The sequence below is a fragment of the Promicromonospora kroppenstedtii genome (genome assembly GCF_044389675.1).
GTDB lineage: Bacteria > Actinomycetota > Actinomycetes > Actinomycetales > Cellulomonadaceae > Promicromonospora > Promicromonospora kroppenstedtii.
This window is the reverse complement of the sequence record NZ_JBIRYI010000015.1, coordinates 1-57671: the sequence shown is the minus strand read 5'-3', so window position 1 is coordinate 57671 and position 57671 is coordinate 1. Positions and strand designations below refer to the sequence as shown.

The window sequence follows — 57671 nt, the reverse complement described above, 5'->3', positions numbered from 1 at the left end:
CCCGCTGTTCGGCGGCGCGGGCGCCAACATCACGCCGTGCGCGTTCTGGCACAACGACCCGGTCGACCCGGAGCTGGAGATCAGCGACGAGGGTCCGGAGAACGTGCTGGTGCTGCAGAACCTGCGCGACCCGGCCACCCCGCATGCCGGCGGCATCCTCGCCCGGGACCGGTTCGGCGACCGGGCGCGGCTGGTCAGCGTCGACGCGGGCGAGCACGGTGTCTACGTCTACGACGACAACGCGTGCGCGCTGAACACCACCACGCGGTTCCTGCTGACGGGTGAGCTGCCGAGGACCGACGTGTTCTGCGCGGCCTGATCCGACCGGCGGACCCGGCACGCGGTCGGGCCGCATCCAGCGCGCAAAAAGATCCGGGGCCCGTCATCGACGGGCCCCGGATCTCTTCTGGGTGGAGCTGGGGGGACTCGAACCCCCGACCCCCTGCATGCCATGCAGGTGCGCTACCAGCTGCGCCACAGCCCCAGATTGGTCTCCCCCGAGCCGTTCGGCCGGGCGAGCGTCGCTAGTCTATGCAGACCGACGCCGGGGACCAAATCGAATCCGGGTGCGCTCGGTCACTGCCGGGACTCGGGCCCCGCCTGCCACGTGTCGAGCGGGTATCCGGCCCCGACGTTGTGCGCGACGAGCCGCCACGCGGGCGACGCGCCGGGCCCGGAGGCCCGCAGGTGCGACCAGTGCACGTTGTGCAGGCCGTGCAGCCCGCGCCACGTGGCAGGGTCCAGGCCCAGCAGCCGGGTGATGGCCTGCGTGATCGCCGAACCGTGCGAGACGACCACGAGGGTCTCCCCCTGGCCGAGCCCGGCCGCGTGCCGCAGCACCGCCTCCTCCATGCGCCGGGCGGTGACCTCCTTGGACTCGACGCCGTTCGCCGCCGGTTCGCCGCCGCTGCGCCAGACCGCGTGCTCCTGGGGCCAGCGCTCGGCGATCTCGGCGTCGGTCAGGCCCTCCCAGTCACCGAACGACCGCTCGCGCAGGCCGGCGTCCGGCACCACCTCGAGGTCGAGGTGCCGTGCGTACGCGGCCGCGGTGTCCTGGGCCCGCTGCAGGTCGCTGGCCACCACGAGGGAGGCCTTGTGCGACGCCGCCAGTGCCCTGGCGCCCTGCTCCGCCTGCCACCGCCCGACCTCGTCGAGCGGGATGTCGATCTGGCCCTGCAGCCGCAGGCCGGCGTTGTACGCCGTGCGCGCGTGGCGCAGCAGGACGATCGTTCCAGCGGTCACAGGCGCGGGTCCCCGGCCAGGTGGATCGCCCCGTCGTCGGGGTCGCTGAACTCGCCGGTGTCGCCGCCGCCGCGGGCGTCCTCCGGCAGCGGGATCGCGGGGCAGTCCTTCCACAGGCGCTCGAGCGCGTAGTAGGTCCGGTCCTCGGCGTGCTGCACGTGCACCACGACGTCGCCGAAGTCGATCAGCACCCACCGGGCCTCGGACTTGCCCTCGCGCCGGATCGGCTTGACGCCCTCCTTGAAGAGCGCCTCCTCGACGGAGTCGACGATCGCGGAGACCTGACGCTCGCTCGCGCCGGACGCGATGAGAAAGACGTCGGTCAGCACGAGCTGCTCGCTGACGTCGAGCGCGATGATCTCCTGCGCCTTGATGTCGCTCGCCGCCCGCGCCGCGATGATCGCGAGCTCCGTGGCCCGCTCGGTCGCCGTCATGCCGTGTTTCCTCCCATGAGGCCGGGCAGTCCGCCCGGCACGTTGCCCAGCAGGGCCGCCGCCTGGTCCGTCGGGAAGCTGCTGTCTCCCTCGAGCACGAGCTTCCAGATCAGGAGGCCGAGCACGAACGCGACGACCACCAGGATGATGTAGTGCAGCCAGGTGTACTGGGGACCCTCGTCCTCCTCCTCGTCCCACTCCTCCTCCACCTCACGGCGGGAGGACCGGGACGGGGCCACCGGGCCGGCGCCGAACTGCGCGCCGGGGCCACCCGGACGCTGCTGACCCGGGCCGCCCATCGGGCCGGAGCCGGGGCCGCCCGGGCCACCGGGGCCGGGCTGGGCGCCGGGGCGCCCGGGGAACGGGGAGCCGGGAGCCGTGGGCGCGGGGCCCGACGGCACCGCCTGCGGGGCCGCGGCCGCGCCGGCTTCCCAGGGCAGGGCGGCCGCGCCACCTGCCGTCGCACCGCTGGGCGGGGCGCCGGCCGGGCGGCCCGGGGCGCCCGGGCGCTGCTGACCGAGGCCGCCGGGGCCGCCCGGGGCGGTCGGCGCACCCGGACGGGCGCCGAACGGCGACGGCGGCTGCTGGGTCGGGGCCGACGGCGCGGCCCCCCACTGTGTCGTCTGACCGGCGTCGGCGGGGACCGACGGGGCCCCGGGTGCCGGCGGCGGCGCGAACCGGCCCGACCGGCCCTGCTGCGGGGCGGGCGGCACGGGCGCGCTCGACGGGCGCGCGCCGAACGGGCTGGGCGGCGCGCCCTGACCGGGGCCGCCGGGGCCGCCCTGACCGCCGGCGGGCGCACCCTGGCCCGGGGCGGGCGGGCCGCCCGGGCGGGTCTGGCCGGCGCCGGGGCCGAACGGGGGCGGCGGGTTGTTGCCGCCGGGCTGCTGCACCGGCGTGAGCCGGCCGGTCGCGTCCACGCCGCGCGAGCCACCCGTCGCCTGCGGGGGGCGGGCGACCGGCGGGTTGCTCGGCGCCCAGCCGCTCTCCGGGGCGGGCGCGGGCGCGCCGCGGTGCGGAGGCTGCTGCTGCCCACCCTGCGGTGGGTAGCCGCCGCCGTTGCCACCGTTGCCGGCGGCGGCGGCCGCAGCGGCCTCACGCTCGCGGATCTCGCGGCGCGTCATGGGACGACCCTTGTTGTCACTCATCGTGAAGACCTCGATACAGTCCGTGCTTGGCGATGTACTGGACCACGCCGTCGGGCACCAGATACCAGACCGGCAAGCCCTCCTCGGCCCGACGACGACAGTCGGTCGAGGAGATTGCTAGTGCAGGGACCTCGAGCGTCGTCACGCCGTCCCGAGGAAGCCCGTCCACGGTGAGCATGTGCCCAGGCCGTGTGACAGCGACGAAGTGTGCCATGTCCCACAGCTTCTCGGCATCCTTCCACGAGAGAATCTGCTGGATGGCGTCCGCTCCCGAGATGAAGTAGAGGTCCGCGTCCGGGCGCTGCCTGCGCAGGTCCCGGAGCGTGTCCACCGTGTAGGTGAGGCCTTCGCGGTCGATGTCCACGCGGCTCACCGTGAACCGGGGGTTGGACGCCGTGGCGATCACCGTCATGAGATAGCGGTGCTCCGCGGGGGTGACCCGCTGCTTCTGCTTGAAGCCCGGCCGGCCGGTGGGAACGAAGACGACCTCGTCCAGCTCCAGCTGCGCGACCGCTTCGCTGGCGGCGACGAGGTGACCGTGGTGGATGGGGTCGAAGGTGCCGCCCATCACCCCGATGCGCGGCCTGGTCCCAGCGGGGGCACTCATGCGGTGCGTGGGCTCATCTGGTCGTCAGGCTCCCGTTTCGACGGCTCAGTGCCGGTTGCCGACGTTGCGGAACGCGTACGTGACGAGCAGCGCGGCCACGAGCGCACCGAAGGCGATCAGGCCGAGGGCGATCGGGGCGATCGGCTCGTTGGCGTGCTCCGTGGCGGCCTCGGCGGCCAGGACAGCGGTGTGCAGCACGGGTGGTTCCTCCCAGTCGAACGTGCTCAGGTGGGCTTTAGTCTCTCACGGACGAATTGCGGCGGGCACACCGCGGCACTGGGTCGCAAGGAGATCCTGCGGAGGTCTCCCGGACGCCAGCGAGCCGTCACGGCTTGACGTGACCGTCGCCCGTGACGACCCACTTGGTGGTGGTGAGCTCCGTCAGCCCCATGGGGCCGCGCGCATGCAGCTTTTGCGTGGAGATGCCGATCTCGGCACCGAGGCCGAGCTCGCCGCCGTCGGTGAACCGGGTCGACGCGTTCACCATCACCGCTGCGGAGTCGACCTCCGCCACGAACCGGTCGGCCGCGGCGATGTCCCGCGTCACGATCGCCTCCGTGTGCCCGGAGGACCAGGTGCGGATGTGCTCGATCGCCTCGTCCAGCGACGGCACCACCCGGACACCCAGCTCCAGGGCCAGGTACTCCGTTGCCCAGTCCTCGTCCGTGGCGGGGACGGCCGTGGCTCCGGCGGGAGCAAAGGACAGGGCCGCCGCGTCACCGTGCAGCACCACGCCGGCGTCGGCCAGCGCCGCGAGCGCCACCGGGAGGAAGGCCGCGGCGGCGTCCTCGTGCACGAGCAGCGTCTCGGCCGCGTTGCACACGCCGACGCGCTGGGTCTTGGCGTTCATCACGATCGCCACCGCCATGTCGACGTCGGCCGTGGCGTCCACGTAGACGTGCACGTTGCCGACACCGGTCTCGATGACGGGCACCAGGGACTCGCGCACGACCGTCTGGATGAGGTCGGCGCCGCCGCGAGGGATGAGCACGTCCACGAGGCCGCGGGCGCGCATGAGCGCGACGCCGCCGGGGCGGCCGTAGGCGTCGATGGACTGGACCAGGTCGGCGGGCAGGCCGCGCGCCTCCAGCGCGCCGCGCATCACCTCGACGATCACGGAGTTGGACGACGCCGCGGCGCTGCCGCCGCGCAGGATCACCGCGTTCCCGGACTTGAGGGCGAGGCCGGCGGCGTCGACGGTCACGTTGGGACGAGCCTCGTAGATCATGCCGACGACGCCCATCGGGACGCGGACCTGGCGCAGGCGCAGGCCGTTCGGCAGGGTCTGCCCGCGCACCACCTCGCCGACCGGGTCGGGCAGCCCGGCGACGTCGCGCAGCGCGGCCGCGATCTGCGCGATCCGCTCGGGGGTGAGGGCGAGCCTGTCCAGCAGACCGTCCGTCATCCCGTTCGCGCGGCCGCGCTCCAGGTCCTCGGCGTTGGCCGCGACGATCCGGTCCGCGTCGGCCACCAGGGCGTCGGCGACGGCGCCCAGGGCGGCGTCCTTGGTCATGCGGTTGGCCGTGGCCAGCGTGCGCGCGGCGACCTTGGCGCGCCGGGCGACGTCGTGCACGGCGGTGGTGACGTCGGTGCCTGCCTCGCCGCCCGCGGGCGTGCCCGACGGCGGCGGGGTGCCGGCTCCCGCGGAATCGCCTCCGGCAGGGGTCGCCTCGAACTCGCTCACGATCGTCATGCGTCGAGAGTACGTCGGGTGCGGGCGGATGCCGAGGTCGATTCCGTGGTGCGGACGGGCACTGCCGGTCACGCGGTGCAACCGACCGAAGCCGAACCTGCCTGTGCCAGGGGCCCAGGTCGTGCGCGCTGGTCAGCTCTTCGGCTGGTCCAGCACCAGGTCGTCCCGGTGCACGACGACGCGGTCGTACCCCTCCCCCAGCTCCTCGCGCAGCGCGTACGTGGACCGGCCGAGCAGGGCCGGGAGGTCGCTCGCGTCGAAGGCGACGAGCCCCCGCCCGACGACGACGCCGTCGGGCGCGACCAGCTCCACCGGGTCGCCCGCGTCGAACTGGCCCTCTGTCCGGGTGATCCCGGCGGGCAGCAGCGAGGCACGGCCGCCGAGCACGGCGCGCGCGGCGCCGTCGTCCAGGTGCAGGCGGCCCTGCGTGCGGGCGGCGTGCGCGATCCAGAGCCGGCGCGCCGAGGTACGGCGTCCGGTCGCGGCGAAGAACGTGCCGACGTCCTCGCCGGCCAGTGCGGCGGCCGCGTTGGCCGTGAGCGTGAGGACGGCGGGCACGCCCGCGCCGGTCGCGATCCGCACCGACTCCAGCTTGGTGACCATGCCGCCCGTGCCGACCGAGCTGCCGCGCGCGGTCACCTCGACGCCGGCGATCTCCGTGAGGTCGTCGACCAGCGGGATGCGGCGTGCGCCGGGGCGTGACGGCGGGGCGTCGTGCAGGCCGTCGACGTCGGTCAGGAGCAGCAGGGCGTCCGCCCGCACCAGGTGCGACACGAGCGCGGCGAGACGGTCGTTGTCGCCGAACTTGAGCTCGTCGGTGGTGACGGCGTCGTTCTCGTTGATGACCGGCACGACGCCCAGGGCGAGCAGGCGCTCCAGCGCACGCTGCGCGTTGCGGTAGCGGTGGCGGCGCACCGTGTCCTCGGCGGTCAGCAGGATCTGACCGATCTGGATGCCGAACGCCCCGAACTCCTCCTGGTAGCGGCCTGCGAGCTGCCCCTGCCCCACCGATGCCGCGGCCTGCATCGTGGCGAGGTCGCGGGGCCGGGTGCCCAGGCCGAGCGGCCCGATGCCCGCCGAGACGGCGCCCGAGGTGACCAGCACGACCTGGGCGCCGGCCGCCTGCCGGGCGGCCAGCACCTCGACGACCCCGCGCAGCGCCCCGACGTCGAGGTGCCCGTCCGGGCCGGTCAGCGACGAGGAGCCGATCTTCACCACGACGCGCCGCGCGGCGGCGACCGCGGCCCGCGGGCCCGGGACCGGCGGGGCGTCCTCGATGTCCGGAGCGTCCTGACGGTTGACCGAGGGGTCGAGGGAGTTCACACCTCATCCTCTCCGGAACGGTGCCCCGGACGCTCGCTCATTCCACGAGCCGGGCACCCGACCCGGACGGGTCAGACGTACAGGTCACCAGAGGAACCTGTACGTCCGACACGGACCAGGCACTGCCCGTCTGCCGACTGAGCCTGTCCGCCGACCGAGCCTGCGGCTCAGTCGGCGTCGGGGTCCGTCCAGTGGCCCGCCTCGCGCTCCGTCCACAGCTCGCGCCGGGCCTCGGCCTTGGCGTCCATGCGCTCGGTGAACTCGCGGCGCTTGTCACCACGGGTGGGCCGCTCGTTCTGGTCGAGCCGCAGGTCGGTGCCACGGCCGCCCAGCAGCTCGGCGCCGGTCTGCAGCGTGGGCTCCCAGTCGAAGACGACGGCGTTGTCCGGGTCGCCAATGCGCACCTCGTCGCCCGCGACGGCGCCCGCCTTGAACAGCCCGTCCTCGACGCCGAGCTTGGCGAGCCGGTCCGCGAGGAAGCCGACGGCCTCGTCGTTGTTGAAGTCGGTCTGCTTCACCCAGCGCTCCGGCTTGGTGCCGCGGACCTCGAACCAGTAGGCGGTCTCGCCGCCGAGCCGGCGCACGGTGAACTTCGACTCGTTCACGGGGCGCGGGCGCAGCACGATCGGCGCGGCCTCCGGCGCGGGGGCCTCCGCACGGGCCTTCTCCACGACCTCGGCCAGGGCGAACTTCAGCTCGCGCAGACCCTCGTGGGACGCCGTCGAGATCTCGAAGACACGCAGCCCGCGCGCCTCCAGGTCGGCCTTGACGAAGTCCGCGAGCTCGCGCGCCTCGGGCACGTCGATCTTGTTGAGCACCACAAGGCGCGGACGCTCGGCGAGCGGCACGCGGCCGCCCGCGATGCCGATGTCGCCCGAGTAAGCGGCGAGCTCGGCCTCGATCACGTCGAGGTCGCTGATCGGGTCGCGGCCCGGCTCCAGCGTGGCGCAGTCGAGCACGTGCACGATCATCGCCGTGCGCTCGATGTGCCGCAGGAACTCCAGGCCCAGGCCCTTGCCCTCACTGGCACCCGGGATCAGGCCCGGCACGTCGGCCACGGTGTACCGCGACTGGTCCGCCTGGACCACGCCGAGGTTCGGCACCAGGGTCGTGAACGGGTAGTCGGCGATCTTGGGGCGCGCGGCCGAGATCGCGGCGATCAGCGACGACTTGCCCGCGCTCGGGAAGCCCACCAGCGCGACGTCGGCGATGGTCTTGACCTCGAGCTCGACCTCCGCGGTCTCACCCTCCTCGCCGAGCAGCGCGAAGCCCGGGGCCTTGCGCCTCGGCGACGACAGCGCGCGGTTGCCGAGCCCGCCCTTGCCGCCCGCGGCGACGACGTACTCGGCGCCCTCGCCCACGAGGTCGGCCAGGACGTTGCCGTCCAGGTCCTTGACGACGGTGCCGTCCGGCACGGTCAGGACGAGGTCGCCGCCGTTGGCGCCGTCCCGGTCGTCGCCCATCCCCTGGGTGCCCGACGTTGCCCGCCGGTGCGGCGAGTGGTGGTACTCGAGCAGGGTGGTCGTGTTGGCGTCGACGACGAGCTTCACCGTGCCGCCGTCACCGCCGTTGCCGCCGTCGGGGCCCGCCAGGGGCTTGAACTTCTCCCGGCGGATCGAGGCGCAGCCGTTCCCGCCGTTACCGCCGGCGGCATGCAGAACCACCCGGTCCACGAAGCTGGCCATGTCTCGATCCTCTCAGGTACTGCTCAGGTGGAGCGGCCGGGCCGCTCATGAAAAAGCGTAAGGGGGCGCACCGTCGACGGTGCGCCCCCTTACGCGGAAGCCGAAGCTCAGACCTCGGCGGCGACGATGTCGATGACCTTGCGGCCACGACGGGTGCCGAACTGGACGGCGCCGGCGTCGAGGGCGAACAGGGTGTCGTCCTTGCCGCGGCCGACGTTCACGCCGGGGTGGAAGTGGGTGCCGCGCTGGCGGACGATGATCTCGCCGGCCTTGACGACCTGGCCACCGAACCGCTTCACGCCGAGGCGCTGGGCGTTGGAGTCACGACCGTTGCGCGAGGAGCTCGCGCCCTTCTTGTGTGCCATCTGGCTGACCTGTCTTTCGGGACGAAGGAGAAGAAGAAGTATCTGGCTCGCGCGGGCTCACTCGGCAGAGGAGGCCCGCAGCGGAAGTCACTTGATGCCGGTGACCTTGACGCGAGTCAGCGACTGGCGGTGGCCCTGACGCTTGCGGTAACCGGTCTTGTTCTTGTACTTGAGGATCGTGATCTTGGGACCCTTCTCGTCCCGCACGACCTCAGCGGTGACCTTGACCTTCGCGAGCTTCTTCGCGTCGGTGGTCACCTTCTCCCCGTCCACCAGCAGCAGGGCCGGGAGCTCAACGGTCTCACCAGCTGCCGCCTGGACACGGTCCATGACGACGATGGTCCCGACGGACACCTTTTCCTGGCGGCCACCGGCCTTGACGATCGCGTACACCACGTTCAACTCATCTCTCTAGTCTTGGCGTGCGCGCACGACGGATCTCACCGGCTTTGCTGTGACTCGCTCCGCCGCGGCGGTCGAGTGCGGTGCGCCATGGGCACGCAGGACGGGTGCGCAGACAGCACACCGAAGATCAAGGTTACGCGATGCCCTCAGCGGGTTCAAACCGGCGGCCGCGTGGTCTTGCCCACGGTCGACCGCGAGCACGGGCCCGCGACAGCGCACATGGCGATCTGCCTGGGGCTGTGCCTAACCTGGGTGCAGGTGATACGTGATGGTTTCCGAGCCGGCCGCCGAGCACGACGACATCGCCCGGGCGATGCGCGCCGTACCCCGCCGCGACTTCCTGCCCCGCTCGCAGCGCCCGTTCGCGGGCCAGGACCAGCCGCTGCCGATCGGCCGCGGCCAGACGTCCTCGCAGCCCAGCACCGTGGCCGCGATGCTGCGGCTGCTCCGCGTGCCGCTCGGCGCGCGGGTGCTCGACGTCGGCGCGGGCTCCGGCTGGACGACGGCGCTGCTCGCCTACCTGACCGGTCCGCAGGGCTGGGTGCTCGGCGTCGAGCGCGACAGCCGGCTCGCCGACTGGGGCGCCGCCAACGTGGCACGCACCGGGATGGGCTGGGCGACGCTCCAGCACACCGAACCCGGGGTGCTGGGCCAGCCTCAGGAGAACGGCTGGGACCGGATCCTGGTGTCGGCGGCGGCGTCCGCCCTGCCCCGGACCCTGGTGGAACAGGTCGGGATCGGCGGGCGCATGGTCATCCCCGTACGGACGACCCTGCTGCTCATCGAGCGCCTGCCCGACGGGCGCACCCGAGCGACCGACCACGGCGGCTACCGGTTCGTCCCGCTCATCGAGGACTGAGCCGGAGCGCAGCGCAGGGTGCGGGGCGAGGAACGAGGCGCGCGCCCGGAGCGGAGCGCAGGCACAGCCGGCCAGAGGGGTCGAGGACTGACGCCGACTCCCGAAATATCTGGTGAAGGTAAACACACCGTCTTGAACTCTTCGCCATCCGTCCACAACTGCCCCGTGCGCCACAACCTACGGTCCCGTAGGCTCGAAGCCATCCGCATGACGGGCACCTGAGTCCACCCCACGGCTGGGAAGTCGAACCCGAGCCTGTGAGGACCAGATGGCCCAAGCCGTACCCGCCGTGCGCGACGGATTCCGCCCGACCAAGCCCCGCGATCCGGGCGCCCAACCGGCGACCAGCACCTATTCGTCTCTGGCCCGCACCGTGCGCGACGCCGGACTGCTGCGCCGGGCCCACCACTACTACGCCTGGACCCTCGCCACGCTCACCGTCGCGCTCGGCGGGATCGTCACCGGGTTCGTGCTGCTGGGCGACTCGTGGTTCCAGCTCCTGATGGCCGGCGCGCTCGGCCTCGTCCTGACCCAGTTCGCCTTCGTCGCGCACGAGGCCTCGCACCGGCAGGTCTTCGAGTCGGGCCCTCGCAACGACCGCTGGGGTCGCCTGATCGCCAACGTCGTCGTCGGCATCAGCTACTCGTGGTGGATGACCAAGCACACCCGGCACCATGCCAACCCCAACAAGATGGGCAAGGACCCGGACATCGAGAACGACACGATCGCGTTCACGGAGGAGGGTGTCCGGCAGCACCGCGGGCTCAAGCGGTGGATCAACCGCTACCAGGGCTGGCTGTTCTTCCCGCTGCTCACGCTCGAGGGTCTGAACCTGCACGTCCTCTCGATCCGCTCGCTCTTCTCGGGCGGCCCCGAGACGCTGCGCTCCCGGATTCGCGAGCTCGTCACCATCACGGCGCGGCTCGGCGTCTACGTGGCGATCCTGTTCTGGGTGCTGCCGCCCGGCCTGGCGTTCGCGTTCCTCGGCGTGCAGCTGGCCGTGTTCGGCGTCTACATGGGCGCTTCGTTCGCCCCGAACCACAAGGGCATGGCGATCATCCCCGCCGACTCCCGCATCGACTTCCTGTCCAAGCAGGTGCTCACCTCGCGGAACATCCGCGGCGGACGGTTCATGAACATCCTGATGGGCGGGCTCAACTTCCAGATCGAGCACCACCTGTTCCCGAGCATGCCGCGCCCGCACCTGATCCGGACCGCCGAGATCGTCAGGGAGCACTGCGCGACCCTCGGCATCCCCTACACGGAGACCAGCCTGGCGCAGTCGTACGTGATCGTCGTCAACTACCTCAACAAGGTGGGGCTGGCCGCCCGCGACCCGTTCGACTGCCCGCAGTACAAGCTGATGCGCAAGGTCTGACGTCGGCAGGTCAGCCGGGCACGACGGCGTGCCGGCGGCACCGGGCCTCGTACGACTCCGACCCGCCCACGTGGGCGGCGACCGGCACGAGCGCACCGCCGTCGGGCTCCCCCGGTGCCTGGGGCAGCCGGACGTGGAAGGCGGCGTCCGCCCCGCAGACGGAGCACACCGCCGTGAGCTTCTCCACCGACTCGGCCAGCGCCATGAGCTCGGGCAGGGGCGTGAAGGGCTGACCGTCGAAGGTGACGGACAGCCCGGCGACGACCACGACGAGACCTCGACCGGCCAGGTCGGTGACGACCGGCACGAGGCCGGCGCCGAAGAACTGCGCCTCGTCGACGGCGACGAGCTCGGTACCGGTACCGGTACCGGCGTCGGCGCCGGGGTCCAGCAGGCCGGGGATCTCCTCGGCGTGCGACACCGTGTGCGACGGCACGCCCTGCCCCGAGTGCGACGACACCCGGCCGACCCCGCGCCGGTCGTCGAGGGCGTGGCTCACCACGAGCACGCCCCGGCGCGCGATCCGGGCCCGCCGCACCCGGCGCAGCAGCTCCTCCGACTTGCCGGCGAACATCGGACCGGCGATCACCTCGAGGCGCCCTGCGCCCAGACCGTCTTTCATAGGCGCCAGTCAAGCATTCGGTTACGTTCGTCGGCATGACCACCGACGTCGAGACCGTGCTGTTCCTGCCGGGGCTGGGTGCCGGGAAGGACCCGTGGGCCGCCCAGCTGGGCACGCTGCCCGCCGGGCTGACGGGGCTGGCCCCCGACATCCCGGGCCTCGACCGGGCCGCCACCCCCGGCGAGTTCACGCTGGCCGGCGCCGCCCGCGGGCTGCGCGACCTGCTCGACGAGCGGGGCATCGAGCGGGCACACGTCTGCGGCCTGTCGCTCGGGGCAATGACCGCCACCCGGCTCGCGCTCGACTTCCCCGACCGGGTGGCGTCGCTCGTCCTGTCAGGCAGCCAGGTGCGACCACACCCCGCCCTGATGCTGATCCAGCGCACGATCGTGCGCATGCTGCCGGAGCGCACCGCCGCCGGCATGGGCCTGACCAAGGCGCAGTGGCTCGGCGCCCTGCGCGTGGTCGCGGACGCGGACTTCCGGGCCGGGCTACCGACCATCCAGGCGCCGACGCTCGTCCTGTGCGGCAGCCGCGACGTCGCCAACATCCCGGCGGCGCGCGAGCTGGCCGCCGGGATCCCGCGTGCGGAGCTGCGGATCGTCCCGCGCGCGGGCCACCCGTGGAACGTCCAGTTCCCCGAGCTCTTCTCGCGGACGATCGCGGGCTTCTACGAGAGGCTGCCGCGGAACGGCTGACGGCGTGCCGGGTCGCGCCACTCGTCCCGCAGCACGCCCATCACCACCGAGTCGTAGCGCACGCCGTCGACCATCCGGGCCTGCCGGAACCGCGCCTCCTCCGTGAACCCCAGCGCCTTGCCCACGCCGAGCATCGCGTCGTTGCCCGACCACGTGGCGAAGTCGAGCCGCACCCAGGGCGTGCTCTCGAACAGTAATGACGTCCACAGCGCCAGCGCCGTGCGCCCGATCCCCCGGCCGCGCACCGCCGGGTCGTACACGGTGACGCCCATGCGCGCCCACTCCGTCTCGCGGGACTCCCAGTACCAGGCGACCGTCCCCACGAGCACACCGCCGACGTCGACCACGAGCCTGCCCGGCGGCAGGAGATCACCGGCGGCGGGCGGGTCCTCGCCATCGGGCGGGTCCTCGCCATCGGGCGGGTCCTCGCCGTCGGCCGGGTCCTCACCGTCGGGCGGTGTGTCGGACGGCGGCTCGCCGCCCGCCGCCCGGTCCAGCCCGCTGCTCCGGGCCAGCGCCGCGACGAGTGCGTCGGCCTGTCCCGCCGTCGGGACCGGGTAGTACGGGCCGTCCCAGCGGTGCCACTCGTGCTCGGGGCGCAGCCATCCACGGAACGCGTCGAGGTCGTGGGCGGTCCAGCCACGCAAGGTCACAGCCGTCCCGGAGGGGGTCATCCCACGGGCGTAGGTCTTGGGTGTCACGCCCTCGATCCTCCCGGGCAGCGCCTACCGGCGGAAGTCCTTTTCGACCCTGCGGTCAGGCCTGCGTCCCGGACGCGACGCAGGCCTGACCGCAGGCGGACCTTCACGCCACGACCCGCGGCTACAGCACGCGCGCCACGCCTGGGATGCGGCGCAGCAGGTACGCGGCGCCCCAGCAGAGCGGCACCGACAGCACGAGCAGGATCAGGAACTTCACGCCCGCCGGGGCCACGAGCGGCGCGAACAGCATCGCCACGCCCACCAGCACCAGCGGGTGGATGACGTACACCGCGAAGGAGTGCTGGGCGGCGAACCGCGCCCAGGCCGGCTGGCCCGAGAACCGCTCCCGGAACAGCACCAGCAGGCCCACGGCCGCACCGATGGCCACGACGTTCTCGGCGAGGCTCTGGGCGAGCAGCACGACGATCCCGGCGTCGGGCGCGGACGCGAGGGCGGACGCACCGAGGGCCGCCCCCACCCCGACGAGCGCCACGATCAGGGCGACCCGGCCCTGCCGCACGGTGAGCGACGTCAGCCAGCCGCGGCGCGTGGCGAGCACCCCGGCCACGAAGAGCAGCACGTACTGCGGCAGGTAGGCCGGCGTCGGGAGGCCGACCCCCGGCCAGTACGTGCCCAGCGGCACGGCGAGGCGCCAGAGGTACGTCACGACGGTCAGGACCGCGACGAAGGCGGCGATCGCGCGGAAGGTCAGAGGGCGGGCGACCAGGGACGTGGCGGTGTCGGTGGCGGCGTCGGTCCCGGGCACGGCACCGAGACGAGCGGTGGAGCGGGCCCGAACGGCCCGGAACGCCGCGTAGGCGAGCGACAGCACCAGCAGCACCTCGACGAACCACATCGGGCCGGGGTCGCCCGTGCTGAACCAGAACCGCAGGAACGACTCCCCCTGGTCGCGGCGCTCGGGCCAGCCCGGCAGCGACAGCACCGGCCGCGCGACCAGCCAGAACACGATCAGCGGGACGCCGAGCCGGACGAGCCGGTCGCGGGCGAACGCGCCCGGCCCCTTGCGGTCCACCGAGCCGGGCACGAACAGGCCGGAGAGCAGGAAGAAGAAGCCCATGAACCAGAACTGGTTCGCGACGACGAACGCCACGAGCGCGAGTCCGGACAGGCTCTCGCTGGGCTCGGTCCAGTACCACATCGGCAGTGCACCGTAGGTCAGCGCGCTGTGGTGGGCCAGGACCAGCACGGTCAGCAGGATCCGCAGGTTGTCGACGTACCCCAGGCGGGTGGTCGTCGGCCTCGCGGCGATGGTTGTCATCTCGGTCTCCGTCGTCTCGGTCGCACCTCATTGGTTCATTACTCGACTAATGAACCATAGAACGTGGGGCACCCGCAAGAGATTTGCCCGGAGAAGTCCAGGGGCGCCCGAGCCGGCCGTTCCCGGGCACAAAAAACGAGGGCCGCCACCTCGCGGTGGCGACCCTCGTCGGGTTCAGGTCAGCGGCCGGTCAGCCACGCCCAGAAGCCCTTCTTCTGCTCAGGCGACCTCGTCGCCAGCTCCTTTGGGCGGTTCCGGCTGCCCAGTGCCGGAGCCCCCCTCCGGCGTGTCGTCGGTCGACGGCGCGGCGTCCGCCGACGAACCGGCGTCAGCGGGCGAGCCCGCGGGCTCGGGCGCGTCACCGGACACCGGAGCGGCCTGGCCCGACGAGCCGGAGCCCGATGGGGGCAGCTGTATCTCGTCCAGCGTGGCAGGACCGTCCTCGGCGGTGTCCTTGGTCTCGTGCGCGTGCTGCGCCGCGGCGGCGATCGTCGCGAGCGTGGCCTTGACGGCCTCGCGCGCCTCGGACCGTTCCTCGGGCAGGCTGGCGACGGGCGCGACCGGCTCCTGGGCGGGAGCCGCCTTCTCCTTGGCGTCCTTGCCGCGCTTGCGGCGCGACCGCGCCGCACGCGGGCTCTCCTCGACCGCAGCGGGCGCGCCCGAGCCGGAGCCCTGCTTCTCGATCGGCTCCTCGTGCACGATGAAGCCGCGGCCCTTGCAGTGCTCGCACGTCTCGGAGAACGCCTCGACCAGGCCCTGGCCCACGCGCTTGCGCGTCATCTGGACCAGGCCCAGCGACGTCACCTCGGCGACCTGGTGCTTGGTGCGGTCCCGGCCCAGGCACTCGACCAGGCGACGCAGCACCAGGTCACGGTTGGACTCGAGCACCATGTCGATGAAGTCGATGACGATGATGCCGCCGATGTCGCGCAGGCGGAGCTGCCGCACGATCTCCTCGGCCGCCTCGAGGTTGTTCCGCGTGACGGTCTCCTCGAGCGTGCCGCCCGCACCGGTAAACTTGCCGGTGTTGACGTCCACGACCGTCATGGCCTCGGTGCGGTCGATGACCAGCGAGCCGCCCGAGGGCAGCCAGACCTTGCGGTCCATGCCCTTGGCGAGCTGCTCGTCCACGCGGTGGACCGTGAACACGTCGGTGTTCTCGACCCACTTGGACACGCGCTCGCGCAGGTCGGGAGCGAGCTCCTCGACGTAGTGCGCGATCTCGTCCCACGCGCCCTCGCCCTGCACCACCAGCGACGAGAAGTCGTCGTTGAAGATGTCGCGGACCACTCGGATCGCCATGTCCGGCTCACCCTGCAGCAGGGCAGGGGCGGACGCCTTCTTCGACTTGGCCTGGATGGCGTCCCACTGGCCCTGCAGGCGCTGGACGTCGGCGCGCAGCTCCTCCTCGCTCGCCCCCTCGGCGGCGGTGCGCACGATGACTCCGGCGCCGTCCGGGACCACCTCGCGAAGGATCTTCTTGAGGCGCGACCGCTCGGTGTCGGGCAGCTTGCGGCTGATGCCGGTCATGCCGCCGCCGGGCACGAACACGAGGTAGCGGCCGGCCAGGGTGACCTGGCTCGTCAGGCGTGCGCCCTTGTGGCCGATCGGGTCCTTGGTGACCTGCACCAGCACCGAGTCGCCCGACTTCAGCGCCTGCTCGATCCGGCGCGGCTGGCCCTCCAGGCCCGCCGCGTCCCAGTTGACCTCGCCCGCGTACAGCACGGCGTTGCGGCCCTTGCCGACGTCGACGAACGCGGCCTCCATGGAGGGCAGCACGTTCTGGACCCGGCCCAGGTACACGTTGCCGGCCATCGACGCCTGCGACTGCTGCGACACGTAGTGCTCCACGAGCACGCCGTCCTCCAGCACCGCGATCTGCGTGCGGCCGTCCTTCTCGCGCACGATCATCGACCGCTGCACCGACTCGCGGCGGGCCAGGAACTCGGCCTCGGTGATGATCTGACGGCGACGGCCGTGGTCGCGGCCCTCACGGCGACGCTGACGCTTCGCCTCCAGGCGCGTGGAACCCTTGAGCGCGGTGACCTCGTCACTGCGGCCCGTGCGGGCGGCTGCCGCCTCGGCCCGCTCGCCGCGGGTGCCCCGGCGACGACGCCGACGACGGCGGCTGCCGCCCTCGCCCTCGGCGTCACCCTCGGCGGAGTCCTGCCCCGAGTCCTCGGCGTCGCCGTCCTCGTCGTCGGACGACTGGGCGTCCTCCTCGGACTCGTCGTCCTGGTCCTCGTCGGCCGAGTCGTCCATCTCGTCCGAGCGGTTGGTGCGGCCGCCACGGCGTCCGCGGCCACCCCGGCGACGACGACGGCGCGACGGGCGCACGTCCTCGTCGTCGTACTCCTCGAAGTCGCCCGGGGCGAGCTCCTCGAGCTCGACGCCCTCGGCGACCAGCTCCTCCTCGATGGCGCCGACCTCGTCGACCGCCGCGGCGTCGTCGTCGCTCAGCTCGGCGGCGACGAACTGCGGGGCTGCCGGGGCGGTGGCCTCGGCTGCCTCAGGTGCTTCCGGCGTGGCCTCGACCTCGGCCGGCGTGCTCTCCTGCGCGGCGGGCTCGGCCGGGGCCTCCACGGGCTGCTCGGCGCTCGGGCCCGTGCGGCGCACGGCCCGGCGGGAGCCGGACCTGCGGGTACGGGGCTCCGGGGCCGCCTCGGGGGCGGACGCAGCAGGCGTCTCGACCGGCGCCTCGGCGGCCTGCTCGGCGGGCGCGGAGGCCTCGGCCGGGGCAGCCGGCTTCTCGGCGGCCGGCTCGACCGGGCGCGCGACGGGACGGGCGAACTGCGGCGTCAGGTCCTGCGGGCGCGGCGGACCGGCCGGGGCCTGGGCGCGGCGTGACCGGCGCGCGGAGTCGTCGGGTGCCTGGAACAGCAGCGCCGTCGTGGCCAGGCGCGGCACGCGGGTACCCGAGGTCGTCGCGGCGGGCGACTGCGCGGGTTGCGCCGGCGCCGCCGGCTGCTCGAACGCCGGGCGGCGACCGCCGCGGCGCGTGCGGGCCCGAGCGGCGGGCTCCTCGGCCGGCTCCTCTGCGGCAGGGGTCTCGACGGCGGGGGCCTCGGCGGCAGGGGCCTCGGCGGCGGGGGTCTCGGCGGTAGCCGTGGCCTCCTCGGCCGGCACGGCCTCGGCGGCGGGCTTGCGGCGCGACCGGCTGCGCTTGGGCGCCGGCTCGGCAGCCTGCTCGGCCTGCTCCTGCGTGGCCTCGACGGCTTGCTCGGCCGGGGTATCGACGTCGGCGACCGGCTCGGCCTTCTTGCGGCTACGGCGCTTGGGCGCGGACTTCTCGGCCGGGGCGGCCTCGGCCGCCGGACCACCCGGCAGGACGATGTCGTCCAGGCTGACGACCCCGCGGGCGGGCGCCTCTGCGGCCGCGACCGGCTCGGGGAGGTCGATGCCGAGCGGCGCGGACTCCTCCGCGGCGGGCTCGGGCTGCGACTCCGGCTCGGGCTGCGCGGCCTCGGGCTCCGCGGCAGCAGGCTCCGCGGCGACCGCGGCCTCGGAAGCGACCTCGGCAGTGACATCTGTCTCAGTCCGGGTTGCCTCGGCCTGCGCGGCGGCCTCGACGGGCTCGGTCGCGACCGGCTGGTCCTGGACCGGCTCGGCGACGGGCGCGGCCGGAGCCGGGGTCTCGGCCGCCGTGGGCGTGGACACGCCGCGCGTGGCGCGGCGGCGCGGCCGCTTGGCGGCCGGCTCACCGGCCGCGGGCGTGGTCGGCGTGGCGACGGCGGCGGTGCCGCCCGTGGTCACGGGCTGACCCTCGGCCGGGGTCGTAGGGGTGTCGGACGAGCCGACGACGATGGGCTCGACGTGCTTGGCCGTCGAGACGACGGACCGGGTGGCGCGGCGACGCGGGCGCTTGGTGGACGTCGCGTCCGCCGGGGCCTCCCCACCAGTGTTGACCTGGGCGTTCGCCTCAGGTGCGTCGTGATCATCCTGTGACCCGATGGTCGAACCGGTGGTGCTGGAAGGCGTCACGTTGGGTGCTCCTGTAGCCCGGCGTCCGCCCCACACCACGCGGACCGCCAGGCGGTCGGTCGTCCGGTGGATGCATCGCGGCGAAGCGACACATCTGGACGGAAGTCTCGGCTGCGGCCCCGTTCCTACGATCTTCGCGGACGCCTGCGGCCACGTTCTGCGTGACAGCGGCACCGCGTGCGGATCGCGGGCAGTGTTGGACTCTGCAGGCCGCGCAGGGATGTGGGCCTACGCGGGTTCGACCAGTATCGCACAGGAGACCCCTTCCGCATCGCCCCTGCTGAAGGCGCGGACAACAACGCACCGAACGGCACCCCGAGTGCGTGTACAGTGCCTTGTGAAGACATTCACAAGCGACGGATTCACCCCGCGGCAACGCGCGGACCTGGCAGATCAGGCCTAGCGTCCAAAGGGACAGAGCCGTTCGGAGAAACCACAGGAGCCCGGAGTGGAAGCTCTCGACCTGGCACGCTGGCAGTTCGGCATCACCACCGTCTATCACTTCATCTTCGTCCCCCTCACGATCGGCCTGGCGCCCCTCGTGGCGATCATGCAGACCGCCTGGGTCCGGACCGGGAACGAGCGGTGGCTGAGGCTGACCAAGTTCTTCGGCAAGCTCTTCCTGATCAACTTCGCGCTCGGCGTGGTGACCGGGATCGTGCAGGAGTTCCAGTTCGGCATGAACTGGAGCGAGTACTCGCGGTTCGTCGGCGACGTGTTCGGCGCCCCGCTGGCCATGGAGGCCCTCGCCGCGTTCTTCGTGGAGTCGGTCTTCCTCGGCGTATGGATCTTCGGCTGGGACCGGGTGAACAAGAAGGTGCACCTGGCCTGCATCTGGGCCGTGGCCGTCGCGGTGAACCTGTCGGCCTTCTTCATCCTGGCCGCCAACTCCTGGATGCAGCACCCCGTCGGCGCCCGGTACAACCCCGAGACGGGTCGCGCCGAGATGGAGTCCATCTGGGCGATCCTGGGCAACAACACGCTCTGGGCGGCCTTCCCCCACGCCGTCGCCGCGGCCTTCCTGACCGCCGGGACGTTCGTGGCGGGCATCGCCGCCTGGTGGATGGTGCGCCTGGCCCGGACCAAGCAGCCCGAGTCCGTCGAGCTCGCCCGCAACGTGTACCGCCCCGCCGTGATCCTCGGCACGGTCGTCATGCTGGTCGCCGGCGTCGGCGTCGCGCTGTCGGGCGACGTCCAGGGCAAGCTCATGTTCGAGCAGCAGCCGGGCAAGATGGCGTCCGCCGAGGCGCTGTGCGACGGCGAGGAGGCAGCGAACTTCTCGATCCTGACGATCGGCGACCTCTCCAACTCCTGCGAGGGCGTGCGGCACGTCCTGGAGGTGCCCGGCCTGGCCAGCTACCTCGGCACCGGGCACTTCTCCGGCCCGGAGAGCTTCCTGCCCGGCGTCAACGACGTGCAGGAGCAGTACTCGGAGAAGTTCGGCGCCACCGACGAGGCCGGCAACGCCATCTCGTACACACCGAACCTCGCCGTCACCTACTGGAGCTTCCGGCTCATGATCGGGTTCGCCGCCGGGTCCGCGCTGCTCGCCCTGGCCGCCCTCTGGTTCACGCGCGGCGGCCGGGTCAGCGACAACAAGTGGCTCGCCCGCATCGGCATCATCGCGATCCCCACGCCGTTCCTCGCCTCGTCGTTCGGCTGGATCTTCACCGAGATGGGCCGCCAGCCATGGGTGGTGGCCCCGAACCCCACCGGTATCGACCAGATCCGCCTGCTCACCATGCGCGGGGTCTCGGAGGTGGTGAGCCCCGGCATGGTGCTCACCTCGATGATCGTCTTCACCCTGGTCTACGGCGCGCTGGCCGTCGTCTGGTACCGGCTCATGCACCGGTACGCGATCGAGGGCGTGCCCATGACCGTCCGTGACGAGTCGCCCGAGGCCGCCGGGGACGACTCCGACCGGCCCCTCTCGTTCGCCTACTGATGCGCAGGCTCAGCCCTACGAGGCCCAGCCCCATGCCGACCAGTCCCATGCAGATCAGCCTTTCGAAGACCAGCCTCTCGAAGACAAGGAAGTGACCGTGGACCTCGCACTCGTGTGGTTCTTCATCATCGCGATCCTGTGGACCGGGTACCTCGTGCTCGAAGGGTTCGACTTCGGCGTCGGGATGCTGATGTCCCTGCTCCCCCGCGGCAACGCCGCGCACCGGGAGAAGGAGCGGCGCGTGCTGGTGAACAGCATCGGTCCGCTCTGGGACGGCAACGAGGTATGGCTGATCACCGCGGGCGGCGCCACCTTCGCCGCCTTCCCCGAGTGGTACGCCACCCTGTTCTCCGGCTTCTACCTCCCGCTGCTGCTCATCCTCGTGGCCCTGATCGTGCGCGGGGTCGCCTTCGAGTACCGCGGCAAGATCGCCGACGCCGTGTGGGCGCGCCGCTGCGACGTCGCGATCCAGGTGGGCTCCTGGGTACCCGCCGTGCTCTGGGGCGTGGCGTTCGCCAACCTGGTCCGCGGCGTCCAGCTCGACGAGGCGCACCAGTACGTGGGCGGTTTCTGGGCACTGCTCAACCCGTTCGCGCTGCTCGGCGGCGCCACCACGCTCGTGCTGTTCCTGCTGCACGGGGCGGTGTTCGTGGCGCTCAAGACCGACGGCGAGATCCGCGCCAGGGCCCGGCGGTTCGCCGGTGTGCTGGCGGTGGTGGCCGTGGTCGTGGCCGGTGGCTGGGCGGTCTGGGCGCAGCTCGCGTTCTCCGTGACCTGGACCTGGGCGGTCGTCGTGGTCGCCGCGGTGGGTCTGGTCGGCGTCGCGCTGACCAACCGCGCCGGACGTGAGGGGTGGGCCTTCGGCCTCTCGGCCGTGACCATCGTCGCGGCGGTCGTGCTGATCTTCGGCTCCATGTACCCCGACGTCATGCCGGGCCTGGACGGCGGCAACTCGCTGACCATCGCCGAGGCGTCCTCGACCCCGTACACCCTGACCATCATGACCTGGGTCGCCGTGTTCCTCACGCCCCTGGTGATCCTGTACCAGGGCTGGACCTACTGGGTCTTCCGGCGCCGGCTCACGGTGGACCACATCCCCGCCCCTGCCGGCCTGACCTGGAAGAAGATCAAGGAGTCGGCGTTCTGACCCGGACGTCGTCCGGCTACGGGACCATCTCGTCATGAAACCGCTCGACCCTCGCCTGCTGCGCCACGTGCACGCGGCCCGCTGGTACGTGGCGCTCACGGTCGGCCTCGGTGTGGCCGCCGCCGCGCTGATCGTCGCGCAGGCACTCCTGATCGCCGCGCTGCTGACCCCGGTCGTGCGCGGGGACGGCGTCTCCGCGCCCGATCTGGTGTGGCCCTTCGCCGGACTCGCGGTGGTGGTGGTCGGGCGCGCCGTCGTCGCCTGGGCGCAGGAGCGGTACGCGCTGCGCGCGGCCGCCCGCACCATCGCCGAGCTGCGCCGGGCGGTCGTGGAGGCCTGGGCGCTGCGCGGGCCCCGGGCCTCCTGGCCGACGGCGGCAGTGGCGGAGGCCCGTTCGGTCTCCGCGGCAGCGGTGTCGGCCGCCGCGGACGGTCCTTCGGCAGTGGCCGCGGACGGCGGCGTCTCGAGTGCCAGGACGACGACGGCGCCCGGCCCCGCGTCGACGTCGGGCGGCGGGAGCGGGGCGAGCCCGGAGGCCGAGGTCGCGACCCTCGCGACACGTGGCCTCGACGCGCTGGAACCGTACCTGGTGCGGTACGTGCCGCAGCTCGTGCTGACCGCCCTGGTCACGCCCGCACTCGTGTGCGTGGTGCTCGGCCTGGACTGGGTCTCCGCCCTGATCGCGATCGTTACGCTGCCTCTCGTGCCGATGTTCATGGTGCTCGTCGGGCGCCTGACGGCCGGGATGTCGCAGCGGCGGCTCGCCACCGTGGAACGGCTGGGCGCCCAGGTGCTCGACCTGGTGGCCGGGCTCCCGACGCTGCGCGCGTTCGGCCGGTCGTTCGGGCCGGGCGAACGGGTGCGCGCGCTGGGCGACGCCTCCCGCCGGGCCACGATGGGCACCCTGCGCATCGCGTTCCTGTCGTCGATGGTGCTCGAGCTGCTCACGACGCTCTCGGTGGCGATCATCGCCGTGGGCGTCGGGCTGCGGCTCGTCGAGGGCGCCATGGAACTGCAGCCCGCGCTGGCGGTGCTGGTCCTGGCCCCCGAGATCTACCTGCCGATGCGGCGGGTCGGGGCGGAGTTCCACGCGTCGGTCGACGGCGTGGCCGCGGTGGACCGGGCGTTCGCGCTGGTCTCGGGCGGCGCGGCGGAGGTCGGCGCGGGGGCCGGGGGCGCCGCGGGTACGGGAGGCTCCGCGGGGTCGGGTGGCTCGGCAGGCACGAGCGTGCCCGTGCGGCGGACGCTCGTGCTCGACGGGGTCTCGGTGCGCGCCGGGGGCCGCGGGGTCATCGCGCCGGCCGGACTGTCCGCGCGGATCCCGCTGGGGTCCGGCGTACCCGGCGAGGGCCGGGTCGTCGCCCTGCGCGGGCCGAGCGGGTCGGGCAAGTCGACCGCCGTGCTCACGGTCCTCGGCCTGCTCGAACCGGACGCCGGACGGGTCGGGCTGCTGCCGGACGGCGGCCCCGACGACGCCCCGCTCCGCGGACTGGCCGACGCGGAGCCGGGCGGGCTCGACGCGTGGTGGTCGGGACTCACCTGGGTGCCGCAGCGCCCGGCGCTCCCGCCGGGGCGGCTGCGCGACGTCGTGCTCGACGGCGCCGCCGGGGCCGACCAGGACCGAGACCTCGCGGAGGCCGCCCGCCTGACGGGGCTGGACGCCGTCGTCGGCAGCCTGCCCGACGGCTGGGACACCCGCATCGGGCTCGGCGGCGTGGGGCTGTCCGTGGGACAGCGCCAGCGCGTCGCGCTCACCTCCGCCCTGCTCGACGACGCCGCGGCCCGGCCGCTGGTGATCCTCGACGAGCCCACCGCGCACCTGGACGCGCGCGGCGAGCAGGCCGTGCTCGACACCGTGCGGGCCTGGCGGGACGCGGGCCGCACCGTGCTCGTCGTCGCGCACCGGGCCTCGCTGCTGGCCCTCGCCGACCAGGTGATCGACGTCCGCTCGGCGGCGGACCCGGCGGCCGGGGCCGACGCAGCGGACCGGGCCGCGGCTCCGGGGACGGACCCGCACGGGGTCGGCACCGCCGGGCCCGCGCCCGAGCCGGGACCGCGCCCGGCGAAGACATCCGGTCTCGCGAACGGTCAGGAGCCACGATGAACGACCAGGTGACCCGGGGCCCGGCCCGGCCGGCGGCAGCCCCGCCCAAGCCGCGCCGTGACGCCCGCGGCCCAGACCCGCTGCGGCGCATCCTGCCCCTGCTGGAGGTGCGGCCAGGCAAGGTCGCGGCCGCGATCGCGCTCGGCACGCTGGCGCTGACCTGCGCGATCGGGCTGGCGGCGGTCGCAGCCTGGCTCGTCGCCCGGGCGTCGCAGATGCCGCCGGTGCTGACGCTGTCGGTGGCCGTGGTGTCGGTGCGGGCGTTCGGCATCGGGCGCGGCGTGCTGCGCTACTGCGAGCGCCTCGCCTCGCACGACGTCGCGCTGCGCGGGATGGCGGCCCTGCGCGCCAACCTCTACGAGCGGCTCGCCGGCGACGACCGGCCGGTCACGGTGCGGCGCGGTGAGCTCCTGGCGCGGATCGGCCAGGACGTGGACGACGTCGGCGACGTGGTGGTGCGCGCGATAGTGCCCGCCGGCGTCGCGGTGGTCACATCGCTGGGGTCGGTGATCCTGCTGGGCGTGCTGCTGCCGGCCGCGGGTCTCGCGCTGGCGGCCTGCCTGGTGCTGGCGGGTGTCGTGACGCCGTGGCTCGCGGCGCGGGCGGCGGCCCGCACGGAGGCGCGGGGCGCGGCGGCCCGCGGCGAGGTGACGGCGCTGTCGCTGGAGCTCCTGGAGGAGTCGGCGCCGCTGCGGGTCTCCGGCCGGTTCGGCGCGCGGCTGGGTGACCTGGACGCCGCGGACGCGCGCCTGTCCGCCGTCGCCGACGACGGCGCCCGCACCTCCGGGCGCGCCGCCGCCCTGGGGGCGCTCGCCCAGGGCCTTGCGGTGCTCGCGGCGCTGGCGTTCGGGATCCCGGCCGCGCTGTCCGGGACGCTGTCGCCCGAAGCGCTGACGGTGATCGTGCTGACGCCGCTCGCCGTGTTCGAGGCGACCGCGGGGCTGCCCGCCGCGGCGGTCCAGCTGCACCGGTCGCGCGAGGCGGCGCGGCGGCTGCTGGCGCTGCTGCCCACGGACCCGACGGACGACTCAGACGCACGGGCCGCCGGGGTGGTCCGCGCGTCTGACCCGTCGGGGGGTAGGGGCGACGCCGCGCTGCTCGTGCTCGACGACGTCGCCGCGGGCTGGCCCGGCCCGGACGGCCGGCCGGTCGTGGCCGTCGACGGCGTCTCCCTCACGCTGCGGCCCGGGTCGGTGGTCGCGCTGGCGGGGCCGTCCGGCGTCGGCAAGACGACACTGCTGATGACGGCGGCCGGGCTGATCCCGCCGGCCGGGGCCGGCACGGTCGAGGTCGGCACGGTCGGGGTCGGCGACGACGTCGGATCGAGCACGAGCACTCGCTCCGGCGCCCTGTTCGTCGCCGAGGACGGGCACGTCTTCGACACGACGGTGCTGGAGAACCTGCGGGTCGCGCGCGGCGACGTCACGCCCGACGAGGCCCGCGCGGCACTGGACGCCGTCGGGCTGGGCGGATGGCTCGCCGCGCTGCCGGCGGGCCTGGACACCGTGGTCGGCACGGACGCCGCGGCTGTGTCGGGCGGCGAGCGCCGTCGGCTGCTCGTGGCCCGGGCGCTGCTCGCGCCCGCCCGGGTGCTGCTCGTGGACGAGCCCGCCGAGCACCTCGACGGGCGGACCGCCGACGCGCTGGTGCACGCCGTCGCCGCCCATGCCCGCACGACGGGGCGCGCGGTGCTCGTGGCCACGCACCGGCTGACGCCGCTGGCCGTCGCGGACGAGGTGCTGCTTCTGGCCGGCGGCGCCTCGGGCGACGTCGGCCTCCCCGGTGGGTCCGGCGGAACCGGTGGGTCCGGCGGAACCGGTGGGTCCGGCGGGACCGGAACACCGGGGGCGGCCGGAGCCCCCGCGACCGTCGTGGCCCGCGGCCGGCACGAGGACCTGCTGGTCACGGACCCCGCCTACGCCTGGACGGCCGCGCAGGAGGGCTGATCGCCCGGAGCCCCACGCGATCGACCATGCAGTTGCTGCCAGACGCAACGCTCGCCTGGCAGCAGGTGCATGGTGCTTCACGGCCCGACGCGGTCAGGCCTGCCGAGCCGGTCGCCGACCGGTTGAGCGACGTTTGCGTCGGCGGGTCCGCAACCATGCACCTGCTGCCAGGCGGAAGCCACATCTGGCAGCAGGTGCATGGTCGGTCCGGCGCCCGGCACCGGGCAGCCGGTAGCAGGCGCTCCGCACCTGGCGCGCACCCCGCCCCGCCCCCCTATGCCGTCAGACGTGCCCGGGCGGCAGCCGGACCGTGGCACGCAGGCCTCCGCCGGGGCGAGCCGCGAGCGCGAGGGTCCCGTCGTGGGCCTCGGCGATGCTCCGGACGATCGCCAGGCCCAGGCCCACCCCCACGTGATCGGCGCCCGACCGGGCCGCGCGGGCGCGTTCGGTACCGCGCTGGAACGGCTCGGCGAGCGTGGCGACCAGGCCCTCGGTGAGCCGCTCCCCCGTGTTCTCGACGACGAGGGTCGCGCCGCCAGGCCCGGTGTCGGTGTGGACGTGCACGGTGCCGGGCTCGGGGGCGCCGTCGGGCAGGTTGTGGACGATCGCGTTGTGCACGAGGTTGGTCGTCAGCTGCAGCAGGAGCGCCGGCGAGCCGGTGGTCGGGGTGACGTCGCCCGTGGTCTCGATCGTGACGCCGCGTCGCCCGGCGAGCGGCAGGAGCGTCTCGGTGGCCTCCTCCGCCAGGAGCGAGAGGTCGACGTGCTCCGGGGTGAAGGAGCGCTGGTCGGCGCGGCTGAGCACGAGCAGCGCCTCGGTGAGGTCGATCGCGCGGGAGTTGACGGCGTGCAGCCGCTCGACGAGCTCGCCGGTGGCGCCGTCCGGGTCCTTGCGGGCCACCTCGAGGAACGTCTGGGCGATCGCGAGCGGCGTGCGCAGCTCGTGGGAGGCGTTGGCCGCGAACCGGCGCTGCTCGGCGACGTGCGCCTCGAGCCGCGCGAGCATGGCGTCGAAGGAGTCGGCCAGCTCACGGAACTCGTCACGGCGGCCGGGCAGGCGGATCCGGTGCGCGAGCGACCCGCCCGAGGCCCGGCGGGTGGCGTCGGTGATCTGCGCCAGCGGGGCGAGCATGCGGCCCGCGAGGAACCAGCCGCCCACCAGACCGAACACCAGCAGAAATGCCATCACCAGCGTGGCGGCCGGCAGGAACACCCGCGGCCCCCACCCGCCGATGAACACCCCGGGGTTGAGGAGCTCGCGCAGCGTGTCGATCCCGTCCCGGGGCGAGTACCGCAGCAGGAACAGCCACACGACGGCGAGCACGAGCGTGCCCGCCAGCATGAGGAACCCCGTGTAGCTCAGCGTGAGCTTGAGGCGGACGCTCAGGCCGGGCGCCCTATCCACGGCCGGCTTCCGCGGGGGCCGGCACGTCGATCCGGTAGCCCACGCCCGGCACCGTGGCGATCACCCAGGGTTCACCGAGCCGCTTGCGCAGCGCCGACACCGTGATACGCACCGCGTTGGTGAAGGGGTCGGCGTTCTCGTCCCAGGCCCGCTCCAGCAGGTCCTCGGCGCTCACGACGCCGCCGTCGGCCGCCACGAGCACCTCCAGGACGGCGAACTGCTTGCGGGTCACCGGCACATATCGGCCGTCGCGGTAGACCTCGCGCCGGAACGGGTCCACGCGCAGGCCCGCGATCTCCCGCACCGGCGGGCGGTGGTGGGCCCGGCGGCGGTCGAGCGCCCGGAGCCGCAGCACGAGCTCGCGCAGCTCGAACGGCTTGGTGAGGTAGTCGTCGGCGCCCAGCTCGAACCCCGACGCCTTGTCGTCGAGCCGGTCGGCGGCGGTGAGCATCAGGATCGGCATGCCGCTGCCGGACGCGACCAGGCTCCGGGCGATCTCGTCACCCGACGGCCCGGGGATGTCGCGGTCGAGGACGGCGATGTCGTACGCGTTGACGCTCAGCAGCTCCAGGGCCGTGTGTCCGTCGCCCGCGACGTCGGCAGCGATCGCCTCCAGGCGCAGGCCCGCGCGGATGCCGTCCGCCAGCTCGGGTTCGTCCTCGACGATCAGCACGCGCATACCCTCGATGCTACGGAGGCGGGGTATATCGCGGGCGTATCGAATTCCGCATACACCCCGGCAACCGCCCGCTGCCTTGGCTGGGCACATGTCCACCAGCAGACGCGCACCGGCGACCGCTACCCGGCGCGACGCCCAGCCCGGCCCCGGCCGGCCCACGCCCCAGCCCGCCGGCACACCCGGCGGCGAGCCCGCAGGGGAGCCCGGCGGCCGGCCCCCGGCCGCGAGCGCCCGCGGCCTGACCAAGACGTACGGCCGTGGCGCGGCCCAGGTGCACGCCCTGCGCGGCGTCGACCTCGACGTCCCGAGCGGCCGGTTCACGGCGATCATGGGGCCGAGCGGGTCGGGCAAGTCCACGCTGATGCACTGCCTGGCGGGGCTCGACCAGCCGAGCGGCGGGACGGTCGTCGTCGACGGCACGGACCTCGGCTCCCTCGGCGACGACGCCCTGACGGTCTTCCGCCGGGAGCACATCGGGTTCGTGTTCCAGTCGTTCAACCTGTTGCCGATGCTCACGGCGCGGCAGAACATCCTCCTTCCCCTGGAGCTGGGCAGCCCTCGGCTCGACGACGCCGCCCGCGAGCGCGCGCACGAGCTGGCCGAATCCCTGGGTGTCGCGGACCGGCTGGACCACCTCCCGGCGGAGCTGTCCGGCGGGCAGCAGCAGCGGGTCGCGATCGCGCGCGCCCTGATCACCTCCCCGAGCCTGCTGTTCGCCGACGAGCCCACGGGCAACCTGGACAGCACCACGTCGGCGGAGGTGCTGGACCACCTGCGGCGGTCGGCCCGCGAGCTCGGCCAGACGGTCGTCATGGTCACGCACGAGCCGGACGCCGCGGCCTACGCCGACGACGTCGTCACCGTGCAGGACGGGCTGATCGCCTGATGCGTACCGTCCTTCTCGCCTCGTTGCGGCGGCACCTGCGGCGGTACGTCGCGGCGGGGACCGCCGTCGTCGTCGCGGTCGCGTTCGTGGTGGCCGTCGGCGTGCTCACGACGGGGGCCCAGAACCGCATCCTGGCGGGCGCGGGCGCCCCGTTCGCCGGCGCCGACCACGTCGTCACGAACCTGGGCACGCAGAACGCCATCACCTATGCCGCCCAGCACGGGGACGAGGTGGCGGTGCTCGGCAGCGCCACCCTGCCGCTGCGGGCGGGCGACGAGCAGGCCGCCGGCAAGTTCGTCGGGTCGATCGCCGACCTGCCGCGGCTGCGCTGGCAGACCCTGGACTCGGGCCGCTTCCCCGAGCGCGAGGGTGAGGCCGTCGTGGACGCCTGGACCGCGCAGGAGATGACGATCGCCGTCGGCGACACGGTCACGCTCGGCGCCGGCGGCGACGCGGTCGACCTGCGGGTGGTCGGGATCGGCGCGGCGTCGGCCAACCTGGGCCAGGCCGCGGTGTACATCACGTTCGACCAGCTGCTGCACTGGCGCGACGACGACACGCTGCTGCTGGACCGGGCGGTGGTCGTGGGCGACCCCGGCCGGCTGCCCGACGGCGCGGTCGCGCTCACGCCCCAGGAGCTCGTCGCCGCGAGCATGGCCCAGCACACCAACAACGTGAACACCATGGCGCTGCTCCTGCTGGTGTTCGCCGGGATCGCCGGGATCGTCTCGGTCCTGGTCATCACCAACACGTTCGCGATCCTCTTCGCCCAGCGCGTGCGTGACTTCGCGCTGCTGCGCTGCGTGGGCGCCACGCGGCGGCAGGTCCTGGGATCGGTGCGCCGGGAGGCCGTCGTCGTCGGCGTGCTCGCCTCGCTGGGCGGGGTCGGCGCCGGGATCGGGCTCGGCTACGGCCTGATCGCGCTGGCCGGGGCGGTCACGCGGAACAGCCCGCTGGGCGCTCCCGACCGGCTGCCGGTCTGGTGGCTGCTGGGCGGGTTCGCCGTGGGCCTGGTGGTGACGCTGCTCGCGTCGTGGCTGCCGACCCGGCGCGTGGTCCGGGTGAGCCCGCTGGCGGCCCTGCGGCCCGACGGCGTCGTGGACGCGCGGACCGGCACCGGCCGCGTCCGCGTGGTGCTCGGGGCGGTGCTCCTGGCCGGCGGGGCGGCGTTGCTGGCGGTGGCGGCGGTCCAGGACAGCGCGGTGAGCATGGTGGCCGGGGGCGCCGCGCTGTTCGCGGGCGTGCTCCTGTTCGGCCCGCTGCTCGTGCCGCGTGTGGTGCGCGGGATCGGGGCGCTGCTCGGAACCGGTGGCCGGCTCGCGACCGAGAACGCCGTGCGCAACCCGCGGCGCACGGCCACCACGACGGCCTCCCTGCTGGTGGGCGTCACCCTGACGACGGCGGTGCTCACCGGCCTGGCTACGACGCGCGCGTCCGTGGACGCGAACCACGGCACCGCGCACCCGCTCGACGTGGCGCTCACGTCGTGGGACGGGCCGCTCGACGCCGATGTGCTGGAGCAGGTGCGTGCGACGCCGGGCGTGGGCCAGGCGATCGTGGTGGAGGGGGTGCTGGTCGAGGTCGGTCGGGGGGCCGGCGGCGGGGCTGGTCAGGACGGGGCGGACCGGCCGTTGCTGCTGCTCAGCGCGCCCGACGCCGGCCTGGTCGCCCGCGACGGCGGGACCTTCGCGGCGGTCGGACCGGGCACGGTCGCGCTGGACGCGGACGTGTACGGCGACGACCCCGCGGACGTGCTCGGCGACCCGGTGACGGCGCAGGCTGTTGCCGGGGACGGTGCCCCGGAGGTGGAGCTGCAGGTCACCACGGGCAGCGGCTGGGGCGGCGCCGGCCTGGTCGCGTCCGGCACGCTGGCGGCCCTCGGTACGCCCCGGCCGCACGCCGTCTGGGTGCGCGCCGCGGCCGACGCCGACCCGGTCGCCCTGGTCGGCGCCCTGGAGACGCTGGCGGACACGGTCGGCGCCGACGTCGACAACGGGCTGCGGGCCGAGGCCGCCGACGACCAGATGCTGGGGATCATCACGGGCGCGACGCTCGGGCTGCTCGGCATCTCCGTGGTGATCGCCCTGGTCGGCATCGCGAACACGCTGGGGCTCTCCGTGCTGGAGCGGGCCCGGGAGCACGCCGTGCTGCGGGCGCTCGGGCTCACCCGCAGGCAGCTGCGCCGGATGCTCGCAACCGAGGCGGTGCTGCTGTCCGTGACGGCCGCCCTGCTCGGCACGGTGCTGGGCGTCGGGTTCGCCTGGGTGGGCTACGAGACGTTCGTGAAGGCTGCCCTCGATGCCGCGACCTGGCGGATCCCGTGGCTGGAGCTTGCCGCCGTCCTCCCGGTAGGTGTCCTCGCGGGCCTGCTGGCCGCGGTCCTCCCGGCCCGCCGGGCTGCCCGAGTCACCCCGGCGGCGGCCCTGACCCTCGACTGACCTCGGGTCCGGGCCGCTGGGCAGCCTGGCTGCCGGCAGGCGGACGGAGCCACGACGTCGTCAGGTCGCCGGGGTCTCCAGGACCGCCATCGCTGCGGCGCGGCCGGGGATGCCGCTCACTCCCCCGCCGCGGCGGGCGCCCGCGCCGGCCAGCAGCACCCGCGGGTGCGCCGTCGCGACGCCCCAGCGACCGGCGGGACTGCTGGCGGCGCCACCGGCCCGGCCACCGCCAGCCCCGGCGACGCCGCCAGCTCCGCCGTCCCCGGCCCCGGCGCTGCTCCCGTCCTCCGCGAACGGCCAGCTCAGGTCGCGGTGGAAGATGTGCCCGCCCGGCAGCCCGACGTCGCCCTCCAGGTCGACCGGCGTCCGCACCTCCAGGCAGGGCGCACCGTCGGCGTCGACCGCGAGCACGTCCTCGATCGGCTCGGCCAGCACCGAGTTCAGCGAGGCCAGCGTCGCCGCGAGCGCCCGTTCACGGGCGCCGTCGGGGTCCGCGCGGAAGAGCCGGGCCGGCATGTGCAGCCCGAACAGCGTGATGGTCTGCGCCTCGGTCCCGGCCAGCGCCGGGCCGAGGATGGTCCGGTCGGACAGCGTGTGGCAGTAGATCTCGCTGGGCGGCAGGTCGGGGATGCGCCCGGCGGCGGCCTGCGCGTAGGCGTCCTGGAGCTGGGTCAGCGACTCGTTGACGTGCAGCGTGCCGCTGAACGCGGCGACGGGGTCGACGTCGTCCCGCAGCCTCGGCAGCCGGTCGAGCAGCATGTTCACCTTGAGCTGGGCGCCCTCGGGCCCCGGCCCGGCCACACCGGCAGGCCCGGGCCCACCGGCCACCACCCCCGACGCGGCCCCCCGCCCGGCCCCCGACAGCAGCCGGTCCAGCTCGGCCGGCGCGCAGCCTGCGAGCACGTGCCCGGCGGTCACGCCCCGGGTGCGCCCGCCGGCGTCGGTCCAGGCGACCTCGGCGCCCACGGCCCCCGGGTCCACCCCGGTCACCGTGGCCGAGGTGACGATCGTCGCGCCGGCGGCCACGGCGGCGTCGCGCAGGGCGCCCGAGACGGCCCCCATGCCGCCCACGGGGACGTCCCAGTCGCCGGTCCCGTTGCCGATCACGTGGTACAGGAAGCAGCGGTTCTGCCGCAGGGACGGCTCGTCGAGGTCCGCGAACGTACCGATCAGCCCGTCGGTGGCGGCGACACCGCGCACGACGTCGTCGGCGAAGGTGCGGCGCAGCACCTCACCGAGGGGCTCCTCGAACAGGGCGCGCCATGCCTCGGCGCCCACGCCGTCGGTGACGAGGTCGCGGACGGCGGAGCGCGGGAGGAGGGGTTCCGTGAGCGTGGGCGCGAGGCGGCGGGCCACCTCGGCCGTCATCGCGTAGAACCGACCCCAGGCCTCGAAGTCGGCGTCGGACCCGGTGAGCCGGCGGAACGAGGCGCGCGTCGCGGCGTCGTCCTGGGTGTCGACGAGCAGGCCGCCGTCGGCCACCGGGGTGTAGGACGACCACCGCCGGCGCACGAGGCGGATCGGCAGGCCGAGCTCGCCGACCACGCGACGCGGCAGGAGCGAGACGAGGTAGGAGTAGCGGGACAGGCGGGCGTCGACGCCCGCGAACGGGCGGGCGGAGACGGCGGCGCCGCCGACGTGGTCCGCGCGCTCCAGGACGAGGACCGAGCGCCCGCCACGGGCCGCGTAGGCCGCCGCGGTGAGGCCGTTGTGACCGGCGCCCACGACCACGACGTCGTACCGGGCGCCCAGGGCGTCAAGCGTGGAATCGGACATGCACGCCATGGTGGCACGGGGCACTCATTGCCAGGGACGTTCCATCACAAGACGGTATGTGACCTAATCGTGACAATTGCGCGCCGGACGAGTACGGTCGATCTCGCCTCCCCAGCAACGGGTAGGTCCAGGTCCGGACGCCGAACCCTGTCACCGGTCCTGAGCAGCCAGAACGTGACAGGGGCGGGGGAACCAGGTAAGCCGGGCACGCGAGTGTCCTCGGGGTGAAGCCTCCTAGTGAGGCCGGGTGATTGCTCTCCCCATCCGAACCCGACAGCTCACTTCGTAGGCGTCCGAGGAGATCACTGGTGACCGTACTCACCGACCGCACCCACGACTGGGCGGACGACCAGGTAAACCGACCCAGCAACCGGGCGCGGCATCGCGCCGAGGGCCCCGCCCTCACCCCCTTCACCGCTCTGACCCAGACAGCAGCCGAGAACGCCGCCCGTACCGGCGCGATCGCGGTAGTCACCTCCGGCATGCTCGCGTCGGTCTTCACCCAGACCGCCCACACCGCTCCTGCCGAGTCCCACACCCAGACCACCCTCGCCAACAAGACGTTCGACAGCACGGCCCGCGCGGGTCTCGCCGAGAACCTCGTGACCAAGGTCGAGGTCGCGCAGGACGCCGACTTCTGGGCCGAGCAGGGCCGCGTCAGCGTGACCCCGTACGCCGAGACCAAGGCCGGTATCGCCGAGGCCAAGGCGAAGGCGGAGGCCGAGGCGCGCGCCAAGGCCGAGGCAGAAGCCAAGGCGAAGGCCGAGGCGGAGGCGAAGGCCGCCGCTGAGGCAGCGGCCGCCGAGGCCGAGGCGGTGGCCGCGGCCGCCGCGTCGTCCGCGGACCTGGGCCAGCAGGCCGTCAACCTCGCCCTCGAGTACGTGGGTGTGCCCTACGTGTGGGGCGGAGCCTCCCCCAGCGGCTTCGACTGCTCCGGGCTCATCCAGTACGTCTACGCCCAGCTCGGGATCAGCCTCCCGCACAGCTCGGCCTCGATGTCGACGGTCGGCTACCAGGTCTCCGCCGCGGAGGCCCAGCCGGGCGACATCGTCTGGACGTCCGGCCACGTCTCGCTCTACGCGGGCGACGGCATGGTCGTCGAGGCCCAGCAGGAGGGCGTCCCCGTGCACTACACGGAGATGTGGCAGAACAACCCGGTGTTCATCCGGGTGACGGGCTGACCTGGCGCCCAGGCACCACTCGCAGGACGCAGCGCCCGTCCGGCCGCACCGGGAGCACCTCCCGGACCGGCCGGACGGGCGCTCTGCTTCGTCGCCCCGTCCGGTAACGTCCCCGGCGTGAAGATCCTCGTACCGGACGTGCCCTTCGACCTCGACTTCCCGTCCCTGCTGCCCGACGGCGGAGCCTCCTTCGCACCCGGCGGCACCGACACCGTGGCCACCTACGTGATGACCGAGCCGATCCCCGCCGAGCACACCGACGCGGAGCTGCTCGTCACGTGGTCCAGCCCGCCCAAGGTCGTGGCCGACGCCGCGGAGCGTCTCACCAAGCTGCGCTGGGTGCAGACCCTGTCGGCGGGCCCGGACGTCGCGCTGCGCTCCGGGTTCGCGCCCGACGTCGTGATCTCGTCGGGCCAGTCCCTGCACGACGACACCGTGACGGAGCACGCCCTGGCCCTGATCCTGGCGTCGGTGCGCCGCATCGACGCGTCGCTGACGGCGCAGCGGGAGCACCGCTGGGCCAAGGAGATCGCGTTCGCCCAGGCTGACGGCGTGACCGGCCGCGAGTACACGCTCGACGGCGCGCGCGTGACCATCTGGGGCTTCGGCTCCATCGCCCTCCGCCTGGCACCGCTGCTGACCGCGCTGGGCGCGCGCGTCACGGGCGTCGCCTCGCGTGCGGGCGAGCGCTCCGGGTACCCGGTGGTCGACGCCGGCGGCCTCGACGCGCTGCTGGCCGAGACCGACCTGCTGGTCTCGCTGCTGCCGGCCGTGCCCGCCACGCGGCACATCCTCGACGCCCGGCTGCTGAGCCTGCTGCCCCCGACCGCACGGTTCGTCAACGTCGGCCGCGGTGCGACCGTCGACGAGGCCGCGCTGGAGGACGCCCTGCGCTCCGGCCGGCTCGCGGGTGCGGCGCTGGACGTCATGGAGACCGAGCCGCTGCCCGCGGACTCCCCGCTGTGGGACGTGCCGAACCTGATCCTCACGCCACACGTCGCGGGCGGGCGGCCCCGCGGCGCGGCCCGCTTCCTCGCCGAGCAGCTCACGGCCTGGCGCACGGGCGGCGCCCTCCGCAACGTGGCCCCCCGCTGACCCGCCCTCCCTCCTGTTGAGTGCTGGCTATTTGTTGTTCCGGGAGCTCGGAAACAACAAATGGCCAGCACTCAACGGGAGGTGCGGGGGGTCAGAGGCCGCGCGGGCGGGGCTGGCAGACCGGGCAGCTGAACGACGACCGGTTCATGAACGCGTCCCGGCGCACCAGCGCGCCGCAGCGGCGGCACTCCTCGTTCTCCCGCCCGTACACGGCGAGCGACCGGTCGAAGTAGCCCGACTGCCCGTTCACGTTGACGTACAGCTCGTCGAAGCTCGTGCCGCCCTGGACCAGCGCCTCGCGCATCACCTCGGCCGCCGAGTCCAGCACGCGGCGCACGTCCGCCGCCCTGAGCTTGTCCGTGGCCCGGGCCCAGTGCACCTGTGCCCGCCACAGCGCCTCGTCGGCGTAGATGTTGCCCACGCCGGACACCACTGTCTGGTCCAGCAGGGCGCGCTTGACCTGCGTCCGCCGACGACGGACCCGGCTCACCAGGGCGTCCAGGTCCAGGTTCGGGTCGAGCAGGTCGCGGGCGATGTGCGCCACGGGCCCGGGCAGCACGGGCAGGTCGGAGCCGTACCCGGCGGGGACGGTCGCGCTCGCGCCGTCGGGCACGAGGTCCTGGACGCTCAGGTGCCCGAACGTGCGCTGGTCCACGAAGTCGAGGTACCGCGCGCCCGACGGCGCGTCGTCCAGGTGCAGGCGAACCCGCAGGTGCGGGTGCTTCCAGTCGTCCTCGGGGCTCGCGGCCCCGTACGGGGTCGGCGCGGCTTGATCGCCGGTCACCGCGTCGACTGCGATCGACGCGTCGACCGCGATCGCCGGGTCCGTGGCGGGTGCCGGTGCGGCCTGGGTCGATGTGTCCGGGGCCGAGCCGGTGGATTCCGCCGCGGACTGCGCCGGATCCTCGCTCGCCGTCGCGCCGCGCACCAGGAGCTGGCCCGACATCCCGAGGTGCGCGAGCAGCGCGGCGACAGGGCGGGTCTCGGCCGGCGCCGAGGGCCCGACAGGCGCTGCGGGTTCAACACTCGCTGTGGGCTCAACAGGCGCCGTGGGCTCGACCGGAGGGTTGGGCCCAGGCTGCGGGTCGCCGGGCTCCGTCAGCGGCAGCCAGAGGAACTTGCCGCGGCGCACGGCAGCCGCCAGCCGCCGTCCGGCGAGCTGGTCGCGGAAGGAATCCGGTCCGCCGTCGTGCCTGCGGACGCTGTACTCGCGGAAGACCTCGACGTCGCGCACCGTCGCGCCGACGACCAGGCGGTCGAGACCGTCGCGGACGGTCTCGACCTCGGGCAGCTCAGGCACCGGCGGCCGGCGCCTTGCTCGCGGCGGACCTGCCGTCGGCCTGCTTGTTCTCGGCCGGCTTGTTCTCGGCCGACTTGTTGTCAGCAGCCTTGCCGTCGGCGTCCGCGCCGGGCAGCGGGAACTTCTCCAGCAGGGCCCGGTAGGTTTCCTCGGCGGCGCCCTGCTCGGCGTGCTTCTTCGCCGTGCCGGAGCCGGACCCGTAGGTGACACCGTCGATCACGACGGTGGAGTGGAACACGCGCGCGTGCTCCGGGCCCTCGAAGGTGGCGATGTAGTCCGGCGAACCGAGGCCGCGCTCGGCGGAGGCCTCCTGCAGGGAGGTCTTCCAGTCCAGGCCGGCGCCCAGGCCGGCGGCGACGTCGAGCGTCGAGTCCACCAGCCGGTGCACCAGCTCGCGCGAGGTCTCCAGGCCGTGCGACAGGTACGTCGCGCCGATCAGGGCCTCCACCGTGTCGGACAGGATCGAGTCCTTTTCGAAGCCGCGCGTGCGGATCTCACCCTTGCCGAGCAGCACGTACTTGCCCAGGCCGAGGTTCCGCGCCACCGCAGCGAGGGCGCGCTGAGACACCGTGGCGGCGCGCATGCGCGCCAGGTCGCCCTCCGACTGGTCCGGATGACGCCGGTACAGCGCCTCCGTGACCACGAGCCCCAGCACGGTGTCGCCCAGGAACTCCAGGCGCTCGTTGGTGGGGATGCCCCCGGCCTCGTGCGCGAACGACCGGTGGGTCAGTGCCAGCACAAGAAGCTCGGGGTCCAGATGGACCCCGAGCTTCTCGAGCAGCGCGGTAGGTTCCGGCCTTGCCGGCGACGTCCCGCCCTTGGCCACGTCAGCCCGCGTGAACGGTCTTCAGGGCGTCGCGGTACGTGCGGCCCTTGTAGGTGCCGCACGTCGGGCACGCCGTGTGCGGCAGCTTGTTGGCCTGGCACTGCGGGCAGGTCGTGAGGGTCGCTGCGGTGGTCTTCCACTGCGAGCGACGCGCACGGGTGTTGCTGCGCGACATCTTGCGCTTCGGAACAGCCACGGCTAGCTCTCTTTCGTCTCGTCCGACACGCTCGTAGATTCGAGCATGCTCTGTAGCGCCGACCAGCGAGGGTCGACAACGTCATGGTGATGACCGGGGTCGTCTGCCAGGCGCGCTCCGCACTCGGAGCACAGGCCAGGGCAGTCCTCCCGGCACAACGGTTGAAATGGTAGTGCAGTCACGACCGAATCCCGAAGCGAGGGCTCCAGGTCGGCCATGTCGTCCTCGAGGACGGACTCCTCGTCCTCCACGTCCGTGTCCCCCGCCTCGGCCGACGCAGCGGCGCGCTCGGGGTATGCGAACAGCTCGGTGACGTCGACCGTGAGCTCACGGGAGATGTCGTCGAGGCAGCGGCTGCACTCGCCCTTGGCGATGCCGCGGACCGTGCCGGAGACCAGCACTCCCTCCATCACGGACTCGAGCCGCAGGTCCAGCTCCAGGTCAGAGCCCTCCGGGATACCGATCACGGCGGTACCGAGGTCCGACGGCGCCTGCACGGTCGCGCTGTGCGTGCGCATCGATCCGGCACGCCGAGAGAGCTCGTGCGTGTCGAGCACGAGCGGCGAGTTCGGTTCGCGGGAAATGACGGGCTCCGATGAGGGCAGGAGAAGGACAGCGTCCGATCGGACGATGAAGGGGGTTGGACCGGCGCACGACGTCACGCCAGGGACCAAAAAGCAATCCTACGACATGGAACGGGCGTTACGCGCGCCCGTGCCGAGTGAGAGGCCTCACGAGCCCGCGGCGGGCTGCCCCAGCGCGGCCCGAAGGACCTCCGGCACGCCCGCCGGGACCAGGTCGTCGACCGGGCCGCCGTGCCGCACGATGTCCTTGACCAGGGACGACGCGACGTGCGCGTAGCGCTGGTCCCCTGGCAGGAAGATCGTCTCGACACCCGACAGGTGCCGGTTCATGAGCGCCATCGGCTGCTCCGCGTCGAAGTCCCCGCCGCCGCGCAGGCCCTTGACGACGCCGACCGCGCCGATCTCCCGGCAGAAGTCCACCAGCAGCCCCGGCACCACGGCGACCCGCACCCGGACCAGACCCGGCTCGCCCGACGACTCCAGGGCGGCGCGCACCAGGCCGGCGCGCGTCTCCAGGTCCAGCAGGCCCGACTTACCGGGGTTTTTCGCGACGCCGACGACCACGTCGTCGAACATCGTGGCGGCGCGGCGGACCACGTCGAGGTGGCCGAGCGTGATGGGGTCGAAGGACCCGGGGCAGACGACTGTGGTCACGCGCCCACGCTATCCGACGGTGGTGCGTCGGACGGCTCGGCGTAGTAGACCGCCGTCTCGCCGTAGTCCTTGCGCGCGAACGGGGCCAGGCCGGCAGGCCAGGCGGGCTCCGGGGTGCGGGTGGACCGCTCGACGACGACCACGGCGCCGTCGGCCAGCACGCCGGGCGTGGCCAGGTGCGTCAGGACGAGGGCGAGCGCATCCTCGGCGAGATCGTACGGCGGGTCGAGGAAGACGAGGTCCAGCCCGGGCGCGCGGATGCCGGACCCCGCGCCGGTGCCGGTGCCGGGCCCGGCCGCCTGGGTCGCCAGCGAGGCCGCGAACCGCTCGGCGGTCTCGGTCGTGACGCGCACCCCGGTCAGGCCGAGCGCGGCGACGTTGCGACGGGCGACGTCGGCCGCGGGGCGGGCGCTGTCCACCAGCGTCACCGCCGTCGCACCGCGGCTGGCCGCCTCCAGCCCGAGCGCGCCGGAGCCGGCGTAGAGGTCGAGCACGCGGGCGCCGTCGAGCACGTCGAGGTGCTCCAGCCGGGAGAAGATCGCCTCACGGACACGGTCGCTGGTGGGGCGGGTCCCCTTCGCGGGCACCGCGATGGACCGCCCGCCCACCGAACCCGCAACGATCCTGGTCACGCCGAAAACCCTAACCCGCGCCCGGAAAGGCCCCGGGACCCGACGGGTGCCGGAGACTCAGGCCGGTCAGGACCAGGGGGTGTCGACGTACGCGACCACCGGGAGGTGGTCGCTGCCCGTGCGGGGCAGGGCGCGGGTCTCCGTGACGGTCGCGCCGCGCGCCAGGACATGGTCGATCTGTGCGACCGGGAACACCGTGGGATAGGTGAGCTCGAAGCCCGTGGCCGGCGCCGTGACCAGGTTCGTCAGCGGCGCGATCGCGTCGTCGGCCAGCACGGCGTTCAGGTCCCCCGCGACGATGACGGTGTCGCCCTGCTCCGCGTCGACCGCCTCCGCGAGCTGGAGCGCGCTCGCGTTGCGCAGCTCCGTCTCGAAGCCGCCCGTGCCGAACCGGACCGACGGGAGATGCGCGGCGAACAGCGTGACGGCGGCGCCCTCGCGCTGGATCACGACGCGCAGGCAACGGTCCCAGGTGGCGTCGACGCCCTCGGGCCGGATGTCCACGGCCTGTGCGCCCTCCAGCGGGAACCTCGACCAGATGCCCACCGTGCCCTGGGTCTCGTGGTGGGGCAGCGCCTCGCCGAACGCCTCCGTGTACCGCGCCGCGACGTCCTCGGACACCTCGGTGAGCGTCACGACGTCCGGCTCGGCCGCGAGCAGGACCTCCGCGGTGCCGTCGACGTTGGCGTTGGTGTCGCTGACGTTGTGCTGCACCACCGTCAGGTCGCCCTGGGCGTCCTCGCCGGGGAGCAGCTGCGGCAGGAAGACCCAGATCCAGGCCGCCAGCGGCAGGAGGACGGCGAGGACCGCGAGCGCCGAGCGCCGCAGCAGTGCGGCGAGGATCCCGAGCGGTACCGCGAGCCCGAGCCAGGGCAGGAACGACTGGACGAGGCTGCCGAGATTTCCCCACCGGTTCGGCACGTACTCGTGGCCGACGAGCAGTACGGCGGCCAGGACGGATCCGAGCGCGAGCAACCTCCCGCGCTGCCACGCGGTCTTCGCGGGCCCGCTCGTGTGGATCGCATGCCTGGCGTCGACCGTCACGGGCCGGGACTCTATCGGTTGTGTGTTCCGAGCGTAAGGAGCCGGTTGTCTGATCTACGCGATCTCTCCGTGCCGCACACGGTCATGTGCGCTCCAGGAACTCCTCCTGGTCCTCGTCGAGCTGGGCCCGGATGGCGGCGGCGAGCTCGGGGAACTCGGTGAGGTCCGGGGAGGCGGCGACGACGTCGGCGGCCGCGGTGCGGGCCTCCTCGATGAGACCGGCGTCCTTGACCACGCGCAGCAGGCGCAGCGAGCTGGCCCGCCCGGACTGGGCGGCGCCGAGCACGTCGCCTTCACTGCGCAGCTCGAGGTCGAGGTTGGCGAGCTTGAAGCCGTCGGTGGTCTGTGTCATGGCCTCGAGGCGCGCGTGGGCCGGGGTGCCGGGCTCCGCGTCGGACACGAGCAGGCACAGGCCCGGGTCGGTGCCACGCCCGACGCGGCCGCGCAGCTGGTGCAGCTGGGAGATGCCGAACCGGTCGGCGTCGAAGATGACCATGGCGGTGGCCTCGGGGACGTCGACGCCCACCTCGACGACCGTGGTGGAGACGAGCACGGGGGTCTCGCCGGACGCGAAGGCCGCCATGGCGGCGTCCTTCTGGTCGGCCGGCATCTGCCCGTGCAGGACGCCGATCTCGACACCCGCGAGCTCGGAGCGGCCGCGCAGCTCCTCGGCGACCTCCAGGACGGCGCGCAGGGGCGGCCGGTCCGACGCGCCGGCGGTGCCCGGGTCGCCCGGGTCCAGGAACTCCGGGACGTCGTCGAAGTCCTTGGCCGCGGCGCGGCTGGTCCGGCCGGCTCCGGCGCCAGGTCCTGAGCCGGGTGCGGGCTCCTCGTCCGGATGGATCCGCGCGCAGACGACGTAGGCGCGGCGGCCGGCGTCGACCTCCTCGCGGACGCGGGCCCACGTACGGTCGGTCCAGCGCACGTTCCCGGCGGGCACGGCGACGGTGGTGATGCCCGCGCGCCCGGCGGGGACCTGGGTGAGCGAGGACGTCTCCAGGTCGCCGAACACGGTCATCGCGACGGTGCGTGGGATGGGGGTGGCGGTCATGACCAGCAGGTGCGGCGACACGCGGCCCTTGGCGCGCAGCGCGTCCCGCTGCTCGACGCCGAACCGGTGCTGCTCGTCGACCACGACCAGGCCCAGGTCGGCGAACTGCACCTGCTCCGACAGCAGCGCGTGGGTGCCGACGACGATCCCGGCCTCGCCGCTCGCGGCCCGCAGCAGGGCCTCCTTGCGGGCCTTGGCCCCGAGGGAGCCGGTCAGGAGCGCGACCTGGGTGCTCGTGCCCGTGCGCCCGGCTCCGAACAGCGTGCCGGCGTCGGCCAGGGGGCCCAGCAGGGTGCGCAGGGTGCGCGCGTGCTGGGCGGCGAGCACCTCGGTGGGGGCGAGCAGGGCGGCCTGGCCGCCGGCGTCGACCACCTGGAGCATGGCGCGCAGCGCGACCACCGTCTTGCCGCTGCCGACCTCGCCCTGCAGCAGCCGGTGCATCGGGCGGGGGCGGGCCAGCTCGTCGGCGATCTCCGCGCCCACCTGGCGCTGGCCGTCGGTGAGCGTGAACGGGAGGGCCGCGTCGAAGTCCGCGAGGATGCCGGTCTGCCCGGCGGGCAGCGGCGGGCGGGCGGTCGCGTCCTCGGCGGCGGTGCGCGCCCGGCGCTGCGCGAGTGCGGCCTGGAGAACGAACGCCTCCTCGAAGCGCATCCGGTGCCGGGCGCGGTACGCCTCCTCCAGCGTCGCTGGGCGGTGCAGGCTGCGCAGCGCGGTGGCCCGGCCGGGCAGCCCCTGACGCTCCCGCACCTCGTCGGGCACCGGGTCCGGCACGTCGGCGTCGGCGAGCGTGTCCAGCACGACGCGCAGCGCGCCCTGGACCTTCCAGCTCGGGATGCCGGCGGCCGCGGGGTAGATCGGGATGGGCTTCGTTGCGTGCTCCAGCAGCGCCTCGTCGCTGTCGAGGTCGGACTCCTCGCCCATCAGCGTGAAGTCCGGGTGCGTGAGCTGGCGCGTGCCGCGGTAGAGGCCGACGGTGCCCGTGAACAGGCCCTTGGCGCCCGGGACCAGACGCTTCTCGTGGTTGTACAGCGAGCCGCGGTGCTTGCCGAAGAACGTGAGCGACAGCCGGCTGCTCCCGTCGGTGACCACCACCTCCATGAGCGCGCCCTTGCGGTTGCGCATGGCCCGGACGGTCGCCTGCTCGACCCTGGCCAGGATCGTGACGTGCTCACCCACCTCGAGCGCCGCGATGTCCGTCAACGCGCCCGGGTCGGCGTACCGGCGCGGGTAGTGACCCAGCAGGTCGCCCACGGTCGTCAGGCCGAGCTTGCCCAGGGCCGTCGCCGTGCGCTTGTCGAACGCCCGCTCCAGCCGCTCGTCCGTCCGTTCGCTCATGCGTCCACCTCCGGGTCGGTGGTCTCCGGGTCGGTGGTCTCCGTGCCGAGGTGCACGCCGCCGCCCGGGCGGCCGGTCGCCAGGACGACCAGCTCGGCGTCCGGCGCCAGCTCCGTGAGGACGGCGGCGAGCCGGTCGGCCAGGTCCGCGGGCACGTCGGCGTCGAGCAGCGCCGTGACCACGGTGGTCCCGGGCCCGGCCGACTGCCGCAGCGCCTCGACGGCATCCACGCCTGGTACGGCGCGTACCGTCAGGCCGGCGAGGGCCTCGCCCACGAGCGCCCGGGCGTCGACGGGGTCCGGGGCACCGACGTCGTCCGGCAGGCCGAGGGGTAGCAGGGTGCCGAGGGCGGCGAGCGCGACGACGGCGTGCACGTCCGTGGCGGCGGGCACCGTGATCAGCTCGTCGACGTCGAGCGGCTGCTCGATGCCTGCCGTCACGTCGGGAGCCCCGAGGAGCAGCACCCGCCGGGCGCCGGTCGAGGCGGCGGCGCGGCCCACGTCGTCGGGGGTCAGTGGCTCGACGGTGCTGCCGAGCCCGCCCGACAGGAGCACCACGGCGCCCGTGTGCGCGAGCTCCGCGGCCAGCCCGGGCGCCGACGTCACGGCGACCACGCCCCACTCGTCCTGACCGGCCGCGGCGAGGTGCCGCACGTGCACCTGCGCGAGCGTCCCGGCACGGGACGCCTCGGCGGCGATCGCGAGGGCCTGGTCGAGGTGGTCGGTGTGCACGTGCGCCTGCCAGACCGCGGCTCCCGTGCCCGCGTCGCCGCCGACCACGACCACCGAGTCGCCCACCTCGGCGAGCGAGGCGCGCAGCCCGGCGGCGACCGTCTCCGACGCCTCACCGGCCGGACCGGTGAGCACGAACATGAGCTCGAGGCCGCCCGAGCCGGCGCCGTGCGACGCGATCCGCGCCGGTTCGGCGGTCCCGGACGCCGGACCCGGCGCCGGGCTCGCCGACGTCGCGGGATGCGCGGGGTCGGCGGCATCCGGTGCGCTCGGCAGCGCACCGGCGTCGAGGAGCTGGTCCAGGTTCACGGCCTCCATGCTGCCCCGCACCACTGACACTCCGCCCGGCGCGGTGCCCGGCGCCGCGCCCGGCGCCGCGCCCGTGCCGGTTACCGAAGCGGGTGCCGAGCCGGTTTCCGAGCCGGGGTCGGCCGCCTGCCCGGCGGCGACGACGAGCGCGTCGAGCACGAGGACCAGCCCGAGCGCCCCGGCGTCGAGCACGCCGGCGGTACGCAGCACGTCGAGCTCCTCCCGGCTCGCGCGGGCGGACGTCCGGGCGGCGCCGGCGGCGGCGGTCACGACCGGAAGCGCCCCGGCGGCAGCCCCGGACTCCGCCGCCCGCGCGGCCGCCCCGGCGGCGTCGGCGGCCGTGAGGATGGTGCCCTCCGCGGGCATCGCCACCGCGGAGCGGGCGGACGCCGCTGCCCGCGTGAGCAGGTCGGCCGTGGTGCCGCCGCGCCGGGCCCCGACGGCCAGGCCGCGCAGCCACTCGCTGAGGATCACGCCGGAGTTTCCGCGCGCGCCCAGCAGCGCGGCGCGGGCGAGCGTCGCCAGGAGCTGCGGTCCGGTGGCGTCCGCGGGTGCGGCGGCGACCGCCCGGTCACCCTCGCGGAGGGTCAGGTACAGGTTGGTGCCGGTGTCGGCGTCAGCCACGGGGAAGACGTTGACGCGGTCGATCGCGCCGCGCTCGCGCCGCAGAGCCGCCGTGGCGCCCTGGGTCCAGACCCGGACGAGGCCCGGGTCGTCGAGCCCGACGGCCTCCGGGTACGACCGGGGACCCGAGTCAGCCGTCCGGCTGCCGCTGTGGACGTCGGTCACGTTCTGTCCTCCTGCACCTGGTGTCACGGGCCCGCTGTCGCGGGCGTCCGTTCCACGAACGACCGGCCTGCCCGGGCACCCGCTCGGACGGATCCCACCGTACCCAGCGCGTGGGACGCTCGCGTGCGGCCGTCCACAGGTCCGGTGTGACGCACCACCCCGCGGCTACGGTTTGAGGGGGTGGGCTGCGATCAGGTACTCTGTCGAAGTTGCCTGGAACGCCAAGAAGCGTTGATTGCTCCGAAAGCGTCCAGGCGTTCCCCTTTAGACCACCATCACGTCGTGCTGTCGTTCTGCACAGGCGTGCACGACATTCAGGAGACACCGTGGCTGCCAACTGCGACGTCTGCGGCAAGGGCCCGGGCTTCGGGCACAGCGTTTCGCACTCCCACATCCGCACCAAGCGCCGCTGGAACCCGAACATCCAGCGCGTTCGCGCGATCGTGGCTGGGACTCCCAAGCGCGTCAACGTGTGCACCTCCTGCCTCAAGGCCGGCAAGGTCACGCGCAAGGTCTCGGCCTGACGCTGCCGCAGCCGGGTCGCTGACGCGACCCGCACCAAGCTTGAACGAAGACGCCCGCCGGTCCGCCGGCGGGCGTCTTCGGCTTTCCGGAACCTTCATCCGGAACCAAAGAAGTGGTTGCGCCCAGCACCCCGCGGTGAAAAGGTAAGGTCATGATGGCACCGGAAGACGTGACCATCCGCCCAGCAACGACGAACGACGCCCAAGCTATCGCTCGTGTCGACATCGCCTCTTGGCGTGGTGCTTACTCCGAGATCCTGCCCGACTCCTACCTGGCCTCGCTCGACATCACCGACCGGGCCGAGCAGTGGCGAGCGGCGGTGAACGCGCGAGATACCACGGTCCTCCTCGCGGAGGACGAGAGCGGACCGGTCGGGTTCACCAGCGTGGGGCCGTGCCGCGACGAGGACGCCGAACCGGGTGACCTGGAGATCTACGCCATCTACCTGCACCCACGCGCCTGGGGCAGCGGCGTGGCCCGCGACCTGATGCGCACCGTGCTCGACGGCCTGGACTCCGGGTCGGTGACCCTCTGGATCCTGGAGGGCAACGACCGCGCACAGCACTTCTACAGGCGGCACGGATTCCAGCACGACGGCACCGAGCGCATCGACGAGATCGGCGGCCGCCCGCTCACCCAGCTCCGCTTCCGCAAGCGCTGAGCACCAGACGCCTCCTGGCGTCCCTTGGGGGCGGCAGTTTGCACCACGACGTCGGCGGTGCGCGCCATGTCGTCGGCGGTGCGCGCCACGTCGTCGGCGGGTCGTCGGCAGTCTGCACCGCGGACTCGGCACTTGGCATCGAGATCGGCCCAGGCCTGGACCGATCTCGATGCCAAGTGCCGAACATTCAGGGATGTGCCGATCTCAGGACCGGAAGTGGTCCCAGCCCTGGCCGACGGCGGGGGCCTCGCCGCCGATCGTGACCGCCGGTGCCGCACTGACCGCCGATGCCGCACCGCCAGACGGCGCTCCACCATCGGCCAGCACGCCACCATCGGCCAGCACGCCACCCTCAGCAGCCGCAGCACCCTCAGCCGGCGCAGCACCCTCAGCAGCCGTGGCACCAGACGGCGCCCCGCCGTCCACCGCCGCCTCCAGCACCCGGCCCACGGCGGTCCAGCCCTTCGGCAGCTCCACGTCGGACGGGAACGTGGCCAGCAGGCTGTGGTCCTCCCCACCGCCCCAGATCCAACCGTCCAGCATCCCGTCGACGTCAGACCGGCCGGGACCCCAGCCGGGGTCGCCCAGGCCCTGCGCAGCCGCGACGGCCCGGGCAGCCGAGCGCAGCACGTCCCGGTCGGCGGCGAACGCGCCGGGGTCGAGGTCGAGCCGCACACCGCTCGCGGCGGCGAGCCGCCCGGCGTCGCGCAGCAGGCCGTCGGACAGGTCGAGCATCGCGGTCGCGCCTGCCTCCGCGGCCGCCACCCCGGCGGCCAGCGGCGGTTCGGGGCGCAGGTGCGCGGAGACCAGCTGCTCCCACGCGTCCTCCAGGTGCACCCCCTCGGACACCTCGACCGGGACCGGGGAGAGCGGGGCGCGCACCAGACCGGCCTCCAGCAGCGCCAGCCCGGCGGCCGACCAGCCACGCACCCCCGCGTGCGCGACGACGTCGCCCGGCCGCGCGCCCGAGCGCAGCACGGCGTCGCGTCCCTCCAGGTCACCGTGCACGGTCACGCTCACGACGAGACACGGCCCGCTCGACAGGTCGCCGCCGACGGCGCCCGCGCCGACCGGCGCGCAGCCGTCCGCAAGACCCTTCGCGAGCCCCGTCACCCACTCGACGTCGGTCTCGCCGGGCACCACCAGGGACGTGACCAGCGCGGTGGGCCGGGCGCCCATCGCAGCGATGTCGGCGAGGTTCTGCGCGGCGGCCCGCCGTCCGACGTCGTAGCCCGTGGACCAGCGCGCACGGAAGTGCCGGTCCTCGACGAGCACGTCGGTGCTGACCACGAACCGCCCGTCGGGGGCGGCGAGCACGGCGGCGTCGTCGCCGGGGCCGAGCAGCGTGGCGCTCCCCCGGGGCAGCAGGGGGAAGATGCGCTCGAGGATCTGCTCCTCGGAGAGGTCACGGACGCGGGTCACTGGAAGACCTTAAGGGCCCGCCCGCCTCCCGCGCGGCACCGACCCGGCACCGGCCCTGATGAACCGACCCGGCACCGGCCCGCCCAGAACGCGGCAGCACGCAGACCCCGGGACGGGCATCCGTCCCAGCCGGGTAACGTATCTCCGTGCTTCCCGCTCGAACCTTCACCCGCCGGACCGCCGTCGTGCTGGCCGCCGCCGCCCTCACCACCATGTCGCTGGCCGGCTGCTCGCGGACGATCGGGGTGGAGGTCGCGCCGGACGCCGCCGACCCGCTGTGCGCCGAGGTGGTGCTCGCGGTCCCGGACGAGCTGGGCGGCGATCTGCCCAAGGTGCCGACCGACGCCCAGGCCACGGCGGCCTGGGGCGAGCCCGGCGCCGCGGTCACGCTGCGCTGCGGCGTGGAGCAGGTGGGCCCGGCCGGCGACTGCCAGCACGTGGACTCGGGCGACGGGACCTCGGTCGACTGGATCGTCGCCACGGACGGCAAGGACACCTGGTCGTTCGTCACCTACGGTCGCGAGCCCGCGGTCGAGGTGGTCGTGCCGCCGGCGGTCACCGAGGACCACTCGACGTCCTTCATCTCCGACCTCGCGCCCGCCGTCACCCAGGTACCTGCCACGAAGGAGTGTCAGTGAGCCCGGCCGTGCAGGAACGACCCGCGGCGCATCCGGCCGGGCAAACGGACGCCCCCGTCCAGTCCCGGCGTGAGCGGCTGCGCGACGAGCTGCACCGCGAGGTGCTCGACGCCGCCCGCCACCAGCTCGCCGGGCAGCACGGCCTGAGCAAGCTCACGATGGCCGCGATCGCCAAGGAGGTCGGCGTCACGCCGCCCGCCCTGTACCGGCACTTCGAGAACCGTCAGGACGTGATCGCGCAGCTCTGCGTGCTGATCGTCGAGGAGGTGCTCGACACGCTCGCCGCCGCCGTCGGGCGGCAGGAGCCGGGCGACGTCGCCGCGGCACTGGTCGCCTCGACCCGCACCTCGCTCGACTGGGCGGTGCGCAACCCCGCGGAGTTCGACCTGATCATCGGTTCGGGCATCCGCTCGGAGCTGCCGGAGAACCACGACCTGCAGCGCCGCATGGCCGAGATGGTGGGCGGCCACTACGTGCCGCTGTTCCGGCAGCTCGCCGCGTCCGGCGTCTCCTTCGCGGCGGACGACGAGCTCGACCCGGAGCTCGCCGAGCAGGTGCGGCGGTACCGCGACGCCGTCGGCGGGCACGACCTGCCGCTGGGCATCGCCCACCTCATGGTGACGAGCTGGCGGCAGGTCTACGGCCTGCAGTGCATGGCCGTCTACGGGCACCAGGAGTTCGCGTTCGGCGACCACGTGGCGCTGCACGAGGACCTGGTCTCGACGCTGCTGGTCCGGTTCGGCCTGGACCCGCACCCGACCGTGCGCTGAGCGGCCTCAGCGCACCATGGAGTCCCGCCCCGCCTCCAGGGTGTGCAGCGAGTCGGCGTTCGAGATGAGCAGGATGCTGCCGTGGTACCGGATCGACGGGTCCTTCATCGCGGCGCCCACGAGCTCGGCCAGCGCGGCGAGGTGCCGGTCGTCGTGCGCGCAGATGCGGTGCACGTGCTGCGAGGCGGTGACCATCTGCAGCGCGAACACGGGGTACTTCCAGATCGGCTTCCAGAACGCGGTGCGCTGCCAGAACCGCGTGGCCGGCCAGGCCAGGCCCGCGCAGGCCGTGGCCAGGGCGGCCTCCCACGGGATGTCGTCGGCCCCGGCCATGCGGAGCAGCAGAAGGACCACCGCCGCGATGCAGAACGGGTAGGCCACCTGGTTGGCCCACGCCCCGATGGGCTGCGGCTTGGCCACACGGATGACCTCGAGCCGCATCACGTTGCCGAGGGCGAAGGAGGTCAGCCCGATGCTGAGCACCCCGTTCGCCACCCGGACGTCGCGCACCGCGTAGCTGTAGCGGGGCTCGCCCAGCATCCTGCCTCCTCAAGCGCCCTCGTCTCGAGCGCCAGCGTCTCAAGCACCGGGCCGGACGGTCCCGGCCCTGGTCAGAGGCAGGGTACAGGCGATCAGCGCAGGCCGGTGGGCCGTTCGAGGGCGAGCTGGATCAGCTCGTCGATCAGCTCCGGGTAGGGCACGCCGGACGCGGCCCACATCCGCGGGTACATCGAGAACGGCGTGAAGCCCGGCATGGTGTTGATCTCGTTGACGACCACCTGGTCGTCAGGCGTGACGAACACGTCGACGCGCGACAGCCCCTCGGCCCCGACGGCCTCGAACGTGCGCACGGCGATCTCCTGGATCTCCTTGATCACGTGGTCCGGCAGGTCGGCCGGGCAGGTCAGCTGCACCGCGGACTCGTCGAAGTACTTGGCCTCGTAGTCGTAGAAGCCGTTCTTGGTCTCGTCCGTGACCACGATCTCGCCCGGCAGGGAAGCCCGCGGACGCTCACCGCCGCGACCCCCGAGCACCGCGCACTCGATCTCGCGGCCCACGATGCCGGCCTCGACGATCACCTTGGGGTCGTGCCGGCGCGCCTCGGCGACGGCGGCGTCCAGCTCGTCGAGCGAGTCCACGCGGGAGACGCCGAGCGACGAGCCAGCGCGGGCCGGCTTGACGAACAGCGGCAGCCCCAGGGGCTCGATCGTCTGCAGCACCACGTCGCGGCGGTTGTCCCAGTCGCCCGGCTTGATCACGGCGTACGGGCCGATCGGCAGGCCGTGGCCGGCGAACACCATCTTCATGAAGTGCTTGTCCATGCCGACGGCGGACGCCAGCACACCCGACCCGACGTACCGCGCGTCGGCGAGCTCGAGCAGGCCCTGGACGGTCCCGTCCTCGCCGTACGGCCCGTGCAGCAGCGGGAACACCACGTCGACGTCCGCCAGGGCGGACGGGACCTGACCCGGCTCCATGACGCGCAGCGCGGAGTCGCCCACGGTCAGCGGGAGCACCACCTCGGCGTCGGACGCCGGGACCTCGGCGGCCTTGCCGTCGGTGATCGCCCAGCGCTCGGGCTCGTCGGCCGCGATGACCCACTGGCCCTTCGGCGTGATGCCCACGGGCACCACCTCGTACTTCGAGCGGTCGATCGCGCTCATGACGCCGCCGGCGGTGGCGACGGAGATCCCGTGCTCGCCGGAGCGGCCGCCGAAGAGGATCACGACGCGGGTCTTGCGGGCAGCGCCCGGCGTCGGCACGAGGTTCGTCGAATCCCCGGCGGAGGCTGGTTCAGGAGTGTGGTGCGACATCGCGCCCGACCCTACCGGAACGCCGCCATGACCGGACGCCGCCGGGCCCCGCCGTGCGCTCATCCCGGGTCCGACGTCTCGAGCCGCTCGCCCACCGTGTGCAGCACGACCACCTCCGGCTGCCAGGGGACGATCGCGTCCACCCGGTCCTGCAACGGCCCGACGTCGGGCAAGGCGTCCGGGCTCCGCACCTCCACGACGAGCTCCTGGCCCTGCCAGGAGACGTCCTCGACGGTGGCGTCGGCGTCGGACGCCACCCAGTCCTGCGCCGCCCCGCGGACCTGGCTCAGCCAGAGCTCCGCCAGCGCTGCCTGCACCGTGTTCGCCACCATCGGGACGGCGACGACCAGGACCGCGACGAGCGCAACGGCCACCGCCGTGTGCCGGCGTGGGCCCGGTGACCCCTGCCGTGGCTCTCGGGCGGCCTGGGCGTCCTGGACGTACCCGACGCCCGAGAAGACCACGGTCGCCGCGATGACGAGCGCGACCGCGTTCGAGGTGAACAGCAGCAGCGCACCGAGTGCGAGCGACGGCTGCCCCTGGCCGAGGCACACGCCCACCACGCCCAGCGGCGGGACGAGCGAGATGGCGATGGCGATACCGGGCAGCACGTCGGCGAGGTCTCGGCGCGAGAGCGCGATCGCCCCGGCGAACCCTGTGGCGAACGCGGCGACGAGGTCACCCACCCCGGGCGAGGTGCGCCCGGTGACCTGGGAGTTGGACACGACGTCCGACGTCGCGGGCAGAGCGAGCGCCACGAGCAGGCCGAGCGCGACGACGACGGCCATGCCGCCCAGCACGTAGACGACGGACCGCACGATCCGGCGCCGCCGCCCGGTGACGATGCCCAGCGCGATCCCGAGGATCGGCGTCGACAGGGGCGCGATGATCATGGCGCCGATGACGGTGGCCGTCGAGTCCGTCGCGACGCCCGACACCGCGATGGTGCCGGACAGCACCAGCATCACCCAGAAGGCGGACCGCTTGGCGCGGGTCTCGCCGGTGTCGAGATCGAGCCGGTCCGTGACCTCGGGCAGCTCCCGCCGCTGGCTCTCGGGGACGAGCACGCCGAGCACCCTGCCCCGGTGCGGGGAGTCCGCCATGGCCGCTCCCTGTGTCGGCACCCGTCTCTGGTGCCTCGATCGTGACACCGGTGCACCGGGCAGGCATCCGGAAGCGGCGGCGACCGGCTACCCCGCCGCGGCCCGGAGGTCCTTGCGCAGGATCTTGCCGGACGCCGACTTGGGCACCGCCTCGATGAACTCCACCGAACGCACCTTCTTGTAGGGCGCCACCTGCTCGGCCACGAACGCGATGACCTCGGCCTCCGTCAGCGACGCCCCGGCGACCGGCACGACGAAGGCCTTGGGGATCTCGCCGGCCTTCTCGTCGGGCAGCCCGATCACCGCGACGTCCGCGATCTGCGGGTGGGACAGCAGCAGCGCCTCCAGCTCGGCGGGCGGCACCTGGTAGCCCTTGTACTTGATGAGCTCCTTGAGCCGGTCGACCACCTGGAAGACGCCACCGGCGTCCACCGTGACGATGTCGCCGGTGTGCATGAACCCGTCCGGTTCGAGCGTGTCCGCAGTCGCCTCGGGGTTGCCCAGGTAGCCGACCATGACGTTCGGCCCGCGGCACAGCAGCTCGCCCGGGTCGGAGACGCCCTCGGCCGGCTGGTCGATCTCGGTGCCCGTGGCCGGGTCGACGATCTTGGCCTCCATGCCCGCCACCAGCAGCCCCACCGACCCGGACGGGATCTCGGGACGGTCGAACGGGATGCAGTGCGAGACCGGCGACATCTCGGTCATGCCGTACCCCTGCAGCACCCGCACGTGCTCGCCGAGCCGCTCGCGGACGGCACCCGCGAGGCTCTCGCCGAACGGCGCGGCCCCCGACAGCACGGCGCGCACGCTCGAGACGTCGTAGGAGTCGACCAGCGGGTGCTTGGCCAGCGCGAGCGCGATGGGCGGCGCCACGAACAGGAAGGTCGCGCGGTGCTCCTGGATCACGCCGAGGTACTGCGCCAGGTCGAAGCGCGGCAGCGTCACGAGCCGGGCGCGGGTGCGCAGGGCCAGGTTGAGCAGCACCGTCATGCCGTAGATGTGGAAGAACGGCAGCACGCACGGCACCACGTCGTCGGACCCCACGCCGATGGCCATGGACTGCGCCACGTTCGCCACGAGGTTGGTGTGGGTCAGCATGACGCCCTTGGGCCGGCCCGTGGTGCCCGACGAGTACGGCAGCACCGCCAGGTGCGTGGCCGGGTCGAACGTCACGTCGGGGGCGGGGTGCGGGTCGGCCAGCAGGTCGGCCAGGGAGGTGTGGCCCGGGCCGCTGTCCGGACCGTCACCGGTCCCGCCGCCGTCGAGCACGACGATCTGGTCGTCCCCGAGGCCGGCGCCCTTGGCGCCCGCCTCCCCCGCCGCGAGCAGCGGCGAGACGGTGACCATGAGCCGGGCGCCGGAGTCGGCGAGCTGCTTGGTGATCTCCGGCGCGCTGGCCAGCGCGTTGACCGTGGTCACGGTCACCCCGGCACGCAGCAGCCCGTGGAACACCGTCACGTAGGCGGGCACGTTCGGCGCGTGCAGCGCGACGACGTCGCCCACCCCCAGGCCGCGGGCCGCCACGGCACCCGCCACGGCGTCGATCTGAGCCACGAGCGAGCGGAACGTGGTGGCCGCGCCGCTGACGCCGTCCACCACCGCGACGCGCTCCAGCTCGGCGTCCGTGATGGTGCCGAACAGGTACTCGTACACGCTGACGGGCGGGATCTCCACGTCGGGCAGCGGGCTGCGGATCACCATCGTCGGTCTCCCTCTGTCAGGTCGCCGGCCCACCGTCGGACCGCCGCATGAATGGCCGCACAAGTCATCGTGGCGTACGTCCCGCCGTCACGCGCGGAACGCCGCGAGCAGGACCGGCACCAGCCGCCCCCACGACGGCGCCGCCGCGTAGCGGGTCAGCGCCCGGCCCGTGTCCGTCACGCTCCGGGACCCACTGAACCACGGCGGCTTGGGGAAGAGCGAGGGCTCGCCGTGCAGCACGCTGCGCGGGAACGGCCGGAACGCGCCGGTCACCACACTCCGCTCGGGCCCGGAGAGCAGGTGCCCGTTGTGCACCACGTCGATCCCCGAACCGACGTCGGCCACCGTGTGGCCGGGGAACGCACCCCACGTCGCGCCCGCCAGCAGGAAGCTCAGGCCCGTCCACGCGTTGATCGCGATGTTGCCGTAGCGCAGGTCGGCGATCGCGTGGTCGAACGCGGCGCCCATCGCCCGGCGGTCGCGGGGCCGCACCAGCACGTTGGCGCCGAGCGTGCCGTACAGGGAGTCGTTGGCGAAGCCGACGGCGGCATCCAGGAACTCCGCGCCGGTACCGGGCAGCTGTGTCCAGGCCAGGACCGGGGCGAAGTACTCGTCGGTGCACGCCGGGTCCCCGGGGGCGACCTCGGTCAGGATCCGGCCGGCGAGGTGCTCGGCGTCGGGGTGGGCGGCGTTCGCCCGGGAGACCTTGTCCGCGGTGCCGGGGTACCACGGCTCCCGCGCGGGCATCCGCGCCAGTGCGGCGCGCAGCTCGGCCAGGAAGTCGTCCTTCTGCGGCCAGTCGGCCGACAGCACGACCATCTGGCCCGCGACACAGTTGTGGCCGGCGTTGTGCAGGCGCATCGAGGCCAGGTGCTCGGCCTGGTAGCGCAGGTCGGCGGCGGTCCACCGGCCGGGTACCACGATCATCGGCGCGACGCCGCCCAGCTCGCTCGTGATCGGCACCTTGAGCCTGGGGTCGTCGTCGGCCCGGCGGCGCTCGGCCTCCTCGCCGGTGCCCCACACGATGGCGTCGTGCGTCACGGCGGAGCCGGTGATGTGCACCTTGTCGATGCCGGGGTGCCCCGTCAGGTAGGCGCCGACGGCCGCGTCGCCGGCGACCACCCGGACCACGCCGACGTCGATCAGGGGCGCCAGCGCCCGGCGGTAGACGTCGAGCAGCGCGGCGAACGTGGGGTTGAGCTTCACGATGGAGGCACGGTTGTGCGCGACCAGCTCGTAGAACGCGTCCAGCGGCGCGATCGACGAGATGTTGCCCGCGCCCAGCACCAGCCCGACGCCGCCGTACTCGCCGACCCGGTCCGCCCCCAGCCCGGCCTCGGAGCGCACCCGCCGCTCGCTCACCCCCGGCGGCATCCACACCTCGGCCCGGATGCCGTTGAACAGCACCCACTCCTTGACGGTGCGCGGGAGCACCCGGACCGACACGCGGCCGCCCGGAGCCCGGCCCACCCGGAGCCCGTCGAGCGTGGAGCGCCCCCGTGCGAGCGCCGCGTAGGACCGCGCGTAGGCGGCGGCGCTCTCCAGCGCGCCGTACGGTCCCGTCATCCACTCCTCACCCGCATACGGTGCGGCCGGGTCGACGTGCTTGGCCTGCGCGGCGGTCGTGGCCCACTCGTCCGCGACCTCGGCGATCGACGCCTGGACCTGCCGGAACAACGCTCCCCTGTCGGCGACTGGCAGCTGGGCCCATCGCTCCGCACCGACCTTGAGCTCCTCGACCGCCTGGTCGAGCTCGCGCTCGGTGGTGGCTTGCGTGTCCGTCACGCTCATCAGCTGTCTCCTTCGACCGCGCTCGTTCGGCCGTGCTCGTCCGGCCGCGCTTCTTCTCAACCGCGCGGTCTCTCGACCGCGCTGCCTCTCGACCACCGGCCGGGCTTCGTTGACCGGCGCTCCAATAGCCTAGGGGGCGAAAGCGGTCGGGGCGAGACCCCGTCGCGCCCGACCGACAGACCGGCGTGCAGACCGCAGTGCTTGACAGATCGGTCTTCGATGCACAACGACCGCGGCACGATTAGGCTGCCTGGCATGTCGGACATCGCCGCGACTGGGCGTCATGACCTCCGCGATGCGTTGGATCTGCTGAGCGAGCAGGTCGCCGACGGCATCCTGCACGCGGAACCCGTCTACCAGGAGACCCGGCTGCCCGCCGCCGTCGTGCAGCCGCTGGTCCGGGCGAACGTGGCGGAGATCCTCACCGCCCTGGCCGGTGAGACCTCGTCGCTCGCGCCTGCCCGCGAGACCGGCCGGGTCACGGCCGCCGAGGGAATCCAGCTCGACCTGCTCCAGGACGCCTACCGGCTGGCCGGGCTGCGCATCTGGGAGGAGCTCGCCCGGCGGCTGCGCCACCACAGCGACACCGGCGCGCTGCTGCGCGCGTCGTCGCGGGTGTGGTCCGCGATCGACCGGTCCTCCAACGTGGCGGTGCGCAGCCACCTGGAGGCCGCGGCAGGGTTCGGCGAGAACGTGGCCCGCACCGAGCTGCTGCGCGGCGTGCTGACCGGCGCGGTGCACGACCTCGAGACCGCGCGGCGCGCGCTCGGCCTCCCGGCCGACGTCATGCTGGTGGTCGCGGTCACCGGGCCGGGAGCGAGGCCGGCGCCCGCTCCGCCGCCCGTCCCGTCGTCCGCCTCCGGACCGGACCAGCCGGAGGGCAGGGTGACCACCCGCTGGCTCACGCACGACGGCGACCGCCTCGCCCTGGTCGCCGCGCCCACCTCGGACGACGCTCACGACGTGCTGGCCGGACTCGCGGCGGGCGCGCGGACGGGCGCGAGCCGCCCGTTCACCAGCCTCGCCGACGCCCCCGCGGCCCTCGCGCAGGCGCGGACCGCGGTGCGGTCGCTCACGCCGGGGCAGGCCGGGCTGTCGTGCTTCGGCGACCGTCCGCTGGACGCCCTGCTGGCTGCCGACGACGAGCGCGCCGCCGAGCTCGCGCACGCCGTCCTGGGCGGTCTGCGGGAGCGCGACCCCCGGGACGAGGAGCTGCTGCTCGCCACGGTCGAGGCGTGGTTCGAGCACGGCGGGTCGGGTACCAGGGCCGCGACGGCCCTGCACTGCCATCGGAACACGGTGCTGAACCGGCTGGCGCGCGTCGCCGACCTGACCGGCCGCGACATCAACGACCCGCGCGCCGCGGCGGAGCTCTACGCGGCGGTCCGCGCCCGGCGGCTGCGGCCGGGCGCGCCGACTGCGACACTTCCGACACCCGACCACCCCCATCCGGGTCCGTCCCAGGGTTAGCCTCGTGACGTGACCGATCTACTGTCCGACGAGCTGCTTGCCGACGTCCGCCGCCGTGCCGCCGACTACGACCGGGACAACGCCTTCTTCTCCGAGGACCTGGCTGACCTCCAGGCCTCGGGCTACCTCGGCGCGATGGTCCCCGCGGCCCTCGGCGGCGCCGGGCTCACGCTGCGGCAGACCGCCCGCCTCCAGGCCCGGCTGGCCGCGCACGCGCCGGCGACGGCGCTGGCCGTGAACATGCACCACGTGTGGGTGGGCGTGGGCCGCTACCTGCACGAGCGCGGCGACTCGTCGCTGGACTGGCTGCTGCGCGAGGCGGCGGCGGGCGAGGTGTTCGGCTTCGGCTACTCCGAGCCGGGCAACGACCTGGTGCTGCTGGGCTCCCGCACGGAGGCGCGGCCCGACGGCAACGGGGGCTTCACGTTCCACGGCCGCAAGATCTTCACGTCGAACTCCCCGGCCTGGACGCGGCTCGGCGTGCTCGGCCTGGAGAAGACCGGGATGCTGCGCGGCCGTAACGGCTCGGCGCGGCTGGTGCACGCGTTCATCACCCGCGAGGGCGGCGGGTTCGAGATCCTCGACGACTGGGACACCATCGGCATGCGCGCCTCCCAGTCGCGCTCCACGGTGCTCGACGGCGCCCACGCGCCCGCCGACCGGGTGCTGCGCCTGCTGCCGCCCGGACCCTCGCTGGACCCGTACGTGCTGGGCATCTTCACGTCGTTCGAGGTGCTGCTCTCGGCGGTGTACGCGGGCATCGCGGACCGCGCGCTGGAGCTCGCGGTCGACGCCGCGGGCAAGCGGACGTCGATGAAGACGGGCAAGTCCTACGCCCAGGACCCCGACGTCCGCCGCCGCATCGCCGACATGGCGCTGGCCCTGGACAGCGTGTGGCTCCAGCTCGACGGGATCACCGGCGACCTCGACGCCTCGGCCGCGGACCCGGAGCTGGACCGCGGCGCGGGCTGGTTCCGGGCCACGGCAGGCCTCAAGGTGCGCGTCACCGACGCGGCCCGCGAGATCGTGGACCAGGCGGTCCGCGTCTCCGGCGGCTCCACCTACTTCAACGGCTCGGAGCTGGGCCGCCTCTACCGGGACGTGCTCGCGGGCATCTTCCACCCCTCCAGCGACGACGCCGCCCACGCCACGGTGGCCCAGTCCCTCCTGGGCCCGCTGGAGTAGCCGGCACGCTGGCAGGCGCTGGCGCCGGGGGCGCCGTGGGGGGGGGGGGGGGGGGGGGGGGGGGGGGGGGGGGGGGGGGCCCGGCCCCCCCCCCAAAAAAACGCCCCACCCCCCCCAAG

General features: G+C 73.8%; 50 protein-coding genes, 1 tRNA gene and 1 riboswitch (1 of these 52 running past the window's edge). Of the genes, 18 read left to right on the top strand and 33 right to left on the bottom strand.

All coding sequences use genetic code 11. From position 1 onward, the window contains the following. Nucleotides 1-319 carry the 3' end of an alpha/beta hydrolase gene (locus ACH47X_RS21710; protein WP_397406852.1) on the top strand. It extends 1250 nt beyond the left edge of the window, so 319 of the gene's 1569 nt are visible here — the last part of the coding sequence; its start codon lies beyond the left edge, outside the window; it ends in the stop codon at nucleotides 317-319. A gap of 92 nt (nucleotides 320-411) precedes the next feature. Here the strand turns inward: ACH47X_RS21710 and ACH47X_RS21705 are convergent. From ACH47X_RS21705 to rplU, 11 genes are all read right to left on the bottom strand, one after another. Continuing rightward, a tRNA-Ala gene (locus ACH47X_RS21705) sits at nucleotides 412-484 on the bottom strand. 92 nt (nucleotides 485-576) lie between these two features. Further along, nucleotides 577-1242 carry a histidine phosphatase family protein gene (locus tag ACH47X_RS21700; protein WP_142038551.1) on the bottom strand — a complete coding sequence of 222 codons (666 nt, stop codon included), beginning with the start codon at nucleotides 1240-1242 and terminating at the stop codon, nucleotides 577-579. Next, the gene (rsfS, locus tag ACH47X_RS21695) at nucleotides 1239-1676 is read right to left on the bottom strand and encodes a ribosome silencing factor (protein WP_036961252.1); all 438 of its coding nucleotides are present in this window, start codon (nucleotides 1674-1676) and stop codon (nucleotides 1239-1241) included. Before rsfS ends, ACH47X_RS21700 begins: the two co-directional genes overlap by 4 nt. After that, complete coding sequence (locus ACH47X_RS21690) at nucleotides 1673-2824, bottom strand: hypothetical protein (protein WP_397406850.1); 1152 nt, start codon at nucleotides 2822-2824, stop codon at nucleotides 1673-1675. The genes rsfS and ACH47X_RS21690 overlap by 4 nt, the downstream gene beginning before the upstream one ends. Further along, nucleotides 2817-3431 carry a nicotinate-nucleotide adenylyltransferase gene (gene nadD / locus ACH47X_RS21685; protein ID WP_036960659.1) on the bottom strand — a complete coding sequence of 205 codons (615 nt, stop codon included), beginning with the start codon at nucleotides 3429-3431 and terminating at the stop codon, nucleotides 2817-2819. The genes ACH47X_RS21690 and nadD overlap by 8 nt, the downstream gene beginning before the upstream one ends. A 45-nt stretch (nucleotides 3432-3476) precedes the next feature. Then, nucleotides 3477-3629 carry a hypothetical protein gene (locus ACH47X_RS21680; protein ID WP_020013788.1) on the bottom strand — a complete coding sequence of 51 codons (153 nt, stop codon included), beginning with the start codon at nucleotides 3627-3629 and terminating at the stop codon, nucleotides 3477-3479. A gap of 127 nt (nucleotides 3630-3756) precedes the next feature. Further along, nucleotides 3757-5124, bottom strand: a complete 1368-nt coding sequence (locus tag ACH47X_RS21675) for a glutamate-5-semialdehyde dehydrogenase (RefSeq protein WP_397406847.1) — start codon at nucleotides 5122-5124, stop codon at nucleotides 3757-3759. A gap of 132 nt (nucleotides 5125-5256) precedes the next feature. After that, entirely contained in the window at nucleotides 5257-6447 is a 1191-nt protein-coding gene (proB, locus tag ACH47X_RS21670) for a glutamate 5-kinase (RefSeq protein WP_397406845.1), read from the bottom strand. Between the two features lie 167 nt (nucleotides 6448-6614). Then, nucleotides 6615-8132, bottom strand: a complete 1518-nt coding sequence (gene obgE / locus ACH47X_RS21665; protein WP_397406843.1) for a GTPase ObgE — start codon at nucleotides 8130-8132, stop codon at nucleotides 6615-6617. 107 nt (nucleotides 8133-8239) lie between these two features. Continuing rightward, nucleotides 8240-8497 carry a 50S ribosomal protein L27 gene (gene rpmA / locus ACH47X_RS21660; protein WP_036961235.1) on the bottom strand — a complete coding sequence of 86 codons (258 nt, stop codon included), beginning with the start codon at nucleotides 8495-8497 and terminating at the stop codon, nucleotides 8240-8242. A gap of 87 nt (nucleotides 8498-8584) precedes the next feature. Then, on the bottom strand, nucleotides 8585-8893 hold the full coding sequence (rplU, locus tag ACH47X_RS21655) for a 50S ribosomal protein L21 (RefSeq protein ID WP_020013783.1): 309 nt from the start codon (nucleotides 8891-8893) through the stop codon (nucleotides 8585-8587). Nucleotides 8894-9170: 277 nt separating this feature from the next. Between rplU and ACH47X_RS21650 the strand changes: the two genes are divergently transcribed. Further along, complete coding sequence (locus ACH47X_RS21650; RefSeq protein WP_397406841.1) at nucleotides 9171-9761, top strand: protein-L-isoaspartate O-methyltransferase; 591 nt, start codon at nucleotides 9171-9173, stop codon at nucleotides 9759-9761. A 268-nt stretch (nucleotides 9762-10029) separates the two neighbouring features. Next, nucleotides 10030-11139: a fatty acid desaturase family protein gene (locus ACH47X_RS21645; RefSeq protein ID WP_397406839.1), complete on the top strand. Its 1110-nt coding sequence runs from the start codon at nucleotides 10030-10032 to the stop codon at nucleotides 11137-11139. A gap of 10 nt (nucleotides 11140-11149) precedes the next feature. On the opposite strand, the gene ACH47X_RS21640 is transcribed toward ACH47X_RS21645, so the two are convergent. Then, nucleotides 11150-11761 (bottom strand): thymidine kinase, encoded by a 612-nt coding sequence (locus tag ACH47X_RS21640; protein ID WP_397406837.1) that lies wholly within the window; start codon nucleotides 11759-11761, stop codon nucleotides 11150-11152. Between the two features lie 35 nt (nucleotides 11762-11796). Between ACH47X_RS21640 and ACH47X_RS21635 the strand changes: the two genes are divergently transcribed. After that, nucleotides 11797-12459 carry an alpha/beta fold hydrolase gene (locus ACH47X_RS21635; protein WP_397406835.1) on the top strand — a complete coding sequence of 221 codons (663 nt, stop codon included), beginning with the start codon at nucleotides 11797-11799 and terminating at the stop codon, nucleotides 12457-12459. Here the strand turns inward: ACH47X_RS21635 and ACH47X_RS21630 are convergent. From ACH47X_RS21630 to ACH47X_RS21620, 3 genes are all read right to left on the bottom strand, one after another. Then, a complete protein-coding gene (locus ACH47X_RS21630) occupies nucleotides 12432-13160 on the bottom strand; it encodes a GNAT family N-acetyltransferase (RefSeq protein WP_397406834.1) in 729 nt (242 codons plus the stop codon). The two genes, ACH47X_RS21635 and ACH47X_RS21630, sit on opposite strands and share 28 nt — an antisense overlap. Before the next feature lie 121 nt (nucleotides 13161-13281). Next, nucleotides 13282-14439 (bottom strand): acyltransferase family protein, encoded by a 1158-nt coding sequence (locus ACH47X_RS21625; protein ID WP_397406832.1) that lies wholly within the window; start codon nucleotides 14437-14439, stop codon nucleotides 13282-13284. A 219-nt stretch (nucleotides 14440-14658) separates the two neighbouring features. Next, complete coding sequence (locus ACH47X_RS21620; RefSeq protein WP_397406830.1) at nucleotides 14659-18420, bottom strand: Rne/Rng family ribonuclease; 3762 nt, start codon at nucleotides 18418-18420, stop codon at nucleotides 14659-14661. Nucleotides 18421-18868: 448 nt separating this feature from the next. Between ACH47X_RS21620 and ACH47X_RS21615 the strand changes: the two genes are divergently transcribed. The 4 genes from ACH47X_RS21615 (at nucleotide 18869) to cydC (ending at nucleotide 25562) form a co-directional block, all read left to right on the top strand. Next, the gene (locus tag ACH47X_RS21615) at nucleotides 18869-20365 is read left to right on the top strand and encodes a cytochrome ubiquinol oxidase subunit I (RefSeq protein ID WP_397406828.1); all 1497 of its coding nucleotides are present in this window, start codon (nucleotides 18869-18871) and stop codon (nucleotides 20363-20365) included. Nucleotides 20366-20462: 97 nt separating this feature from the next. Next, complete coding sequence (gene cydB / locus ACH47X_RS21610; protein WP_397406826.1) at nucleotides 20463-21512, top strand: cytochrome d ubiquinol oxidase subunit II; 1050 nt, start codon at nucleotides 20463-20465, stop codon at nucleotides 21510-21512. A 34-nt stretch (nucleotides 21513-21546) separates the two neighbouring features. Then, on the top strand, nucleotides 21547-23616 hold the full coding sequence (gene cydD, locus ACH47X_RS21605; RefSeq protein ID WP_397406824.1) for a thiol reductant ABC exporter subunit CydD: 2070 nt from the start codon (nucleotides 21547-21549) through the stop codon (nucleotides 23614-23616). Continuing rightward, on the top strand, nucleotides 23613-25562 hold the full coding sequence (gene cydC, locus ACH47X_RS21600) for a thiol reductant ABC exporter subunit CydC (protein ID WP_397406822.1): 1950 nt from the start codon (nucleotides 23613-23615) through the stop codon (nucleotides 25560-25562). The genes cydD and cydC overlap by 4 nt, the downstream gene beginning before the upstream one ends. A gap of 282 nt (nucleotides 25563-25844) precedes the next feature. On the opposite strand, the gene ACH47X_RS21595 is transcribed toward cydC, so the two are convergent. Together ACH47X_RS21595 and ACH47X_RS21590 are read right to left on the bottom strand one after the other, a co-directional pair. Continuing rightward, nucleotides 25845-26966, bottom strand: a complete 1122-nt coding sequence (locus ACH47X_RS21595) for a sensor histidine kinase (protein ID WP_397406820.1) — start codon at nucleotides 26964-26966, stop codon at nucleotides 25845-25847. Beyond that, a complete protein-coding gene (locus ACH47X_RS21590) occupies nucleotides 26959-27645 on the bottom strand; it encodes a response regulator transcription factor (protein WP_142038591.1) in 687 nt (228 codons plus the stop codon). Before ACH47X_RS21590 ends, ACH47X_RS21595 begins: the two co-directional genes overlap by 8 nt. A gap of 88 nt (nucleotides 27646-27733) precedes the next feature. Between ACH47X_RS21590 and ACH47X_RS21585 the strand changes: the two genes are divergently transcribed. After that, nucleotides 27734-28531, top strand: coding sequence for an ABC transporter ATP-binding protein (locus ACH47X_RS21585; protein ID WP_397406818.1), 798 nt, complete (start codon nucleotides 27734-27736; stop codon nucleotides 28529-28531). After that, entirely contained in the window at nucleotides 28531-30969 is a 2439-nt protein-coding gene (locus tag ACH47X_RS21580) for an FtsX-like permease family protein (protein WP_397406816.1), read from the top strand. Before ACH47X_RS21585 ends, ACH47X_RS21580 begins: the two co-directional genes overlap by 1 nt. Before the next feature lie 60 nt (nucleotides 30970-31029). Here ACH47X_RS21580 and ACH47X_RS21575 read toward each other — a convergent pair whose 3' ends face one another. Next, complete coding sequence (locus tag ACH47X_RS21575; RefSeq protein ID WP_397406814.1) at nucleotides 31030-32745, bottom strand: phytoene desaturase family protein; 1716 nt, start codon at nucleotides 32743-32745, stop codon at nucleotides 31030-31032. A 155-nt stretch (nucleotides 32746-32900) separates the two neighbouring features. Continuing rightward, nucleotides 32901-33052: riboswitch (cyclic di-AMP (ydaO/yuaA leader) on the top strand. 1 nt (nucleotide 33053) lies between these two features. Here ACH47X_RS21575 and ACH47X_RS21570 point away from each other — a divergent pair. Together ACH47X_RS21570 and ACH47X_RS21565 are read left to right on the top strand one after the other, a co-directional pair. Further along, nucleotides 33054-33926, top strand: a complete 873-nt coding sequence (locus tag ACH47X_RS21570; protein ID WP_397406811.1) for a C40 family peptidase — start codon at nucleotides 33054-33056, stop codon at nucleotides 33924-33926. A gap of 117 nt (nucleotides 33927-34043) precedes the next feature. Then, a complete protein-coding gene (locus tag ACH47X_RS21565) occupies nucleotides 34044-35021 on the top strand; it encodes an NAD(P)-dependent oxidoreductase (protein ID WP_397406809.1) in 978 nt (325 codons plus the stop codon). A gap of 91 nt (nucleotides 35022-35112) precedes the next feature. On the opposite strand, the gene mutM is transcribed toward ACH47X_RS21565, so the two are convergent. The 9 genes from mutM to ACH47X_RS21520 form a co-directional block, all read right to left on the bottom strand. Further along, nucleotides 35113-36321, bottom strand: a complete 1209-nt coding sequence (gene mutM / locus ACH47X_RS21560) for a bifunctional DNA-formamidopyrimidine glycosylase/DNA-(apurinic or apyrimidinic site) lyase (protein WP_397406807.1) — start codon at nucleotides 36319-36321, stop codon at nucleotides 35113-35115. Next, nucleotides 36314-37102, bottom strand: coding sequence for a ribonuclease III (rnc, locus tag ACH47X_RS21555; protein WP_397407011.1), 789 nt, complete (start codon nucleotides 37100-37102; stop codon nucleotides 36314-36316). The genes mutM and rnc overlap by 8 nt, the downstream gene beginning before the upstream one ends. Nucleotides 37103-37148: 46 nt before the next feature. After that, nucleotides 37149-37343, bottom strand: coding sequence for a 50S ribosomal protein L32 (gene rpmF, locus ACH47X_RS21550; RefSeq protein WP_026365388.1), 195 nt, complete (start codon nucleotides 37341-37343; stop codon nucleotides 37149-37151). Between the two features lie 2 nt (nucleotides 37344-37345). Next, a complete protein-coding gene (locus ACH47X_RS21545) occupies nucleotides 37346-37900 on the bottom strand; it encodes a YceD family protein (protein ID WP_200836104.1) in 555 nt (184 codons plus the stop codon). Between the two features lie 174 nt (nucleotides 37901-38074). Beyond that, nucleotides 38075-38581 carry a pantetheine-phosphate adenylyltransferase gene (gene coaD, locus ACH47X_RS21540; RefSeq protein ID WP_397406805.1) on the bottom strand — a complete coding sequence of 169 codons (507 nt, stop codon included), beginning with the start codon at nucleotides 38579-38581 and terminating at the stop codon, nucleotides 38075-38077. Then, the gene (gene rsmD, locus ACH47X_RS21535) at nucleotides 38578-39213 is read right to left on the bottom strand and encodes a 16S rRNA (guanine(966)-N(2))-methyltransferase RsmD (protein WP_397406803.1); all 636 of its coding nucleotides are present in this window, start codon (nucleotides 39211-39213) and stop codon (nucleotides 38578-38580) included. The genes coaD and rsmD overlap by 4 nt, the downstream gene beginning before the upstream one ends. Nucleotides 39214-39279: 66 nt before the next feature. Further along, the gene (locus ACH47X_RS21530) at nucleotides 39280-40257 is read right to left on the bottom strand and encodes an endonuclease/exonuclease/phosphatase family protein (RefSeq protein ID WP_397406801.1); all 978 of its coding nucleotides are present in this window, start codon (nucleotides 40255-40257) and stop codon (nucleotides 39280-39282) included. Between the two features lie 82 nt (nucleotides 40258-40339). Further along, nucleotides 40340-42643, bottom strand: a complete 2304-nt coding sequence (locus ACH47X_RS21525; RefSeq protein WP_397406799.1) for an ATP-dependent DNA helicase RecG — start codon at nucleotides 42641-42643, stop codon at nucleotides 40340-40342. Then, on the bottom strand, nucleotides 42640-44472 hold the full coding sequence (locus tag ACH47X_RS21520) for a DAK2 domain-containing protein (protein WP_397406797.1): 1833 nt from the start codon (nucleotides 44470-44472) through the stop codon (nucleotides 42640-42642). Before ACH47X_RS21520 ends, ACH47X_RS21525 begins: the two co-directional genes overlap by 4 nt. A 326-nt stretch (nucleotides 44473-44798) precedes the next feature. On the opposite strand from ACH47X_RS21520, the gene rpmB reads away from it, so the two are divergent. Both rpmB and ACH47X_RS21510 read left to right on the top strand, forming a co-directional pair. Further along, nucleotides 44799-44996, top strand: coding sequence for a 50S ribosomal protein L28 (rpmB, locus tag ACH47X_RS21515; RefSeq protein WP_020013756.1), 198 nt, complete (start codon nucleotides 44799-44801; stop codon nucleotides 44994-44996). Between the two features lie 152 nt (nucleotides 44997-45148). Continuing rightward, the gene (locus ACH47X_RS21510; protein ID WP_397406795.1) at nucleotides 45149-45658 is read left to right on the top strand and encodes a GNAT family N-acetyltransferase; all 510 of its coding nucleotides are present in this window, start codon (nucleotides 45149-45151) and stop codon (nucleotides 45656-45658) included. A gap of 204 nt (nucleotides 45659-45862) precedes the next feature. Here ACH47X_RS21510 and ACH47X_RS21505 read toward each other — a convergent pair whose 3' ends face one another. After that, nucleotides 45863-47080 carry a thiamine-phosphate kinase gene (locus ACH47X_RS21505; RefSeq protein ID WP_397406794.1) on the bottom strand — a complete coding sequence of 406 codons (1218 nt, stop codon included), beginning with the start codon at nucleotides 47078-47080 and terminating at the stop codon, nucleotides 45863-45865. A 146-nt stretch (nucleotides 47081-47226) separates the two neighbouring features. Here ACH47X_RS21505 and ACH47X_RS21500 point away from each other — a divergent pair, with 146 nt between their 5' ends. Then, nucleotides 47227-47718, top strand: a complete 492-nt coding sequence (locus tag ACH47X_RS21500) for a DUF3515 family protein (RefSeq protein WP_397406793.1) — start codon at nucleotides 47227-47229, stop codon at nucleotides 47716-47718. Continuing rightward, nucleotides 47715-48488, top strand: coding sequence for a TetR/AcrR family transcriptional regulator (locus tag ACH47X_RS21495; protein WP_397406791.1), 774 nt, complete (start codon nucleotides 47715-47717; stop codon nucleotides 48486-48488). Before ACH47X_RS21500 ends, ACH47X_RS21495 begins: the two co-directional genes overlap by 4 nt. A gap of 6 nt (nucleotides 48489-48494) precedes the next feature. On the opposite strand, the gene ACH47X_RS21490 is transcribed toward ACH47X_RS21495, so the two are convergent. From ACH47X_RS21490 to ACH47X_RS21470, 5 genes are all read right to left on the bottom strand, one after another. After that, entirely contained in the window at nucleotides 48495-49028 is a 534-nt protein-coding gene (locus ACH47X_RS21490) for a hypothetical protein (protein ID WP_397406790.1), read from the bottom strand. 92 nt (nucleotides 49029-49120) lie between these two features. Further along, the gene (locus tag ACH47X_RS21485) at nucleotides 49121-50302 is read right to left on the bottom strand and encodes a D-alanine--D-alanine ligase family protein (RefSeq protein WP_397406788.1); all 1182 of its coding nucleotides are present in this window, start codon (nucleotides 50300-50302) and stop codon (nucleotides 49121-49123) included. A 59-nt stretch (nucleotides 50303-50361) separates the two neighbouring features. Then, a complete protein-coding gene (locus tag ACH47X_RS21480; protein ID WP_397406786.1) occupies nucleotides 50362-51405 on the bottom strand; it encodes a TIGR00341 family protein in 1044 nt (347 codons plus the stop codon). An 87-nt stretch (nucleotides 51406-51492) separates the two neighbouring features. Next, entirely contained in the window at nucleotides 51493-53106 is a 1614-nt protein-coding gene (locus ACH47X_RS21475; RefSeq protein WP_397406784.1) for an AMP-binding protein, read from the bottom strand. 87 nt (nucleotides 53107-53193) lie between these two features. Then, nucleotides 53194-54897 (bottom strand): aldehyde dehydrogenase family protein, encoded by a 1704-nt coding sequence (locus tag ACH47X_RS21470; protein WP_397406782.1) that lies wholly within the window; start codon nucleotides 54895-54897, stop codon nucleotides 53194-53196. A 255-nt stretch (nucleotides 54898-55152) separates the two neighbouring features. On the opposite strand from ACH47X_RS21470, the gene ACH47X_RS21465 reads away from it, so the two are divergent. Both ACH47X_RS21465 and ACH47X_RS21460 read left to right on the top strand, forming a co-directional pair. After that, nucleotides 55153-56367, top strand: a complete 1215-nt coding sequence (locus ACH47X_RS21465; RefSeq protein ID WP_397406781.1) for a PucR family transcriptional regulator — start codon at nucleotides 55153-55155, stop codon at nucleotides 56365-56367. 9 nt (nucleotides 56368-56376) lie between these two features. Then, nucleotides 56377-57552: an acyl-CoA dehydrogenase family protein gene (locus ACH47X_RS21460; protein ID WP_397406779.1), complete on the top strand. Its 1176-nt coding sequence runs from the start codon at nucleotides 56377-56379 to the stop codon at nucleotides 57550-57552. Nucleotides 57553-57671 lie beyond the last annotated feature (119 nt).

Bases quoted from the DNA above. Each gene is read 5' to 3' on its own strand.
- cydC (WP_397406822.1), top strand. From the start codon at position 23,613: ATGAACGACCAGGTGACCCGGGGCCCGGCCCGGCCGGCGGCAGCCCCG.
- ACH47X_RS21490 (WP_397406790.1), bottom strand. From the start codon at position 49,028: ATGCTGGGCGAGCCCCGCTACAGCTACGCGGTGCGCGACGTCCGGGTG.
- ACH47X_RS21635 (WP_397406835.1), top strand. From the start codon at position 11,797: ATGACCACCGACGTCGAGACCGTGCTGTTCCTGCCGGGGCTGGGTGCC.
- ACH47X_RS21675 (WP_397406847.1), bottom strand. From the start codon at position 5,124: ATGACGATCGTGAGCGAGTTCGAGGCGACCCCTGCCGGAGGCGATTCC.
- cydD (WP_397406824.1), top strand. From the start codon at position 21,547: ATGAAACCGCTCGACCCTCGCCTGCTGCGCCACGTGCACGCGGCCCGC.
- ACH47X_RS21585 (WP_397406818.1), top strand. From the start codon at position 27,734: ATGTCCACCAGCAGACGCGCACCGGCGACCGCTACCCGGCGCGACGCC.
- ACH47X_RS21470 (WP_397406782.1), bottom strand. From the start codon at position 54,897: ATGAGCGTGACGGACACGCAAGCCACCACCGAGCGCGAGCTCGACCAG.
- ACH47X_RS21510 (WP_397406795.1), top strand. From the start codon at position 45,149: ATGATGGCACCGGAAGACGTGACCATCCGCCCAGCAACGACGAACGAC.
- ACH47X_RS21640 (WP_397406837.1), bottom strand. From the start codon at position 11,761: ATGAAAGACGGTCTGGGCGCAGGGCGCCTCGAGGTGATCGCCGGTCCG.
- ACH47X_RS21575 (WP_397406814.1), bottom strand. From the start codon at position 32,745: ATGTCCGATTCCACGCTTGACGCCCTGGGCGCCCGGTACGACGTCGTG.
- ACH47X_RS21650 (WP_397406841.1), top strand. From the start codon at position 9,171: ATGGTTTCCGAGCCGGCCGCCGAGCACGACGACATCGCCCGGGCGATG.
- obgE (WP_397406843.1), bottom strand. From the start codon at position 8,132: ATGGCCAGCTTCGTGGACCGGGTGGTTCTGCATGCCGCCGGCGGTAAC.
- ACH47X_RS21625 (WP_397406832.1), bottom strand. From the start codon at position 14,439: ATGACAACCATCGCCGCGAGGCCGACGACCACCCGCCTGGGGTACGTC.
- ACH47X_RS21525 (WP_397406799.1), bottom strand. From the start codon at position 42,643: ATGAGCGAACGGACGGACGAGCGGCTGGAGCGGGCGTTCGACAAGCGC.
- ACH47X_RS21475 (WP_397406784.1), bottom strand. From the start codon at position 53,106: ATGGTGATCCGCAGCCCGCTGCCCGACGTGGAGATCCCGCCCGTCAGC.
- ACH47X_RS21485 (WP_397406788.1), bottom strand. From the start codon at position 50,302: ATGTCGCACCACACTCCTGAACCAGCCTCCGCCGGGGATTCGACGAAC.
- rpmA (WP_036961235.1), bottom strand. From the start codon at position 8,497: ATGGCACACAAGAAGGGCGCGAGCTCCTCGCGCAACGGTCGTGACTCC.
- rsfS (WP_036961252.1), bottom strand. From the start codon at position 1,676: ATGACGGCGACCGAGCGGGCCACGGAGCTCGCGATCATCGCGGCGCGG.
- ACH47X_RS21645 (WP_397406839.1), top strand. From the start codon at position 10,030: ATGGCCCAAGCCGTACCCGCCGTGCGCGACGGATTCCGCCCGACCAAG.
- ACH47X_RS21480 (WP_397406786.1), bottom strand. From the start codon at position 51,405: ATGGCGGACTCCCCGCACCGGGGCAGGGTGCTCGGCGTGCTCGTCCCC.
- nadD (WP_036960659.1), bottom strand. From the start codon at position 3,431: ATGAGTGCCCCCGCTGGGACCAGGCCGCGCATCGGGGTGATGGGCGGC.
- ACH47X_RS21465 (WP_397406781.1), top strand. From the start codon at position 55,153: ATGTCGGACATCGCCGCGACTGGGCGTCATGACCTCCGCGATGCGTTG.
- ACH47X_RS21690 (WP_397406850.1), bottom strand. From the start codon at position 2,824: ATGAGTGACAACAAGGGTCGTCCCATGACGCGCCGCGAGATCCGCGAG.
- ACH47X_RS21590 (WP_142038591.1), bottom strand. From the start codon at position 27,645: ATGCGCGTGCTGATCGTCGAGGACGAACCCGAGCTGGCGGACGGCATC.
- ACH47X_RS21580 (WP_397406816.1), top strand. From the start codon at position 28,531: ATGCGTACCGTCCTTCTCGCCTCGTTGCGGCGGCACCTGCGGCGGTAC.